Raw genomic sequence first — 57,671 nt, 5'->3', positions numbered from 1 at the left:
GAGCGGCAGCTGCTTGCCAAGGCTGGCGTTGGCGTTTGCCGAGTTTTCGAACTCGCCCCCCCACTCCATCTTGTAGCCGACAGGCAGCGGCAGCGCCTCTATGGCCGAACGGATTTCGCTGTGCACGGCGGCGGCAGTCTGCTCCGGCGGGATGTCGGCCTGCACGGTGATGGTCGGCAAACGGTCGCGGCGCATGAACAGCGTGTTTTCCGCCTTCACTTCCAACCCGTCAACGGCCTGTTCCAGCGGGACAAAACCGTTCGCCGTGTCAGAGTAGATCAACTGGTCCATCAGCGTCAGACCGGCGGTTTCATCCACGCGCAGGATGATCGGAATTTGTCGGTCGCCTTCGCGATAGGTGCCTCCTGCAATGCCGTCCGTGGCAAACAACAGGGTGTCGGCCACGTTGTCGCGGCTGATCCCGGCAGCCTGCGCGCGGTCGGTGGCGTAGATCGGACGCAGCACCAGTTCCTGTTCCCGCCAGTTGGTACGGATGTGGCGCAGATTGTCCGAGGTTTCGGACATCGTTTGCGCAGCGGTTTCGGCCAGTTCACGCAGAATCGCCGGGTCCGAGCCGGAAAAACGCACCTCGATCGGCGCGCCGCCACCGGGACCAAAGACAAGCCGCTTGGTCCGGAATTCCGCCCCGGGGAAATGGCTGTTCCCGAAGGCGTCCAGATCCGCCTGCAATGCCGGAATCTGCTCGATGTTGTCGGTCCGCACGATCAGGTGGCCATAGCTGGAATTCGGGCGCTCGGACTCGTAGGTCAGCATGAAGCGGTCCGCCCCCTGCCCCACGAACGTCGCCACGGACACAACCTCTGGCCGCTCTGCCAGCCACTCTTCCAGCCGCGTCAGATCCGACGCGGTTTCCTGAATCGCCGTGCCTTGCGGCAGCTTGTAATGCACGAAAAACAGCGGCGTGTTCGAGTTGGGAAAGAACTGCTGCTTGATCATGCCAAAGCCCGCGTAACAGGCCACTGTCACCCCGACCAAGGCCACAAGAACCAGCCACCGGATTCGCAGCGCGCCGCGCAGGACGGCGCCATATGCCCGGAACAGGATCCCGGAATAGGCTTCGGCGCCCTCACCCGAACCGGTCTTGAACAGGTAGTGACCCAAGAGCGGCGTCACCGTGATCGCCAGAACCCAGCTGAGCAGCAGCGAAATGCCGATGACTGCGAAAAGCGAGAACAGGAATTCGCCCGTCGAATCCGGCGACAAGCCGATCCCCGCAAAGGCCATGATGCCGATCACCGTTGCCCCCAGCAGCGGGGTCTGCGTGCGTCCCGCCACCTCTGTCGCGGCCTCCCGGGACTTTCGCCCGCCTGCCATGGAGATCTGCATCCCTTCGGCAACCACGATGGCGTTGTCCACCAGCATCCCCATGGCGATGATCAGCGCGCCAAGTGAAATCCGCTCCATCTCGATCGAGAAGATGGCCATGAAGAACAGCGTCCCGACAACGGTCAGCAAAAGCGTCCCGCCCACGACGATAGAGGCCCGCCAGCCCATGAACAGGGCCAGCACGACAACCACGATCCCGACGGACATGGCAAGGTTGACGAGAAAGGCGTTCGACGCCTCATCCACGACAACGTGCTGTTCGTAGATCGGGTGCAGTTCGACACCCCAGGGGATGTCCTGCTCCAGCTCGGCAAAGCGGTCAGCGACGCGATAGCCCACGTCCACGATGTTTTCGCTGCTGAGTCCCGCGATGCCCAGCGCAAAGGCGTCGTCGCCGTTGAAACGGATCAGCACCGAAGGCGTGTCCGTGCGCCCGCGCGAGACGTCGGCGATGTCGATCAGGTTCAAAACCTCGCCGCCTATGCCGATGTTGAGGCCCGCGATATCGGTGACGGTATCCGTGCCTTCGGGGTATTCGATCACCGTGCGGCTGGTGCCGTGGCGGACGGTACCCGCGTTGGTCACGCTGTTGGCGGTGGAGATCGCGTTCAGAAAGGCGAGCGGGGAAACCCCCTGCGCGGTGGCAAGAGCCGGATCGGAATCCACGTAGATGGTTTCCGCCGGCAAGCCGGTGACGACCACATCCGCCACCCCGTCCACGGCCAGAAACTCGCGCCGCAGAAAGGTTGCCAACTGGTGAACTTCGGCGTCGCTCAATCCGTCTGCGGTCACCGCATAATACAGGCCATACACATCGCCGAACTGGTCGTTGACGACCGGCGTGCCGACGCCATCCGGCAGGCCCGCGGCGGCATTGGACACCCGCGCCCGCAACTTGTCCCAGACCTGCGGCAGTTCGTTGCCGTCAAAGGTGTCGCGGATTGCCACGTCGATAATCGACCGGCCGGGTTGGTTGATTGACGATATCCGGTCAACCTCGCCCATTTTCTGGATCGCGGATTCAAGCGGTTCGGAGACCTCGATGGCGACCTGTTCGGCAGACGCGCCGGGGTACTGTGTAACGACGACCGCCTGTTTGATGGTGAATGCCGGATCTTCCAGCCGCCCGAGCGACAGAAATCCCCATATCCCGCCAAGGATACAGCCCAGCATGATGAGCCACGTGATCAGTGGCTTGTCGATGGAAGCGCGTGCGATGGACATGGAATTACTCCGAGAACCCCTTGAAGCGCCGGACAGCCTGTCCGTCACTCAGCATTCCGGCCCCGGCCACGATGACCTCAATCCCCGGTTCCAGCAGATCGGCCAGCAGGAACTCTCCGTCCGGTCCGGCCTCGATCGTCACCTCACGGCGGCGCGCGACACCAGCGTCGGCATCGCCCGGTTCGAACACCATCAGGGCGGTCGTGCCGTCGGGATCGATGACGACTGCGCTGGCGGGCACTTCGATACGATCAGCCGAGAGTTTCAGATCGGCGGTCACGGTGATCGAACTGCCCGGCAACACGCCCTCGCCCGGCTCTTCGAGCATGGCCAGCGTGATCTTGAACGTCTGGCCAACAGCGCTGGCCTCGGCCCGGAACTCGCGCACTTCCAGCGGAATCTGCCGGTCGGACCCGGTGAAGGTGCCGAAAATCTTCATATCCGGATCCTTGCCCGCGCGGCGGAACAGAACTTCGGGCACCTCGATCTCGACCCGCCATTCGCTGATATCGTGCAGACGCACGATGGCTGTTCCGGCCTGAACGGTCGTGAAATTGGCCACGTTGCGCGTCGCCACCAATCCGTCGAAGGGCGCGCGCAGGGTGGCACGGTCCAATGCGTATTGCGCATCTCCAACCGCGATTTCGGCCAGATCGGCAGCGGTCTGCGCGTCCTCCAGAGAGGCCTCGCTGACGGTTGCGCGCGAAAGCTGCTTGAGGCGGTTCAGGCTGCGATCAGCCTGTTCCTTTTGCAGCTTGGCCTGATCCAGCGTGCGCTGAAACGATTCAAGGTCCAGTTGCGCAATCAGCGCATCCTTGGCCACCGGCTCACCTTCGAGAACCGGGAAACGGTTCAACTGTCCGGAAACCTGAAAGGCAAGGTCGACAGTTTGGCGGGCCACCACGGTGCCAAAGAAGTGGCGGCGCATGACACCATCGCCCTTTTCAAGGCTCATGACCTTGACCGGGCGTGGCACGTCCTGCGCGCTGGCGGGAGTGGTGGCGATGATCAGGAGGAGGAGGAATCGGGGGAGGAAACGCATATTGTCCAATCCGGCTTGTCGTCTCTGTGGCGCGGCATACACGGCTTCAGGGCCAGGCACGACTGCCGTTGCCCTAGATTTCAGCCCACGTCGCGTCAATGTGAAAGGGGTGCGCAAGCGCACAGAGACCTTCACATAGGGCGGGATTGCCAGAATTTCAGACCGTTTCGACAGATTCTCGCAAATTCCACAACGCCTGAATGTCCGGATTGGTCAGGCCCAGCGTTTCAAACGCCAGCAGCGCCGTGCCCAGAACAAGGTCGCGGGCGAATTCCGGCGCTTCGTCGTGCTGCCAAAGGGCGGCAAGCGACCCGGCAGGCATTGCGAAATCAGCCAGACGCCGTGCGTCGCGTGAAATGGGCTGAAAATCGCGCTGCCATTGCGTCCCGTTGCGCAGGCCGAACCCTTCGACCAGCTTGCCGGGGTGACGTTCGAATTCGCCGCCGCCGCCCTTGATGACGGTCAGGTTACGCCAGCCCAGCAATTCCGCCGCATCGGCCTGCAACAGGCGATAGGGCGGGTGAAACACCCCCTGCACGCTGGCCGACGCGCGCCCGGGGTTGAGCATCCGGCAAACCGTGTTGACGCAGGACCGCAGGCCCAGCGTGTCACGCAGGTCCAACAGCCGGAACAACGCCGGATGCGCCACCTCAAGCGGCAGGTAGGCGATGCAGTGTGCATCCAGCGCCTGCGCCGCTTCCTCCGCCGTGCGCACGACCGGGATCCCCAATTCCGCGATCCCGTCCCGGATCGCGGTATCCCTCCCGTTCCAGCCGTGCAGAAGCACGCGGTGCCCCTGATCCGCAACCAGTTTCGCGGCCAGCAGAAACCAGGGCAGGCCCCTTGTCCGCCCGGCGGCATAACAGGGCCAATCCAGATCGGCGCGCGGCCAGTCGCCCAGTGCCCCCTGCGCGGCGCGTGCAAATCCGGCGATCTCTTCTTTCGTCTCGCCTTTCATCCGCAGCAGCATCAGCAGCGCGCCCACCGCCTCGGGTGCGGCGCCCTGCAGCATCTGAGACATGGCGTCGACGGCTTCGTCCTCGGTCAACGACCGTGACCGCCCCGGACCACGGCCCAGCGTGCGGACATGTTCGGACAGGCTCATTCAGCGGCTTCCCTTGTCTGCGCCATGGCCAAAAGGTCGGCCAGTTCCGGGCGGCAGGAACCGCAGTTCGTGCCCGCCTGCAAGGCCGCGCCGATGGCGTCGACGCTCATCAGGCCCTCTGTTTCGATGGCGGCAAGGATAGTGTTCACGCCGACACCAAAGCAAGAGCACAGGATCGGCCCCGGATCGGGCATATCTGCAGGCGACCGTCCGGACAGCAGGCTCTGATCCGGTGCGTCGGGCAATGAGGCAAGGTAGTCGCGCATCACCGCTACGGGTTCGGGTGACACGAACAGCGCGGCAATCAGCCTGTCCCCGTCGCGCAGGGCGATCCGCGCACTGCCGCGCTTGGTATCTATGACAGAGGTGATTTGCGCGTCGGGCTCATTGAACAGACGGCGCGCCTCTGCTTCCCAATCGTCGACCTCTGCCAGCCCCGCCAGTTCGGCGCGCATGCCTGCGGTGGTCGTGGCCAAAGCCCAGTAATCGGATGACGGCGCTATGGTCTTTGCCGACACGGCAAAGCCGTACCACGCTGCCTGCAGGCGCGTAACGTTGACCACGCTGGCTTTGCTTTCCGGCTGCCCCGAAACGGGATCGGTCTCGGCGGCGACAACGGCGTCGATCCGTGCAGAAGGCGCGGTTTCGCCGGTCCAGTGCATCGGGGCAAAGACCTGCCCCGGCTGCACCGCATCGGTGATCCGCGCCCGCAGGATGGCGCTGCCTTGCGGGCTGTCGACGCGGACAAGATCGGCAGGCGCGATGTCCTGTGCCCGCGCGTCCAGAGGATGTATCTCCAGAAACGGCTCGGCCAGATGCGCCGACAGACGCGGCGACAGGGCGGTGCGGGTCATGGTGTGCCACTGATCCCGTGTACGCCCGGTGTTGAGCCGAAACGGAAAGCGCGGCCCGGTGCGCGCGGCAGGGGGACGGTAGGTGACCGGCAAAAGACGCGCCCTGCCGCCGGGATGATAGAACTGCCCGTCGGCAAAGAACCGTCCGCCGCTGCGATGGGCCGTCACCGGCCACCGCGTGGGTTGCAGGTCCTCGTATTGCTCTTCCCGCAGACCGGCGAGGCCGGATATGTCAAAGTCCCGGCCGAAACCTCCGGCGATCCCCGACAGGGCGGCATATTCCCGGAAAATCTCTGCCGGACTCTGATAGTCGAACGCCCCGTGCCAGCCCATGCGACGGCCAACCTCGGCCAGGATCTCCCAATCCGGGCGCGCCTGACCGGGCACGGGCAACACGGCCCGCTGACGGCTGATGGTGCGATCGGAATTGGTGACCGTGCCGTCCTTTTCCGCCCATGCGGTGGCCGGCAGCAGGACATGCGCAAGCCGCGCGGTATCGGTCGCGCCCGTGATGTCGCTGACCACCACAAAGTCACAACCTGCGATCGCATCGCGCACCGCGTCGGCCTCCGGCATGGAGACGGCGGGATTGGTGTGAATGATCCACAGCGCCTTGATCCGACCGTCCCCAACGGCGCGGAACATGTCCACGGCCTTCAGCCCCGGCTTGTCCGGAACCTGCGGCGCGGACCAGAAATCGCGCACCGCGACCCGGTGATCGGCGTTTTCGAGGTCCAGATGGCAGGCCAGCATATTGGCCAGCCCGCCCACCTCGCGTCCCCCCATCGCATTGGGCTGCCCGGTGACGGACAGCGGCCCGCATCCGGGTTTACCGATCCGGCCCGTGGCGAGGTGGCAGTTGAGGATCGCGTTGACCTTGTCAGAGCCGGAGGTCGACTGGTTCACCCCCTGGCTGAAGATGGTCACCACCTTCTCGTTCCGGATCCAAAGGGTGCAGAAGGCAAGGACCTCCTGCTCGCTCAGCCCGACAACCGATGTGTCCTCCATGCTGGCCGTTCTCAGCACCGCGTCAAAGCCTTCGGTGTACTGCAGGAACTCCTTGTCCAGCGCCCCCTGTTCGTAGATTTCCGCAAACAGGCGATTGAACAGCGCCACATCCGATCCCGGCTGCAGGGCAAGGTGCATGTCTGCGCCATCGCAACTGGCGGTGCGGCGCGGGTCGATCACGACGATCTTCGTGCCCTTCGCCTTACGCGCCGCCAAGACGCGCTGATACAGCACCGGGTGACACCACGCGAGGTTGGAGCCGACGAGGACGATCAAATCGGCCTCCTCCAGATCCTCATAGGTGCCGGGCACCGTATCGGTGCCAAAGGCGCGCTTGTGACCCGCAACGGTCGAAGCCATGCAGAGGCGCGAGTTGGTGTCGATATTGGCCGAACCGATGAAGCCTTTCATCAGCTTGTTGGCGACGTAGTAATCCTCGGTCAGCAACTGACCTGAAACGTAGAAACCAACGCTGTCCGGTCCGTGTTCTGCCACGGTTGCGGAAAATCGGTCCGCCACAGTTTGCAGGGCATGATCCCACGATACGTCCTGTCCATCGATGCGCGGGGCCATCAGTCGGTGACCCAAGCCCAGCGTCTCGCCCAGCGCCGATCCCTTGGAGCAGAGCCGCCCAAGGTTGGCCGGATGCTGCGGGTCGCCCCGCACATCCAGCCCACCCACGCCGTTGGGCGTAAGCAATACACCGCAGCCCACCCCGCAATAGGGGCAGGTCGAGCGTACGGTCGTCTGTCCGGTCCCTGCCCCGCCATCCATTACGCCGCGCTCCGCTTTTCCAGCGCGGAAACGTCCAGCAGGATGCGCCCGTCCTCGACTTGGACAGGGTAGACATCGATCCGCCCGTCGTCTGCGCCCTGCGCCTGACCGGTGTTCAGGTCAAAGACCCAGTTGTGCAGCGGGCAGGTCACTTTCTGCCCATGCACGATCCCTTCGGACAGGGGACCGGCCTTGTGCGGACAGGTGTTGGAGGCGGCAAAAACCTCGGCCTCGCCGGTGCGGAAGACGGCGATGCAACCCGCGTGTGTCTTGACCAGTCGGGCACCGCGCAGCGGCACATCGTCAAGGGCGCCAATATCGATCCAGTTCATTCCGCTGCCTCCTTGGTGAAATCGGCCATGGGCTGGAAACGGCGCGCCGCCTCCGGTTCTGCCCGCTCGGCCCAGGGGTCCTTCTGATAGACGCTTTGCGAGACATCGAACCGCGCCACCAGGGCTGCGCGCTCGGCGTCATCCGCCAGAACCTCCTTGACCCAGTCGAGCCCGACCTTGGCGACCCACTTGTAAGCCCGGTCAAGGTACTTGGCGTTCTCGCGATAGAGCTGGACAAAGGCGGTGGTCCATTCAATCGCCTCTTCTTCGGTCTTCACATCGACCAGACGCTCGGTCTCTTTCACGTCCATGCCCGCAGCACCCGCGACGCTGACCTGATAGCCGCTGTCGACGCAGATGATGCCCACGTCCTTGCAGGTGGCCTCGGCGCAGTTGCGCGGACAGCCCGAAACGCCCAGCTTGACCTTGTGCGGCGTCCAGGACCCCCACAGCTTTTTCTCAAGCTTGATGCCAAGGCCGGTGCTGTCCTGCGTGCCAAAGCGGCACCAGTCCGATCCGACACAGGTCTTCACCGTACGCAGACCCTTGGTATAGGCGTGACCGGATACCATGCCCGCCTGGTTCAGATCATGCCAGATCGCCGGCAGATCCTCTTTCTTCACCCCCAGAAGGTCGATCCGCATACCGCCGGTAACCTTCACCGTTGCACCGTATTTCTCGGCCGCCTGCGCGATGGCGATCAACTCCTGCGGGGTGGTCATCCCGCCCCACATACGTGGCATGACGGAATAGGTGCCGTCCTTTTGGATGTTGGCATGGTTGCGTTCATTGACGAACCGGCTTTGCGGGTCGTCCTTGTACTCCAGCGGCCAATCCGCCAGCAGATAATAGTTGATCGCCGGGCGGCAGACATGGCAGCCGTTGACCGTCTTCCAGCCCAACTCCTGCCAGACCGCTTCCTGGCTTTTCAGCTCCTGGCTCTTGATCAGGCGGCGCACGTCTTCGTGGGACAGGTCGGTGCAGCCACAGATCGATTGCGCGGCGGGCATCTGGAACCCGTCGCCCAGCGTGACCTGAAGCACCTGCTCCACAAGCCCGGTGCAGGTCCCGCAAGAGGCGCTGGCCTTGGTGGTCGCCTTGACCGCGCCCAGATCGGTGGCGCCTCCTTCGATGGCCGCGACGATGGTGGATTTGCAGACGCCGTTACAGCCACAGATTTCCGCCTCAGGCGGCAAGGCTGCAACGGCTGAGAGAGGGTCCGTTTGGCCACCTCCCTGGTAGGCGGGACCAAAGATCAGCGTTTCACGCATCTCTTCGATGTCGGTGCCGTCCTTGATCAGGCCAAAGAACCAGTTGCTGTCGGCGGTGTCGCCGTACATCACCGCGCCGACCAGCTTGTTGCCTTCAATCACTAGGCGTTTGTAGACACCGCGCGCCGGATCGCGGAACACGATATCCTCGCGCCCCTCGCCTTCGGCGAAGTCGCCCGCACTGAACAGGTCACAGCCGGTGACCTTCAGCTTGGTCGACAGTTCGCGCATCACAAAGGCGCTGTCTTCACCCGTCAGCGTCCCGGCCAGAACCTTCGCCTGATCATACAGCGGCGCAACAAGGCCAAAGAGGTTGCCCTCGAACTCCACGCATTCGCCCACGGCAAAGATATCCGGATCCGAGGTGCGCATCTGCGCATCGACCTTGATCGCACGACCACAATCAAGCCCCGCCTCTTGTCCCAGTTTGACAGAAGGACGGATCCCCACAGCCATCACGACAATATCGCAGGGCAATTCGGTTCCGTCGGCAAGCCGCACCATTTCCGCCTTGCCGTCACCGGTGATCTCTTTGGTCGAGGCCTCCAGCAGCACCTCGATGCCGCGGCGCTCCAGATCCTTCTTCAGCAGATAGCCGGCCGCAGCGTCCAGCTGCCGCTCCATCAGGTGGCTGGCGATGTGCAACACGGTCACGTCCATCCCGCGCAGACGCAGACCTGCCGCCGCCTCAAGGCCCAGCAACCCGCCGCCGATCACCACCGCCCGCGCGCCGGGTTTGCCCGCCGCGTCGATCATGGCGTTGGTGTCCTCGAGGTCGCGATAGGCGACAACGCCGGGCAGATCATGACCCGGAACCGGGATGATGAACGGTGCCGAACCGGTGCCGAGGATCAGCTTGTCATAAGCCACTTCCCCGTGTTCGCCGATCACCACCTTGCGGTCGCGGTCAATCCCCGTGACCGTTTCGCCGAAACGGCAAGTGATCTGGTTGTCCGCGTACCAGCCATCGTCATGGGTGACGATTTCCTGGTAGGACTTCTCGCCCGACAGGACCGGCGAGAGCATGATGCGGTTGTAGTTGCCGCGCGGTTCAGCGTTGAACAGCGTGATCTCGAAGTCTTGCGGCGCGGTCTCCCGCAGGTGCTCCAGCACCCGGCCAGAGGCCATGCCTGCTCCGATGACGACAAGTTTCTGCATGATCCTTCGTCCTCTCAGCAATACCACGCCACGATGTGCGCGATGTCTCCGTCGTGATGGATCGGCAGGGCCACCATCGTCTTGTATCCGGCCGTCACGCCCGGCGCGCCGCTTTCGACCACGGGCAACCCGGTGCCCAGCGCCTTGCCGATGACACCCTGCCAGGGTTCGACACGGCGCGGCTCTGTCTGGGTGTCGTCGGTCCACAGCGGTCCGTCGCGCTCACAGATGCCGTCCATCAGGATCGCCGCCGATTTGCTGCCCACCTTGGCGGGACGCGCGTCCCACAGCTCGAACCGCCGCGCGATGGGGGTGCCTAAGGCCGTCAGCAGGGTCAGCACAAAGGTCTTGCCGCCCGGCACCGGGATCGGCACGCCAAGGCCGGTGGTCAGGCCCGCGCGTCCGGCGCTGTCGGCACGGATAAACTTGTACCCCGACCCCAGCTCGCGCATCAGCATCGGCGTGTTCGACGCCCAGACACCGCCGGGCAGTCCCTGCCCGCGCGGGAAATGCGTGTGCTGGCTGACCCATTCAAAATGGCGCGCGGCACCGTAGTAACCGTCGTCCAGCATTAGCAGACCGTCCTGCTCGTGCCAGATCTCGATGGCCCCCACATGGGTCTCATCATCGCCGCACAGCACGACCAGAACCGCCTTCAGCGTCTCGCCGTCAAAAACCGGCACGGCGACAGCGCTGGTCAGCCCCGCGGCCTTGGCGGCTTCGGTCCGCTTGAAGTAGCTGCCGTCGAACCCTTTCAGAACAACGGGCCGCCCCTCTGCCCAGGCCTTGCCGGGCAGCCCCTCACCGCGCGCAAACTGTGTCGCGCGAGAGGCTTCCTCGAAAGCTTCCAGATCGCCGTAGCTGCCGTCCGCCAGTTTCAGCACATCGCCATCGGGCACCCAGACTTCGCTGACTTTGACGAAGGTTTGTGCAGCGGCGTCGGAGTCCAGTACCGTTTCCATGGTCTAATCCCTTTCCGGCGCGCTCAGGCGGCCTTGCGATTGGTCGGCTTGGCCGGTTTCGGTTCGGACTTGCCGTGCTTGCCGTGCTCATATTCCTCAAGGAAATCGAGCACCTGCGCGCGGTAGTGGTAGTAATCGGGATGTTCGAGCAGCGCCTTGCGCGAGCGGGGGCGCGGCAGGTCCACATCGACGATCTTGCCGATGGTCGCCTGCGGCCCGTTGGTCATCATCACCACCCGGTCCGCCAGCAGGATCGCCTCGTCAACGTCATGGGTCACGCAGATCGCGGTGACCTTGGTCCGGTCCCAGACCTCCATCAGCACTTCCTGCAACTCCCAGCGCGTCAGGCTGTCCAGCATGCCAAAGGGTTCGTCCAGCAGCAGCAGTTTGGGCGACAGGGCAAAGGCACGCGCGATCCCCACACGTTGCTTCATGCCGTTCGACATATCGACCGCGGGGCGATCCATCGCATCCGCCAGCCCCACGCGTTCAAGGTAATATTCCACCACGTCCTGCCGTTCGGCCTGCGATGCGCGGGGGAAAACCTTGTCGACGCCGATGGCACAGTTTTCCCGCGCCGTCAGCCATGGGAACAGCGAGGGCGACTGAAACACCACCGCGCGTTCCGGGTCCGCGCCTTCGACATGGCGACCGTCCAGCTTGATCGCGCCCTTGGAGATCGAATTCAGACCGGCGGCCATGGTCAGCACCGTGGACTTGCCACAGCCCGAGTGACCGATCAGAGAGATGAACTCGCCCCGGTTCATTTTCAGGTTGAAGTCCTCGACCACGGTCAGCGGCCCCTTGGGCGTGGCATAGACCTTGTGCAATTGGCTGAAATCAAGGAACCGCTCTTCGATCATGCCCTCCTGGGCCTCCTTGATGGCCTTTGGCACACCGTGGATCGGGGTCACGTCCGGCAGCACGCGGGTGCCTTCGGCCTTGGCCTCGATACCAACGTCCATCAGGTACTGGGTGACCTTGCCGCGCAACGATTTGAACCGCTCGTCATGGTTCATGACCGTGCGTTCGCGGGGGCGTTCGATGTCCACCGTGAAATGCTCGCCCAGTGAACCGTCCGGGTTCAGCGCGATGATCCGGTCAGCCAGCAGGATCGCCTCGTCAACGTCGTTGGTGATCAGAACACAGGTCTTTTTCTCGGCTTCCCAGATTTTCTCGACCTCATCCGCCAGATTGGCGCGGGTTAGCGCGTCCAGCGCCGACAGCGGTTCGTCCAGCAGCAGGACCTCGGGGTTCATGGCCAGCGCGCGCGCCACGTTCACTCGCTGACGCATGCCGCCGGACAGTTCCGCCGGGCGCCGCGTGGCGGCATGGCTTAGTCCCACCATCTGCACGTAGTGCGCCACCTTCGCGGCCTTTTCCGCCTTCGGCATGGAGGGGAACACGGTGTCCACCGCCAGTTGCACGTTCCCGTTCACCGTCAACCAGGGCATCAGCGAATAGTTCTGAAAGATCACGCCGCGCTCGCGCCCCGGCCCCTCGATGGGCTTGCCCTTGAAGGTGACGCTGCCCTTGGTCGGCTTTTCCAGCCCGGCCATCAGGTTGATCAGCGTCGTCTTGCCGGTTCCGGAGAAGCCCAGCAGCACGAGGAACTCGCCTTCCTGCACTTCGAGGTCGATGTTTTTCAGAACCGTGGCGGCATTGGTGCCTTCGCCAAAGCTCTTGGTGACATTCTTGAAATCGATCACAGCCATGTCGTTCACCGCTGGTTCGAGAAGGTGAAGAGGCTCTGCAGCGCGTACATCACGCGATCCAGCAGGAAGCCGATGATACCGATGGTAAAGACGGCAACCATGATCTTGGCCAGCGAGCTGGAAGAGCCGTTCTGGAATTCATCCCAGACGAATTTGCCAAGACCCGGGTTCTGCGCCAGCATCTCTGCCGCGATCAGCACCATCCAGCCTACGCCCAGCGACAGCCGCAGCCCGGTAAAGATCAGCGGCAGCGCCGAGGGCAGAACCAGCTTGGTGACCTTGGTGTAGGTGTTCATCTTCAACACCTTGGAAACGTTGACCAGATCCTTGTCGATCGAGGCCACGCCCAGCGCGGTGTTGATGATCGTCGGCCAGATCGAACACAGCGTGACCGTGATCGCGGAGATCAGGAACGACTTGGCGAAAAGCCCGTCATTGGTGGCGTAAACGGCCGAAACGATCATGGTGACGATCGGCAGCCATGCCAGCGGCGAAACCGGCTTGAAAATCTGGATCAGCGGGTTCATCGCGGCGTTGGCCGTGGGGGACAGGCCGGCCATGATGCCCAGCGGAATGGCAATCACGGTGCCGATGAAGAACCCGAAAAAGACCGTTTGGATCGAGGTCCAGATCTGCGCGTAATAGCTGGGCGCACCGGTATAGGCGACGTTCTTGACCTTTTCCGGCTGGCCCGCGTCGATGAACTTCTGGTTCCGCTTCTCGACCATCTCCTCGAACTTCGCCTGCTTGGCGGCCTTGGCCTGGGCGTCGGCGTGCAGGTTCTTGGCCTCTTCCCAGACGGCGGCCGGACCGGGCACCGCGCCAAGCGAGGTCTGCACCTGCGGCGCAAGCGTGCCCCAGAGAACAAGGAAGCCCGCGATGGCGATCAGCGGCACAGCCAGCAGACGCCACAGCTCTTTCATCTGCGCCTTGGGGTTGTCACCGGCCATGGCCTTCAGCGCCGGGGTGATCCAGCTGAGGCCGAGAACCTGAAACCATTTGTCGGCGGCATTGATACGGGTGAACAGACGGGCGCGGCGGGCCTCTCGGGTGGCCTCTGCGCTCAGCGTCTCGGGGTCGATGGCGGTCATGGCTGCGATCCTCACGGTCGGGTCGGTCGGATGGTGCGCCATGCAGGCACACCCTACGGGGTTGGGTAGGGTGCGCATGTTCTGCGCACCGCTGGTTCATTCGGGTCGGGGCGGCACCGGGACCGTGGTGCCCGCCCCGGTCAGCTCATCAGCCTTTGACTTCTGCGCCGACGACGATCTGCTCGCCTTTCAGGCCGATCGGCAGGCTGTCGAGGTAGGCGTTGGGCGCTTTGCCGTCGTAGGGGATGCCGTCGATGATATCGCCCGCGGGGGTCGGCACCTTGTAACCGTCGCTGTCCCAGGGGAAATCGGCCTCGTTTGCCAGACCCTCATCGACCAGCAAGCGCGCGGCCTGCAGGTAGATGTCGGGGCGATAGACCCTCTGCGCGACCTCGTCATACCAGGCGTCGGACTTCGGCTCGGCGATCTGGCCCCAGCGGCGCATCTGGGTCAGGTACCAGACCGCGTCCGAGTAAAAGGGGTAGGTCGCGTTGTAGCGGAAGAAGACGTTGAAATCGGGAATGTCGCGCTTGTCGCCCTTCTCGAATTCGAAGAAGCCGGTCATCGAGTTGGCGATCACGTCGTAATCGGCCCCCACGTATTCGGGACGCGACAGGATCTCGACCGCTTCGGGGCGGTTGGCGTTGTCGTTTTCGTCCAGCCAGATCGCCGCGCGGATCAGCGCCTTGGTCAGCGCCAGCGTGGTGTTCGGATACTGCTCGGCGAATTCGGCGGTGATACCGAACACCTTTTCCGGGTTGTTCTTCCACAGCTGATAGTCGGTGATGACCGGCACGCCGATGCCCTTGAACACCGCCTGCTGGTTCCACGGCTCACCCACGCAGTAGCCATAGATGGTGCCGGCCTCCAGCGTGGCGGGCATCTGCGGCGGCGGGGTCACGGACAGGAACACATCCGCGCCGATCTGGCCGGTGACGTTCTCGGGGCTGTAATAGCCCGGGTGCAGACCACCGGCGGCCAGCCAGTAACGCAGTTCATAGTTGTGGGTCGAAACCGGGAAGACCATGCCCATGTTGAAGGGCTTGCCTTCGGATTTGAACTCTTCGACCACCGGCGCCAGCGCCTCTGCCGAAATCGGGTGCTGCGGGCGGCCGTCGTCCATCTTGGGGATATGCGGCAGCATCTTTTCCCAGATCTCGTTCGACACGGTGATGCCGTTGCCGTTCAGGTCCATCGAGAAGGGGGTGATGATATGCGCCTCGGTGCCGAACCCGATGGTCGCCGCCAGCGGTTGACCGGCCAGCATGTGCGCGCCGTCCAACTGTCCGCCGATCACGCCGTCCAGCAGCACCTTCCAGTTGGCCTGCGCCTCCAGCGTGACGAACAGGCCTTCGTCCAGGAAATAGCCTTGCTCATAGGCCACGGCGAGCGGCGCCATGTCGGTCAGCTTGATGAAACCAAAGGTCAGTTCGTCCTTTTCAAGCTCCAGCATCTGGGCAAAGGCCGGGCTGATCAGGGCAGTGGTGGCCGCAAGGCCGAAGAGGAAAGACTTCATTGGGTCGGTCCCTTTTTCGTTGTAGGGCGCCCGGCTCCGTCACAGGGAAACACCGGGCCAAAACAAAAAGCCGCAAACACGCCTCGTCCGGGAGGTGGACGAAGAGTGAGCGGCGTTGCTCGGAAAATCCCGATCTTTGGGAGGCGTTCTCTGGACGCACATCGTTGCGCGCCTTGACCTATTGATCCGACAATTCCGGCCTTCGTTCAAAGCAAAATTGCGGCGCTGCAGCGTAATTGCCGAAAAGTCGGGGCCAGAAATGCTGCGTTGCCGCAAAAATGGGCACTAGCCCTGATCGGGGTCAAAAATCCGGCCATCGAAAAACGCATCGGGCAGCAGCGACAGCTGGCCTTTCTGCGAGGCGACGGCCGTTCTTGCCCGAATCGAACCTTCGAGCTTTTCCGAAGCGCCGGGCAGATCGGCCGGCGTCGCCTCCATTTGCTGGCGGTAGATATCGCTGCGAAAGACCTCGGCGGCGGCAGCGCGGGCCGCACGGTCATCCATACCCGCGCGCAGCGCCAGGCGGTGCGCAATCCACTTGGCCTGACTGCGCCACGGGAAATTCGCCGCGCCTCCGTGGAATTCGATGAAGCGGTCGACCTGCCGCTGCTCGCCCAGTGTGGAAATGGTCAGTTGTCCGGTCAGCGCCCTGTCAATCAGTTCCGACGGCAGGTCCAGATACGGCTGCCGAGACAGGATTTCCGCCGCAGAGGTGCGCCTCTCGGGCGCATTCAGCCAGCGGCCTGCCCGCCAGACCGCGCGCATCAGCTTGCCCAGCAGGTGCGGCTCGGTTTCGGCCCAGCCGGTCCGCACAGCCAGCACCTTTTCCGGGGCAAAGGCCCAGATCGCCTGCCCCGGCAACAACAACGCGCCTGCCTTTGCCTCGACCGCAGCCGATCCCCAAGGCTCGCCAACACAAAATGCGTCAATATCCCCCTCGGCCAACGCCTCGGCCATCAGGGGTGGCGGCACCGTTCGCAATTCGACACCCGTGGCCGACAGGCCCGTGACGTCCAGCCAATAGTGCAAGAGTTCCACATGCATCGAAAAGGGAAAGGGCACGCCAAAGACCAGCGGCCCCTCGGCCACACCGGCCAGCGCAGCCGCCGCCCCCTGCGCATCGTGGAAATCAAAACCGTATCCCGCGTCGCGCAACCGCGCCTCCAGCGCGCGGCCCACACCGATGACATTGCCGTTGACCGACAGGACCGACACCGCCGACAAGGGCTGCGAAAACCCGCCAAGCCCCAGCGCCATGGCAACCGGCACCGGTGACAGCAGATGCGCGGCGTCCACCCGGCCAAAGGCCAGCATATCCCGCACCGACGACCATGACGGCGCCGCCACAAGATCGAGATCGATCCCCTCTTCGCGGGCGAATCCCATTTCATGCGCCACGATCAGCGGCGCGGCGTCCACAAGCGGCACATAGGCAACGGGCAGCGTGACCGTCTTCATGACAGCAGCCCCGAGGCCGTGACCAGCGCCTCGGCCACATCGGCCACGCGCCTGCCCTGATCCATCGCCGCCTTGCGCAACAGGGCGTAGGCCTCTTCCTCTTGTATGCCGCGCGCCTTCATCAACAGACCCTTGGCGCGGTCGATGACCTTGCGTTCCTCCAGCGCGCGTCGGGTTTCGGCCAGTTCGCTGCGCATCTGGCGCGCAATCTGGAACCGGGCGATGGCAGCATCCAGCACCGGTTTCAGACGCTCCGGTTTCAGCCCGTCGACCACATAGGCGGACAGCCCGGCCTCAATCGCCTCTCGGGCCAGCCCCCCCGCCGCGCCGGAAACGAACATCGCGACCGGCCGGTCCAGCGGTCCGGAGGCCAGCGTCAGTTCCTCCAGCATGTCGCGGGTCGGATTGTCGATATCGATCAGCACAACGTCCGGGGCCAGTGCACCGATACGACGCGCAAGGCTGGAGACATTTCCGATGACATGCACATCGTAAGAGCCCGAGGCGCGCAACGCATCGACGATGGCGATGGCGCGGTCCCGGTCTTCTTCGACAACAACGATGGTCATGCGATCTGGCATGAAACCATGTCACAACACCGGCAGACGAAGGCAAGCAAGCGCAGGGGATTTGCGCACACCGCGACAGCACATGCCAAAAAATTAGGCGGCCCAGCGGGATTTTGGTGAAACGTTCCCACGGGCAGCTGCACCGCAAGCCTGAATTGCATAAACGCCGGTCCCTGTGCAAGGAACCGGCGCTTGAGTGATCGTCCTTCCCGCAGCGCGGAAAGGGGTTTTGTCTGATCAGGTCTACGCGGTGCGGGCCGGTCATCCGGCCCGCGCCACGTCACCTTACCCTTGGAAGAGCGACAACAGCGACTGCGGCGCCTGGTTGGCGATCGACAGCGCCTGAACACCCAGCTGCTGCTGCACCTGCAGCGCCTGCAAACGGGCCGAGGCCTCTTCCATGTCGGCATCGACCAGCGCGCCGATGCCGGATTTCAGCGCGTCGGTCAGCTGAGAGACAAATTCGACCTGCGTTTCGATCCGCCCCTGCGCCGAACCAAAGGCGGCGGCGGCGTCGATGGCCGTCTGGATCAGCGTTTCGACCTCCAGCAAGGCAGAGTCCGCGCCCGCCTGCGTGCTGACATCGATATCCGACAGCGCCTCCAGCCGGCCACCGATGGTGGTGTCGGTTGCCGCGTAGCTGCGCACCTGAACCGAGAAGTTGTCGCCGGTGTTGTTGGCGCCGGTGAAATCCAGCTGGTTCGCATTGGTGCCGTTCACTGCCGCGGCAATGCCCAACCCATCCGTGATGTCCGAGTTGTCGGCCACGTATTTGTTGAACGCCGCCACAAGACCCGCCGTCACGTCTGCCTGCGTATCACCGTCGCGGGCGACGTAGGTGATTTCCTGTGCGCCTGCGGTTGCGGTGGTGTTGAAGGTGGCAAGGCCAGCCGCACCTGCGGTGATCTCGATCGAGAAGCCGGTGCCCGCTGCCACGGTCGCGGTGCCTGCTCCCGCGGTTTGCCCGATAACGGCCAGCGTAGTCGGCTGCGTCGCGGCACCGGTCAGGGCCACAGCGGCGGTGTTTGCGGCGCCGGACGCTTCGTCCGTACCAACGGCAGTTGCGCCGGTTGTGGCCACGTCGATGGATGCCACACTGGTTCCCAGATCCTGCTTCGCCACGGTGATGTCAGAGGCGGTCACGCCGCTGCCCGACCGATCCAGCGAGGACAGAATATTGATCTGGCCGGATCCCGCCGTCAGATCGGTGTTGGACAGCAGGTTCAGCCCGTTGAACTGGGCGGCGCCGACAACGGCGGAAATCTGATCGCGCAGCGCATCGATATCCGTCTGGATCTTGGCCCGATCTACGTTCTCTTCCTGCGCGGCAACGACACGTCCCTTGATCTCGGTCAGCAGGTCAGTGACGGTTTCGGCCGCCTGACGGGCGACGGCAACGGTCGACTGACCAAGGTTGAGGCTGTCGGAAATGCCTTTAAAGCCCTTCACGTCAGCTTCCATCACCTTGGAGATGGCCCAGACGGCAGAGTTGTCCTTGGCAGTGGCGACACGCTTGCCGGTCGAGATGTCCCTTTGTGTGTCGGCCAGGCTCGAGTTGATGGATTTGAGGGTTTGCAGCGCGACCATGGCGCCGTTGTTCGTCAGGATACTAGACATATTCTTGCCCTTGATTTCGAAAGCGCGTTTTGGCGCCGGTTTTCATTTGCCGCGATCGGCTTTTCTGACGTCGTTCTGACAGATGCAGGCCATGGGTTCCGGTCTGCGCCACCGCATTTGGTGCGCCGCCAACCTCTCCGTTTCGAACTAACAGAAAGCTAAAAGCAAAAAGTTCGTTCAATCGAATTTGTCAGAAAGACGAACGGTTCAACGAATCCACCGCCGGGACGCAATCCCGCCCGGCAACGAAAAAGGGCCTTCGCCGCATGGCGAAAGCCCTCTCACGTTTCAGCCAACCCATTGAGGACAGACCATTTTCCACTGTCCCTAGTGGGTCGTTCAGCCGATGTAGGCGCGCAGCGCGGCCTCTACTCCCTCGGCCCAGATTCGGTTCAGCGCCTCTGCGAAGGCCGCGGAAAAGCGGGCGTCATCCGCAAGTTTGCCGTAGAAATGGCGCTGTTCGAGCCAAGCCTGCGGGTTCTCACGCGCCTCGATCGAAGCCTTGACCAGATCCTCCCAGACCGGATCGTTGGCGATGATTTCGGTGCCGTCCTCGCGCGTGCCGTAGCACATCCGCGCCCAGAGCGCCTGGCTCAGCGCCAGCCCTTCCAGCGGCGTGCCGGCGGCGACCGCATCACGGATCACCGGCAGGACCGCACCGGTATGCCGGGACGAACCGTCGAAGGCCACGCGGCGCACCGTGTCGATGATCTTGGGGTTCGAGAACCGCTCATCGATCAGATCGACATAGGCCTCTGGCGTCATGCCCGGCACCGCGTGCACATGCGGTGCGATTTCGTCCAGCGCCACCTTGCGCAGCAGGCCACGGATCAGCGGATGTGACATGGTGGCGTCGATCGACTCGATGCCCAGCACCTCTGCCGGGGCGGCGATGATCTGGTGACCACCGTTCAGCATCCGCAGCTTCATCGCCTCGTAGTCGTGGACCAGGTCGGTGATCGTGGCCCCCACCTTTTCCCAGTCCGGGCGCCCGGCGCAGAACTTGTCCTCGATCACCCATTGGCGGAAATTCTCATGCGTGACCGGCACGTCATCGTCGATGCCGAATTCGCGCACCAGCGCCAGTTCCCGCGGGCCGGTCGCGGGCACGATGCAATCCACCATCGAATTGGGGAACGTGACCTCGGCGGCAATCCAGTCCGCCAGCGCCGGATCGGCCAGACGCGCAAGGCCCAGCACCACTTCCTCCAGCTTGGTGCCGTTGCCCGGCAGGTTGTCACAGCTCTGACAGGTGAACGGGCCCGCGCCGCTGTCGCGCCGCTTACGCAGGGCGGCGATCATCGCACCAAAGGCCGTGCGCGGCGTATCGAGGTTGGCGATGTCATGCTGGATGTCGGGGTGCGAGGGATCAAAGCTCTTGGTCGCCGGATCAAGGTAATACCCGCCCTCCGTCACCGTCAGCGCGACGATGCGGATTGCCGGATCAGCCATCTGTTCGATCAGGGGGCCGTTGCCTTCAACGATCGGCACATAGTCGATCATCGAGCCGACGACCTCGGCGGAGCTGCTCTTGGGGTCCAGCTCGATCAGGGTGGTCAGGCAGTCCTGATTCAACATCTTTTCGCGCATCGCCGCATCATAGGCACGGACGCCCGCACCGACGATGGCCCAGTCATGCGCCAGCCCCTGCTGCATCAGCCGATGCAGATACCAGGCCTGATGCCCGCGGTGAAAATTCCCCAGCCCGATATGAACGATACCGGGTGTCAGGGCCGAACGATCATAAGTCGGGACCAGAACGCCCTCGGGCAAGTCGGACAGATTGGCGTTGCAAAGCTTGATCGCCATGAGACCCTCGCTGTTATTCGCGGGGCCAGCGCCCCGGAGTGTTTTATGCGCCGGTCGGTCAGCTCATCCACTGACCGCCGTCGACGTTATATGTCTGCGACACGATGTAATCCGCCTCGGACGAGGCCAGAAACACCGCCATACCCGACAGATCATCGGGCTTTGCATATCGGCCCGCAGGCACGCTGGCCTCGACCTCGCGCTTTTTCTGCCCCGGCGCCTTGCCTTCCAGCTTGGCGAACATGGCATCCACGTGGACCCAGTGATCGCCTTCGACGACGCCCGGCGCGATGGCATTCACGTTGATGCCATGCTTGATCAGGTTCAGCCCGGCCGACTGCGTCATCGAAATGACCGCCGCCTTGGTCGAGCAGTAGACCAACACCAGGGGTTCACCACGGCGCCCCGCCTGGGACGCCATGTTGATGATCTTGCCGCCGTGGCCCTGTGCGATCATCTGCCGGGCCGCGGCCTGCATGGTAAACAGCGTGCCCGCGACGTTGATCGCATACAGCCGGTCATAGCTGTCGCGGGTGATATCCACCGTCTCCGCCGCGTCGAATACCGCCGCGTTGTTGACAAGGATATCCAGCTTGCCTGCCCTCTCGACCACGCCCGAAATGGCCGCATCGATACTGTCCTGCCGTGTCACGTCGAGGTGCAGCGCATAGGCCCCCTCGCCGATCTCGGCGGCGGTTTGCTCCGCCGCCTCCATGTTTATGTCACCAATCGCAACGGTGGCGCCTTCGCGCACATAAGCCTCGGCAAACCCCCTGCCGATGCCGCGAGCGGCACCGGTGATAAGGGCGGATTTCCCGTCGAGGCGCATTAGGCGATCCGCAGCCCGTCGGCACCGAACTTGTGGATGTGCTGCGCCTGCGGCGTCAGGTAGACGGTGTCGCCGTGGTTCACGGCCACTTCGCCACCCGCACGCACGGTCAGCGGATCGCAACCCGGGATGCCGTGGATGTGGATGAAGGTGTCAGAGCCAAGGTGCTCGGCCACGCCGACGGTGCCCTGCCACATGCCTTCGGTGGTCGAGACGTCGATATGCTCGGGCCGGATGCCGATGGTGTGGGCATTGTGCTTGGCCGCTTCGCCGCCTTCGATCAGGTTCATCTTGGGCGAGCCGATGAAACCGGCCACGAACTTGTTGCGCGGTTCGCGATACAGTTCCAGCGGGCTGCCCACCTGTTCGATCACGCCGGCCTGCAGCACCACGATCTTGTCGGCCATGGTCATGGCTTCGACCTGGTCGTGGGTCACATAGATCATCGTGGTCGCCAGACGCTTGTGCATCTCGGAGATTTCCAGACGCATGCCGACCCGCAGCGCGGCATCCAGGTTCGACAGCGGTTCGTCGAACAGGAAGGCCGAGGGTTCGCGCACGATGGCACGGCCGATGGCCACACGCTGACGCTGACCACCCGAAAGCTGACCCGGACGACGATCGAGGTAGTCGGTCAGGTTCAGCGCCTTGGCCGCGGCCTCGATGCGCCGGTCCTGTTCGGCCTGATCCATACCCGCCATCTTCATCGGGAAGGCAATGTTCTTGCGCACCGTCATGTGGGGGTACAGGGCGTAGGACTGGAACACCATGGCCAGACCGCGCTTGGCGGGCGGCAGGCTGGTGGCGTCCTGACCGTCGATTTCGATCTTGCCGCTGGTGATGTCCTCCAGCCCTGCGATCAGACGCAGGAGGGTGGATTTACCGCAGCCCGAAGGGCCGACGAAGACCGTGAACTCGCCATCGTTGATGTTGAGGTCGAGCGGCGGGATGACGTTGACGTCGCCGAAGCTCTTGGTCACTTGAGTTAGGTTGATTTGTCCCATGTTCTCAGGTCCTTATTTCACAGCGCCGAAGGTCAGACCGCTGACAAGTTGCTTCTGGCTGAACCAGCCAAGGATGAGGATCGGCGCGATGGCCATGGTCGATGCCGCGCTGAGCTTGGCGTAGAAGAGACCCTCGGGGCTGGAGTAGCTGGCAATGAAGGCCGTCAGTGGCGCCGCATTGGCTGCCGTCAGGTTCAAGGTCCAGAACGCTTCGTTCCAGGCGAGGATAAAGTTCAGCAGCAGGGTCGAGGCGATGCCCGGAATGGCCATCGGTGTGAGGATGTAGAGGATCTCGTCCTTGAGGCTGGCCCCGTCCATCCGCCCCGCTTCGAGGATATCCACTGGGATTTCCTTGAAGTAGGTGTAGAGCATCCAGACGATGATCGGCAGGTTGATCAGCATCAGCACCACGACCAGACCAAGACGGCTGTCCAGAAGGCCAAGTTTGATGAAGATCAGGTAGATCGGGTACAGAACGCCGACCGCCGGGAGCATCTTGGTCGAGAGCATCCAGAGCAGGATGTCCTTGGTCTTGCGCGAGGGCACAAAGGCCATCGACCAGGCCGCGGGAACCGCGATGATGATGCCGAGGACGGTAGAGCCACCGGCGATGATGATCGAGTTCCACAGGAAGCGGGCGTAGTTCGACCGCTCCAGAACTGTCCTGTAGTTCTCCAGCGTCCATTCAAAGCCCAGGAACACCGGCGGATCGGCAATGGCGACAGCCTCGGTCTTGAAGCTGGTGAGGATGGTCCAGAGGATCGGGAAGAAGATCAGCAGACCAACTGCCCAAGCGGCGGCGGTGTTGATCACCTTGCGTTGGTTTGTAACGGCACGTGCCATGATGTTATCTCCTCACGCGTCCAGGTTCTTGCCGACGATGCGCATCAGGAAGATGGCAACGATATTGGCGAGAATGATTGCATAGACACCACCCGCAGACCCAAGTCCGACGTTCTGGCTTTCCAGAACACGCTGGAAGATCAGGTATGTCAGGGTCCGAGAGCCGAAGGCACCACCGGTCGTCACAAAGATCTCGGCGAAGATCGACAGCAGGAAGATGGTCTCGATCAGGATCACGATGGTGATCGCGCGGCTGAGGTGCGGCAGGATAATGTACCAAAAGCGCTTGAGCACGGGCGCGCCGTCCATTTCGGAGGCTTCCAGCTGCTCACCGTCCAGCGACTGGATCGCGGTCAGCAGGATCAGCGTGGCGAAGGGCAGCCATTGCCAGCTGACGATCATGATGATCGAGAACAGCGAGGCGTCGGACAGCCAGACCACCGGGTCGGCACCAAAGAATTTCCAGAGATGTGCAAAGAGGCCGTTCACCGGGTCCATGAACATGTTCTTCCAGACCAGCGCGGACACGGTTGGCATGACGAAGAAGGGCGCGATCACAAGGATCCGGACAACACCCTGTCCCCACATGGGCTGATTGAGAAGGATCCCAAGCAACACACCGAAGACCACGGTGATCAGCAGGGCGCCGCCGACGATGATCAGGGTTGCCTGGACGCTGGGCCAAAAGGCCGATGATGTCACGAACCGGACGTAGTTGTCGAAACCTGCCCACCCGAGGTCACCACCACGCAGCGGCAGGTATCTTTTGAAAGAGAAATACAGCGTCATGATCAAGGGAACCAGCATCCATCCAAGTAGAAGGATTACTGCGGGTGCCATCATCATGCGCGCTGCGGATCGGGAATGCTGGGTCGCCATGGCGCACATCCTCTCTGCTCACGCAAATTGCGCGTTGAACGGGGCTGATACTGGTATTGGGAACAGGGTCGTCTAAGGGAGACGGGGGGTGGCTAACCACCCCCCGTCCCTTGGGAGGATGCCTCAGTAACCTGCGGCTTCCAGTTCTTCTTCTGCGATGGCTTGCGCCTTCTCCAGAGCTTCGTCTGCGGTCTGCTGACCGGCCAGAGCTGCGGAGAATTCCTGACCGATCTGGCCTGCAAGGCCGGCCCATTCCGGAATGGCGGCGAACTGAACGCCAACATAGGGAACCGGGTCAACGGTCGGGTTGTTCGGGTCAGCCGACAGGATCGAGTCCAGGGTCATCTGAGCGAACGGAACGGCCTGGTACTCGGGGGTCTCGTACAGCGAGGTACGTGCGCCCGGAGGAACGTTGGCCCAGCCTTCGTTGGCCGCAACAAGCTGGATGTACTCTTTCGAGGTCGCCCACTTGATGAACTCTTTCGCGGCATCTTCTTTCTGGGTGCCTGCCGGAATGGCCAGCGCCCATGCCCAAAGCCAGTTGGAGTTCTTGCCGAGGCCGGTGTTCGGGGCCAGAGCAAAGCCAACCTTGTCAGCCACTTCCGAGTCGGTCGGGTTGGTCACGAAGGATGCCGCAACAGTTGCGTCGATCCACATGCCGCACTTGCCCTGCTGGAACAGCGACAGGTTTTCGTTGAAGCCGTTCGACGAGGCTCCCGGAGGGCCTGCTTCGTTCATCAGGTCGATGTAGAAGTTCAGCGTGTTCGACCATGCTTCGGTGTTGTACTGGGGGGTCCAGTTCTCGTCCACGAAGCGGGCGCCAAAGGCGTTCGACATCGCGGTGAGGAACGCCATGTTCTCACCCCAGCCGGCCTTGCCGCGCAGGCAGATGCCGTAGACTTCGTTGTCCTTGTCGGTCATGGCGACAGCAGCTTCCCGGATGAACTCCCAGGTCGGTGCCTTCGGCATTTCCAGACCAGCAGCTTCCATCAGGTCGGTGCGGTACATGATCATCGAGGATTCGCCGTAGAAGGGCGCTGCATAGAGCGTGTCTTCGTAGCTCAGACCGCCGGCCATTGCGGGCAGGATGTCGTCGGCGTCGTATTCTTCGCCCAGATCATCCAGTGCAACCAGCCAGCCGTTGGCGGCCCAGATCGGCGTTTCGTACATGCCGATGGTCATGATGTCGAACTGACCACCTTTGTTCGAAATGTCGGTGGTGACGCGCGTCCGCAGGGTGTTCTCTTCCAGAGTGACCCAGTTCACCTCGTGGCCAGTCTTGGCAGTGAAGTCGTCAGTCAGGCCCTGCATGCGGATCATGTCGCCGTTGTTCACGGTCGCAATGGTCAGCGTCTCTGCATTCGCTGCGGTGACCGCAACAGATACGAGGGCTGAGGCTGCAAAAAATGCGCCTTTCAGTGTCATCAGTTTTCCTCCCTTAGGGTGTCTTAAACACAGCCTTACTCAACAGGATGGGGCGCGTTGAGTCAATTAAAAACTTTACGGGAGTAAACTTTTAGCTTGCCGCAATGCAGCATTTTTAGGCGGACTGACGCATGATCAGGCGCCCCTCGAAAAGGATTTCTTCCCTTACGTCAGCACGTTGGCCGCTCTCGATCAGGCCAAACAACTGCTGAACACTGCGTTCTGCAATTGCAGTATAGTCCTGCGAAATGGTGGTCAGCGGCGGGCAGGTATATTGCGCCACCGGGTGATTATCATGCCCGGCGATGCGCAGGGCAAACCCTTGCCCACGCCCGATTCTCTGCCCTTTCTGATAAGCAGCCGCCATAAGGCCGATAGCGAGGCGGTCATTGCTGCAGAGAATCGTGTCGGTGGGAATCGCTTTCTCCTCGAAAAGCTTCAGCCCACCTTCCATGCCGATCCGCTCGAACTCCCACCCGTCGCCTTCGACCTGCAACAGATGCGGCTCCAGCCCCAGCTGCTCCATCGCCGCGATATAGCCGTTGCGCCGCTTGTAGGCGTTGGGGTTGGTTGGGTCGCGCATCTCGAAAAACGCGGGCGGCTCCCCTGTGCGAACAAGGTAATCACAGATCAGGGCCGTCGCCTGCGGCGTGTCGTGACCGATGAATGCGTCTCCCAAACCACTGATATTACTATCAAAAAGAACGCTGGGCACGGATTCGCAAAAATCCTCGACGGCGGCGATGTTGGACCTGCGGCCCAGGGGCGCCAACAGCGCCCCCGCCGGCTTGATCGACCGCAGGCTTTCCAGGTTCTCGATTTCCTGATCCGTGTTGCCGTGTGAGCTGAGCAGGATCGGGCGATAGCCGCCCGCAATCACGAGCGTCTCAAGGTTCCGGGCAATTTCGGCAAAGAACGGGTCTGCAAGAAAGGGCACGAGGATGCCGATATTCTTGGTCAGCTTCCGGTTCTGGTTGATGGCAAAGATGTTCGGACGATAGCCGTATTCTTCCAGCGCACTCTCGATCCGCGCGCGCGTCGTCTTGCGCACGCTCTCCGGATCATTGAAGTATTTGGACACGGTCGGGCGCGAGATCCCCGCAACTTCGGCGAACTCCTCCATGTTCCGGATTTTTCGCTCTGCCATCCCCACCTCCTCCTGCGGCACCCCGAAAACCCGGTTTTCGGCATTCGCACCAAACCGACCCCTCAAACTTTACGCGCGTGAAACTTTACGGCTACAATGGAAGTCTGCAGCGCATCCGTCAAGCTTTCCTTGCGGCGGTCGTCGACTCAACCTTAAAGACTCTATTTCCAGCCGCGCTCTACCACTGAAACTCCCTCCGTAATGCCATCCGGCGGGTGCAGGATCACGCTGTCACCGGCGGTCAACCCGGCCAGCAACTCCGCCGACCGTCCGTCACGGCGTCCGATCTCTATTGCAACTTCACGCGCGGCATCATCCGCGACCTGAAAGGCATACCATTGCCCGTCGCGCCGAAAGACCGCCGACAGGGGAATCAGCAGCGCATCGTCGGTGCGCCACTCCTCGATTCGGACGAAGACGGAAAAGGCCTGCCCCAGCCCCTCCCACATTTCCGGGGGCGATGTCAGGTCCAGCACCGCATCCACGCGCTGCTCCTCGATCCCCAGCGCCGAAACCACCGTCCGCGCCGCCGGTTCGATCAGCCGCAGTTCCGCCTCCAGCACGTCGTCCCCGCCCCAGCGTTCCACCACGGCCCGCGCGCCCGGCTTCAAACGTGTCGCCTCGGCCGACAGCAGATCCACCACGATCTCCAGATCGCCGGGATCCCCCACCGTCAGCAGCGGCGCGCCCGCTACCACGGGCCGCGCGCTGACACCCTCGACCGACAGGACAACCCCGTCGGCGGGGGCGAGGATCGGCAGACAGCAATCGCCATTGCCCGCCTCCTCCTGCGGGTCGACCAGCAAGGCCTGCGCGCTTTCCAGCGCGGCCTGCGACATGTCCAGCCGCGCCGCCGCCGACAAGGTTTCCGCCTCGGCCTGTGACAGCTTACGCTGCGCGGCGTCCCGATCCACCAGCGACGATGCCCCGCGCGCAACAAGCGCCTTGATCCGCTCGAATTCACTGCGCACATAGGCCTCATCGGCGATGGTCCGGGCCACCTCCGCCTCGGCGAACTTAACAGAGGCCTGCGCCTCTCGCAGCGCCGCCTCGGCCTGCGCCCGCGTCCGTGCGTCCAGCAGCGTTGGCACCGCTGGCAGCACCTCCGCCACCACCGTCACGCCCTGCGCCACCGGATCGCCCACCTCGATCGGCAGGCGCCGCATCGTCCCGGTGATCGGCGCCGCCACCTCATAGACCTCGCGGATGCGCGTCTTGCCGTCGGCATCCACCGTCACGCTCAGCGCGCCGCGCGCCAGGACCGCCGTATCCACCGGCACCGGATCGGACCGAAAGGCCGTCACCGCCAGACCACCGACCAGCGCCAGTCCCAGCGCCGAAATGCCCACCGTTCGCAGCGACCACGTCATCGCGTTACTCCCTTGTCTTCATGACAGCTATCAGATCCAGCCGGTTCAGTCGCCGCGCCACCACGGCCACGGAAAACACCGCCGCCCCCAGCACGACCAGGCTCGCCTGGGCAAAAGTCGCCGGCTCCAGCACCAGAGGAATGGAATACAGGTCGCTGGAAAACCCGCTGGTCATCAGTTCGGCCACCATTGCGCCGATCCACCACCCCACCGGCTGCGCGATCAGCGCCAGAACCAGCACCTCACCGGCCAATATATAGGCCACTTCCCCCTTGGTGAATCCAAGGATGCGCAGGCAGGCCAGTTCCCGCGCCCGTTCCGACAGCTGCACCCGCGTCGCATTATAGGCGACGCCGATGGTGATGATCGCGCCCAGCGCCGCATAGACAGAGGTCACCACAAGGATGTTCTGGTTCAGCGTGTCCATGAAACTCTGCCGGTTCTCGGTCATGTTGATGGTGCCCATCAGGCGAGGGAAATCCTTGATCCGCTCCTCGAAGGCCTCCGCCGATTCCGGGTCTTCCAGTGTCACATTCACATTCGACACCCGCGGGCTCTGCCGGAACATCCGGTTCAGCGCCTCATGTGACATGTAGGCCCCCAGCCCGAAGAACTGTGTCACGACCCCGGCCACCGGGATCTGGTGCGTCTCGCGCAGCCCGCTTTCAAAGGTGACGGTCAGCGTGTCGCCCACCTCGACGCGCAGCGACTGGGCCACCCGGTCCGACAGCAGGATGCCAAAGGGATCCGGCGCGATCACCTGACCGTTCTCATCCACCACCCGCGCCAGATCGGCGCCCTCGGCCACGGTGGAAATCGGCACCTGCTTTTCGTGTGACCCGTAGATCAGGCGCGCCGCATGGTATTGCTGCGGCTCCACCTGCAGGACGCCGGGCATCCGCGCCACCTCGTCCAACGCGCTGATCGGCGCGTCAGGATCAAACAGCAACAGCATGTCCTGCCGGTTCGACTGGTAAAAGGCCTTGTCGATGATCTCTTTCATCGCGTCGGGAAAGAAATTCGACGCCACCAGAACCGACACCGCCAGCGCCATGCCCAGCATCGTCATCCCCGCCCGCAGGGGCCAGCGGGTCAGGCTGCGCAGGATCATCCGGGTCGGCTGGCTCAGGTTCAGCATCTCCGCCAACCGGTCAAAGACCGATCCGTGGAAATTCGGCGGCGCGGGCGGGGCCATCGCGACCGCCGGGGCCAGCCGCGCCGCCCGCATTGCACTGTTCAGCGCGCCCGCACTGGTCGCCGCCAGACCCAGAATGGCCGAAGAGGCATAGACGCTGGCCGGCACACCAAAGACCAGGAACGGAAAGTCGAAATACTTGGCGTAAAGCTGCGCCATCGCCTGCGCCAGCCATGTGCCTGCGGCCCAACCGATGCCCACCCCCACCAGCGCGATCAGACCCGCCAGCATCAGGTAATGCAGCCCGATCTCCCAGTTGGTGTAGCCCACCGCCTTCATCAGCCCGATCTCGGCCCGTTCCAGCTGCACGATCCGCCCCATCACCATGTTCACAAGGAAGATCGTGATCCCGAGGAACACCGGAGGCAGCACCCATGCCATGACCTCCAGTGAGGTGATCTCGGCATCCAGAAAGGCGTTGGACTGCTGTTGATCGCGCCCCACGGGGGTCGCCGCCCCGTATAGGTCCAGAACCGATTTCACCGCGTCCTTGACCGGTTCCAGCGGCGTGCGCGGCAGCACCGTCAGCGCGACAGAGTTGAAGGCCCCCGCCATGCCAAAGGCCGCGTCCAGCACCTCTTCCTGCATCCAGAGCACGCCAAAGGTTTCGTTCTGGGGCATCAGCGCGCCCGGCCCGATGGTATAGATGAACTCTGGCGACAGTGCCGTGCCGGTGATCACCACCTCGCGCTTGCGGCCGTTCAGGTTGACCGACAGCGTATCGCCGGGGTGAAACCCGTTCGCCTTGGCAAAGGGTTCGTTCACCACCACCTCTTGCGGCGTCTCCGGCCATCGGCCACTGCGCAGCAGGGGAATGTTCAACTCGGGCGCGCCGCTGTCCGGCCAGGAAATCAGGTGCCCGGTCGCCGGTTTCGCCCGCCCGGGCACGTCCACCACGGCGTAGAACCGCACCTGCGCCTCGACCGCCGCCACCCCTTCGATATCCCGCAACCGCGCCACCAGACTGTCCGGCGCGCGCCGCGCAGAGGCAAAGATATGCGCAAAACGGTTGCTGTCGTAATAGGCGCTGCGGGTTTCGTTCAGCGCACGGCTCATGCCGACGGACATCAGGATGATCGCCACCCCGGCCGCCAGAACCAGCGCAATCGCCAGCCCCTGCACCCACAGCCGCCGGAAATCGCGAAACAGCTTTATGTCCATCGCGTGCATGGCGCTCACCACTCGATTTCGGCAGCGGCCAGACGGGTATCGTTTTCTTCGACGCGGTCGATCCGGCCGTCCTGAAAGCGGACCACACGATGCGCCATCTTCCGGATCGCGGCGTTGTGGGTGATGACCACGGTTGTCGTGCCAAAGGCATCGTTGATGTGCTGCAGGGTCTCCAGCACCTTCACCCCGGTCTTGCTGTCCAGCGCGCCGGTCGGCTCATCGCACAACAGCACATCGGGACGCTTGGCGATGGCCCGCGCGATGGCCACCCGCTGCTGCTCGCCGCCTGACATCTGCGCCGGGAAATGTTCCATCCGGTGGGACAGCCCGACCAGATCCAGCGCCTCGGCCGGTTTCATCGGGTTTTTCGCCACGTCCGTGACAAGTTGCACATTCTCGCGCGCGTTCAGAGACGGCACAAGGTTGTAGAACTGAAAGACAAAGCCGACGTGGTTGCGCCTGTAGCGCGTCAGCGCCCGGTCCCCGGCCAGCGTCAGCTCCTGATCGCGGAACCAGAACCGCCCGCCGGACGGCTTGTCCAACCCGCCAAGGATATTCAGCAGGGTCGACTTGCCCGACCCGGATGGCCCCAGCAGGACGGTCAGTTCGGACTTGTAGAGTTCAAGATCGACCCCCGCCAAGGCATGCACTTTCACCTCGCCAGTGTCATAGACCTTGGTCAGCCCTTCGGTCCGAAAAACCGTCTCACCCGAATCCATCATGTCCTGCTCCGCTTTCGCGGGCAGTTTGCCGGATACGGCGCTGCGAAGACATGACTTTGATCAAGCGGTGGGAAACCGGCAGAGATGCTAGAGCGTCACCGCCTGCCCGGTCGCAGCGCTTTCCTGCGCGGCCAGCCCGATCCGCACCGCTGCCATGCCGTCCTCCAGCGTCACCTCGGGGCTGCCCTCGCCGCGCACCACCGCATTGAACCGCTCATGCTGGTAAAAGGTCGACCCGTTGTGATCCCCGGCGGCCAGCAGGTCCGCCTCGACCGGCACCTCGATCACCCGCGGCCCCCTTGGCACGCGCGGAGAGACAACGACCTGCGGCACCGGCGCGGCGCCCAGATGTTCGGGCCAGAACCGCCCCGGACCGGGCACCAGCGCCTCGATCTTGCCGCGCGGCCCCATCGCGCTGATCTCTTCCTGATAGCGCGACCCTTCGGCGAACATGCACAGCTCCAGCATCGCCCGGGCACCGCCCGCGAAATCGACAATCACATAGCCGTTGTCCCAGATGTCGGGCGACCGCCCGTCATAGGTCTCGTCCTTGTGGTTCACCGCCTGCCCTGCGCTGGCCATGACCCGCACCGCCTCGTCCTGCAGGATCAGCCGCATCAGGTCGAAGAAATGACAGCATTTCTCGACCAGCGTGCCACCTGTCCGGACGTTGAACCGGTTCCATGCGCCCACTTTTGGCAAGAAAGGGAAACGGTGCTCTCGGATCGTCAGCATGGAAATCCCGCCCGTCACCTCTGCCACCTCATCGCGCAGCAGCGCCACGGGGGGCATGTAACGGTACTCCATCGCCACCCAGACCGGCGCGCCGTAGCCCTTGGCGAACTCCTTCAGAAAGGCCTCGTCCCCGGGCGTCGTATAGAGCGGCTTTTCACACAGCACCGGCAGGTGCCGCGTGGCGGCGATCTCGCGCAGTTGCGGCACATGCATGTCGTTGGGACTGACGATCACCAGCGCATCCAGATCCTGAACCGCCAGCAGATCCGCCAGGGTCGCGCAGATCTGTGCGCCACCGGCAAGCTCCGCCGCGCTGGCGGCAAGCTCGGCCACCGGGTCGAAAACCGCCGTCACCCGCCCCTGCGGCAGCAGGTTGATGTTCTGGATATGCTCCCGCCCCATCATGCCACAGCCGACGATCCCGTAGTTCACCATGTTCAGCCCCTGCCGATCCTGTTGACGTAGTGCACCCTGCCCGGATCGAACCACGTGCGTGAAAATTCCACCGCCGCGCCCGCGTTGTCGCGCGCCACCCGCTCGACATAGCCCGCCATGTCGCCGACGGCGGGGCCGAACCGGGCATCGCGCCACTCCGGCACCGGGGCCAGCGACACCCGGTCCTCCGCCGACAGGATCACAAGGCCCAGCCGCTCGCGGTAGAACAGATAGAGCGACTCCGACACCTCGTCCGGCGCGATCGCTTCGGCCTGCGCACCGTCCAGCCAGATCTCTTCCATCGCCGCGGGCACCCCGCCCAGAAAGCGCAGCCGCCGGAATCGCCAACCTGTCTCCGAGGCGCCGAAAAACGGCGCGTCACCGGGTTTGGCCAGCCGGTCCACCGACAGGAAATCCGCCGTCGGCAACCCGCCCCCGTCCTTCAGTTCCAGCCGCAGCATCGAATAGATAGAGGCCACGCCTTCGCGCGCCCGCACATAGTTGCCCGACCCCTGCACGCGGTCCAGCAACCCCTTGTTCTGCAAGGTTTCCAGCGCCTTTCGCAGGGTGCCCACGGCAATGCCCAGACCCTCGGCCATTTCCCGTTCCGGCGGCAGGCGCACGCCATCGGCCAGCCGTCCGGCGGCGATGTCACGGATCAGCATCTCGCTGATCTGTGCGTGCTTGGGCAGCGCCGCAGAGGTCTTTCCCCGCGCCAAGTTGCGTCTCCTCCAACCGCCGCAGGTTCGCTCCTGCAGCAAATTAATACACTATTGATGCATGAATTGCAGGATGCTACGCAAGAGGAAATCGACGCCGAATCCGGCGCGCAAATGGGAGGTCCACGCATGACCGTCGTGCCCGTCACGTCACCCGATCTGGACGCATCAGAGGTCAGCTGGTTCTCGGCGCTCTGCTCCGATGATTACCGTTTCCTCGGGGTGCCAGAGGGCGACCTGCGCTCATCCTTCGAACATTGCCGCGACATCGTGCTGGAGGCGGAACAGCAGGGCTTTCGCAACGTCCTTGCACCCTCGTCCTACCAGGTCGGGCAGGACACCCTGTCATTCGTCGCGGGCATGGCGCCGCTGACGGATCGCATCATCATGCTGGCCGCGATCCGCTGCGGTGAGATGCATCCGATCATGCTGGCCCGCACCGTGGCGACGCTGGACCACATGATGAAGGGGCGGCTGACGCTGAACGTCATCTCCTCGGACTTCCCCGGCGAAAAGGCGGAAAGCAGCTTTCGCTACCAACGCTCCCGCGAGGTCGTGCAGATCCTCAAACAGGCCTGGACGCAGGATGAGATCAATTTCCACGGGCAGGTCTACAATTTCGAAGGGCTGACCACCGATCCGGCCAAACCCTATCAGACCGGCGGCCCGCTGCTGTATTTCGGCGGCTATTCCCCCGATGCGCTGGACCTCTGCGGGCAGCATTGCGACGTCTACCTGATGTGGCCCGAACCCAAGGAGCAGATCGCCCAGCGCATGAAGGACGTGAATGCCGTGGCCGAACGCTATGGCCGAACGCTGGACTACGGGCTGCGCGTCCACATGATCGTCCGCGATACAGAGGCAGAGGCTCGCGAATATGCCGAACACCTCGTGTCCAAGCTGGACGATGAATACGGCAAGCTGATCCGCGACCGCGCCCATGACAGCACCTCTCTGGGGGTATCGCATCAGTCCCGCGCCCGCGAGCTTGCGGATAAATTCGGCTACGTCGAACCGCATCTCTGGACCGGCGTGGGGCGTGCGCGGTCCGGTTGCGGCGCTGCACTGGTCGGCTCCGCCGATCAGGTCCTGTCTGAGATCGAAGAATACCGCAAGATGGGCATCCGTGCCTTCATCTTCTCCGGCTATCCGCACATTGACGAATGCCGGCATTTCGGCAAGCTGGTCATGCCGGACCTCAAAACCTGTTCGCTGCCGCATGAATACGGCCGCGTCCCGTCTGAAACACCGGCAACGCCCCTTGGCGTGGGAGAACGCAAGTAATGGATCGCGTCGAACTGCAAGAGGGGCTGAGCCTCAGCCGCATCGTCTACGGAATGTGGCGTCTGGGCGATGACAACGACACCTCCCCCGAACACGTCCGCAACAAGATCGCCGCCTGTCTGGATCAGGGCATCACCACGCTGGATCAGGCCGACATCTATGGCGGCTACGAGGCAGAGGAAATCCTTGGCGCGGCCCTGACGCCGGAACTGCGCAGCAAGGTAGAGATCGTCACCAAATGTGACATCGTCGCCCCCGTGGGCCGCTATGCCGATGCCTCGGTCAAATACTACGACACCAGCCGCGCGCATATCCTTGCCTCGGTCGAGCATTCGCTGCGCCTGATGAAGACCGATGTGATCGACCTGCTGCTGATCCATCGCCCCGATCCGATGATGGATCACCGCGAAACCGGCGCCGCGCTGGATGAGGTCGTGGCAAGCGGCAAGGTCCGCGCCGTGGGCGTGTCCAACTTCAAACTGCACGACTGGGCGCTGCTGCAATCGGCGATGAAAACCCCTCTGGTCACCAACCAGATCGAACTCAGCCTGTCCGCGCATGACGCCTTTACCAACGGCGACGTGGCCTTTTTGCAGGAACGGGACATCCCGCCGATGGCATGGTCGCCGCTGGGCGGCGGCGCGCTGATGACCTCGAACACCGCGCTGACCAAGGTGCTGGACCGCATCGCCGCCGATCACGGCGTCGACCGCGCCGCCGTGGCGGTGGCATGGCTGCTGGCGCATCCGGCGGGCATTCTGCCGGTCATGGGCACCAACACGCTGGCCCGCATCCAAAGTTTTTCGCAGGCTTTCAACGTAGATATGTCGCGCGAGCGCTGGTTCGAGCTATATACCGCCGCACTGGGCCACGAGGTCCCGTGATGGATGGCGACTGGAGCCCGGCAATGAGAGCAATCGACCCTGCAGAGGACTCCCGCGCCTTTCGTGACGCGCTTGGCAGTTTCGCCACCGGCGTGTGCATCGTCACCGCGCCCAGCGATGACGGCCCGGTGGGCATCACCGCCTCCAGCTTTGCCAGCGTCTCGCTGGACCCGCCGCTGGTGCTGTGGTCGCCCGCCAAGGACTCCAAGCGGTTTCCCTATTTCAGCACCGCCCGCCATTACGCAATCCATGTGCTGGATGGGCATCAGCAGAAACTCTGCAACGCCTTCACCCGCGACCGTCACGCCTTTGACGCCTGCGAATGGCAAGAGGATGCCAACGGCGTGCCGCAGATTTCCGATTGCCTCGCACGGTTCGACTGTCGCCAGGAGGCCGCGCATGACGCGGGCGACCATCTGATCATCGTGGGCCGCGTGCTCAGCGCGGCCTTCCGGCCCGGCCTGCCCCTGCTCTTTCAGGGCGGCCGTTTCGTCAGCCTCAAGGGCTGACACCATAAGAGGACCGGGGCGCCAAGATCCCGGCCTGAACGACAAGGGGCGCATCACGCTCCACCAAATGGGAGGGGGCGCCATGTCGGTGCTGCTGAAACTGCTTTGGCCGCTAGAGCGGCTGAACACGGGCCTCTTGTCCGTGGGCCGGGTCATCGCGGTGCTTGCACTGGCGATCATGGTTTGCCTCATCCTTGGCCAGATCTTCTGGCGCTACGTCCTGAACGACGCCCCCAACTGGACCGAAGAAGGCGCCCGCTTCGGGATGCTGTGGCTGGTCGGCCTGATGGCGCCGCTGGCTTACCGTCAGGGCGGGTTTGTCGCCATCGACATGCTGGAACGCGCCCTGCCCCGCGCTCTTGCCGCGCTGCTGACGCTGGTCCTGCTGGCGATTTCGCTCTGGGTGCTGCTGATCGCCTGGGACAAGGGTCTGAACAACCACGTCGACAGCCTCTCTGGCCGTGGCTGCTCGTCGTCCCTGCGCTGGCCCTTCGGGATCGAGATAGGCAAGTGCAAGGCCAAGTTCGCCAACCAGTACCAATACGCCGCGCTCTGGGTCGGGATTAACCTGCTGATCCTCGTCAACGTTGAACTCATCCTGCGCCAGTTCATCACCCTCATGGGCGGGGGCGATCGCCTGACCCGCCTGAACACGGACGACATGGCGGGGGCGGACTGAGATGCTGATCTGGTTCCTGCCTGTCTTCCTCGTCCTCATCATGATCGGCCTGCCGGTGGTCTTTGCCCTGCTGGCCGCGCCTTTTGGCCTGCTCGTGATGGACGACCAATCGCGCCAGCTCTCGGTCCTCTACCGCAACCTCTACAACGGCATGGACAGCTTTCCGCTGATGGCGCTGCCCTTCTTCATGCTGGCCGGTGAGATCATGAACCGGGGCGGCATCACCATCCGCCTTGTCGAATTCTCACAGGCCATCATGGGCCACCTGCGCGGCGGTCTGGCCCACGTCAACATTCTGTCTTCGATCCTCTTCGCCGGCCTGTCCGGCTCCGCCGTGGCCGACACATCTGCGCTGGGGTCCACCCTGATCCCGGCGATGGAGAAGAACGGCTATACCCGCCGCTTTGCCGCCGCCATCACCGCCGCCTCTTCCGTCATCGGCCCGATCATCCCGCCCTCGGGCATCATGATCATCTACGCCTATGTCATGGGCGAAAGCGTCGCGGCGCTGTTTCTCGCGGGCATCGTCCCCGGCATCCTCGTCGGTGTCGGCCTGATGGTCATGGTCCGCCTCATGGCCGACCGCTATGACCTGCCCAAGGCCGAACGCATCGTCCACCGGGGCCAGACCATCAGCACGGCGGAATACTGGGTCAGCCTGATCCTCGTCCGGATCAACGTCGGCGGGCTGCTGATGGCCGCCTATTCGGGCCTCGCCGTGCCGCTCGGCCTCGCCCGCCTGGATGAAAACGGCGACAAGATCCACAGCCTCAACCTCTGGATCGTCTTCGCGCTCATGCTGGTGATCGCACACGCGCTGATGATGTACTGGCGCAAACAGGTCGACCACGACTTCCGCATCATCTGCAAAAAGGCCGCCGCCCCGCTGCAGACGCCCATCATCATCCTCGGCGGCATCCTCGTCGGCGTCATGACCCCGACAGAGGCCAGCGCCGTCGCCGTCGCCTATGCCCTGATCATCAGCTTTCTGGTCCTGCGCTCCATGACCCTGCGCGACCTCTATCAGGTCCTCGCCCGCTCGGCCCTGTCCACCTCTGCCGTGCTGCTGCTGGTCGGCGCGGCGGTGGCCTTCAAGACGGTCGTCTCCCTGTCCCACGCGCCGCAGATCCTGACCGACATCATCCTTGGCCTGTCGGAAAACCCGCTGATCCTGCTGTTCCTGATCAACATCCTGCTGTTCATCGTCGGCATGTTCCTCGACGCGGGCCCCGCCATCATCATCCTCGGCCCCATCCTTGGCCCGATCTTCGTCGAACTGGGCGTGCACCCGGTCCACTTCGCCATCATCATGAGCGTCAACCTCACCGTCGGGCTGGCCACACCGCCCATGGGGCTGGTGCTCTTCGTGGCCTCCACCGTCAGTCGGGAGCGCGTCGAAACCATCGCCAAGGCGATCCTGCCCTTCCTCGCGGTGGAAATCTTCGTGATCTTCCTGATCACCTATGTGCCGCAGATCTCGATGACCGTGCCCTATCTCACCGATTTCATCCGTTGCCCGCCCGATACAGGCTACATGGCCTGCATCAGCCCGGGTTCCCGATAAACCAAAACGACAGCAATCCATGGGAGGATCAACATGCTGAAACATCTCTTTGCCGCGGCGACGATCGCGGCCACAACCCTGACCGGGGGCGCGGCCCTTGCGCAGGATCCGATCAAGCTGGTCGCCACCGCCAACTCGAACGAGGCGGATGAGGACTACGCCGGTCTCATCGTCTTCAAGGACTTCGTCGAGGCGGCCTCCAACGGCGCCATCGAGGTCGAGATCTACATGGGCACCCAGCTCTGCTCGACCGGCGCGGAATGCATCGAGGGCGTGGCCGAAGGCTCTATCGACATCTACATCTCCACCTCCGGTGGGGCTGCGGGCATCTTCCCCTATGTGCAGGTGCTGGACCTGCCCTACCTGATGGCCAATGACCGTGTCGCCGAACACGTCCTGTCGGGCGATTTCGTCCGCACCATGCGGGACATGGCACTGGCCGACAGCGACAACACCGTGCGCCTGATGACCATCGGCAACACCGGCGGCTGGCGCAACTTTGCGAACACCAAGCGCCGCATCACCTCGCCCGCCGACATGGAAGGGCTGAAGATCCGCACCGTGGTCGCCGACCTGCCGCAGGAACTGGTCAAGGCACTGGGCGCCGCGCCCACCCCGATCCCGTGGCCGGAACTCTTCACCTCGTTCCAGACCGGCGTGGTTGACGGCTCCAAGAACGGCATCACCGACATCATGGGCATGAAATTCCCCGATGCGGGCCTGCAGTACATCACGCTGGACGGTCACGCCTACATGGGCGCGCTGTGGTGGATGAACAACGAAAAGTTCATGGGCATGGATGAGGACATGCGCCGCGTCGTGGTGGATGGCTTCTACGCGCTGCAACAGGCCACCTTCGCCGCGCCCAAGCGTGGCGCCATTCAGGCCTATGCCGATTTCGTCGAAGGCGGCGGTGACATCTACGTCCCCTCGCCCGATGAGAAAGCAGCCTTCGCCGAGGCCGCCAAGCCGGTACAGGACTGGTTCCGCGACAACGTCGAAGGCGGCGGCAAGATCCTCGACGCGCTGATCGCTGCGGTCGCCAGCGCCGAGTCCGATATCAACGCGGCCTATGACGCCGACCTGAACTGATAGCGGCGACAGTTGCGAACGAAAGGCCGGGGGCGTGATGCCTCCGGCCTTTTGCGTTTTAGGGCCCGGAAACCTGATCGCCCGGCTCAGGTTGAAAAGGGCGGGTCTGAGCCCTTTCCAGCCGCGACGCGCGCAAGCGATTTCGCACATGTAGCGAAACGCACCTCGTTGCGACCGGTCCCTGAGCCGTATTGTCGGGGGATCATTGTTCCGCCGCCGATCACCCCGGAACGGGGTAAATCTTGCACGCCGCTCCACACTCGTTGGACATGGTGAAGCCGCATTTTCGGGGCTGTCATTTAGCGCCTCTCAACCCCTCCACCGGCAAGGCCGATATGTCCACGCCGCGAAGGATAAGCCACAGTGCCAGCGCCATCTCGTTGATCCAGATCGGCAGGGAAAGCACCAGATCAGTCGTTGAGCCAAACTCGATGCGGCCGAACAGGATGAGCAGGACCGAGACCGCCAGCATGAGGCCGCCGATCAGCCCCCAGACCGATAGCACGCGCGGCACCAGCCGGAAGACGAAAAGCACCGGGTATAGCACGCAGGTGCTGATGCTGAAGACCAGCAGCAGCAACAGAAAAGCCCAATCGTGCCAGACCAACCCGATTTCGCCCATGCCGGGCGTAAGCAGCAACAACAGGCCAACAGCGGCGGCAATCCCGGTGCTGGCCTCGATGGTCCGCAGCCCGGCGTAAGCGACGGCCAGCCCCCTGACGCAAAGCCAAAGGATCGGGAACAGAGCGATCGCGATCCCGGCGCTCGCCAAGGCGTTCACGATTTCAAGCAGCACGCCCAATCTGAGCGCCACTTCGCGCCCGGCAACGACCGCCACCTCGGTCGCGCTGTCGAGGATCGGCTCGACGATCATCTGGCTCGCCATCGTCGCACCTGTCGCAATGATGAACAGGACGCCGGCGACCCGGCTTTCGGTGCGGTACATTTTTGACATGAAGCCCCCTTGCCAAAAACTGCATTGCCACAGGCTATGCGGCGCTGGGACCGTACGCCATGACCTCGCTCAATCCGGCAGCGAAGGCGTATTGTGCGGAAGAACCGGCCCGGCCTTAGCCGTCTTTCCCACGCCCATAGGTTAACAAAACCCAAATTCGCGCCTGTAACCCCTTGATTCTACATTCCCCCTAAGCTGTCCACGCGTGGACACCCCATTTCCCCTCATCGAAACGGATACATCCAGACCCGATAATCCTCGACCAGAACCTCCGCCCTTTTCCGCTCCTCCCGACCCATCCTCGGGGTCAATTCTTCCAAGGAATCCGGCGCGTCCACGTCCCCCCCGATGGCCGAGAGAGCATACCAAAGATAGGCCCGCACAAGGTCCGGCGCGGGCATCCCAAGCCCCAGTTCATAATACCACCCCAGCCCCGACTGCGCCCCCGGATGCCCCTTCATAGAGGCCCTCAGATACCACTCGAACGCCCGCTCCGGATCCTTCTCCACGCCCAGCCCCAAGGCATACATCACCCCGATCAATTCCTCCGCGTCGGCATTGCCAGACCGCGCCAGCACCCGGAACTGATCCATCGCGGCGGAAAACTCCCCCGCTTCCATCAAATCCCGCGCCTCCTCCAGATCGGCGGCAAAAACAGGACTTGAGAGCGCCAGCAACCCTGCCAGAATGATCCCATGCGCCTGTCTCATGCCCTGCATCTGATCTGCCTCCTCATCCTCACCGGCCCATCACGGGCCGACCCCATCACGATGGATGATTTCCTGCCCACCGACCCGGCGCAAGCCCGCTTGGGCCAGCTTTTGTTCTACGACCCCATCCTCAGCGGCAATCGCAACATTTCCTGCGGCACCTGCCACCACCACAGCCTCGCCAGCGGCGACGGTCTCAGCCTTGGCATCGGCGAGGGCGGGCGCGGCCTTGGACCTGATCGAACCCCCGGAACAGGCCCCGAAGCGATCCGCAAACGCATCCCCCGAAACGCCCCTGCCCTGTGGAACCTCGGCCACAAATCCGTGCGCGTTCTCTTTCACGACGGTCGGCTGGAAATTTCGGACCAATACGGCAACGGCTTTGACAGCCCGGCAGAGGAGTGGCTGCCGCAGGGCCTGAACAGCATCCTCGCTGCGCAGGCGCTCTTTCCGCTGACCGCCCAGTTCGAGATGGCAGGCAACGTGGGCGAAAACGACGTGACCGGCGCGGTCCATGACCGGATCGACCTCGGCTGGCCCATCATTGCCAAACGGGTGCTCACGATCCCGGAATACGGCGCGCTGTTCGTCGAGGCCTTTGACCATATCGACGCCCCGGCAGAGGTCAGCATCGTCGAGATCGGCAATGCTCTGGGCGCCTTCATGGCCGCCGAATGGATCAGCATCGACAGCCCCTATGACGCCTGGCTGCGTGACGGCACGCCCCTAGCTCCGGAGGCCGAGCGCGGTCGGCAGCTGTTCTTTGGCGAGGCCGGCTGCAGCGCCTGCCATTCCGGCCCACTTTTCACCAACCAGAAGTTCCATGCCCTCGCCCTGCCCGCCTTTGGCCCCGGTCGCACGAGGGTCTTCGACCCGATGCCGCGCGACGTGGGCCGGATGGGCGAAACCGATCTGCTGGAGGACGCCTATCGCTTTCGCACGCCTTCGCTGCGCAACGTGGCGCTGACAGCGCCCTATGGCCACAACGGCGCCTTTGCCACTCTGGAAGGAATCGTGCGCCACCACCTTGCCCCCACTGCCAGCGGCGCGGCGTGGCAGGTGGCCGAGGCCGCCCTGCCGGATGTGCCGTGGCTGGCCGAGGCGGACTTTCTGATCCGGCAGGACAGCCGCGAAATGGCGCGGCAGGCGCGCGCACTGGACATAGCGCCGGTATCCCTGCCGGATGGGGACGTTGATGATCTGATCGCTTTCTTGCACGCCCTGACCGGCACCGGCGTGGACGCCCGCCCGCTGGGCAGGCCAGAGCGTGTGCCATCGGGCCTGCCGGTCGATTGATCCGCGCGGGACTTAGGCAGGACCTAACAAGGGGTGAGGCAGGATAGCTTTGGCTCTGCCGGCGCAATGTGAAACGGTCCGGCTGTGTCTCGCCGTCCATACGAAGGCGGCGACGCAACAACCCGCCATGTGGAGGTGAGATGACCCATTTCCCGTTCCCGCCAGAGGCCACCGGGGACATCCTCGACTGGACCGCGCGGCGCATCGCCGAAGGCCCGGACCCCAAGCATGGCGCGCAAAGCTTTGCCGTGCTTGACCCGGTATTGGGTGGGTCGATCCGGCCTGAGGGGATTGGGGCCGAAGAGGCGTTCAAGATGTTTGCCCAGACCATCGTGCCCTCGACCCGGCCATTCGGTCACCCAACCAGCCTGTCTTTCGTCGCATCCGCCCCGACAAAGGCCGCGCTGTCCTTCGACGCCGCCCTGGGCGCGGCAGGGATCTTTGCCGGGAACTGGGACGGCGGCGCCGGGGCGATCCATGCGGAAAACCAGGTGATCGCCTGGTTGAGCGGGCTTGCCGGCTGGCCGGAAAGCGCGGGCGGCGTTTTTGTCGCCGGCGGGACGCTGGGCAACCTGTCGGCCGTGCATGCCGCACGGGAGGCGCGTCAGGGGCCACGGCCAGCGCGTTGGGCCTTGCTCTGTTCGGCAGAGGCGCACAGTTCGATCAAGGCCGTGGCCCGCGTGATGGACGTGGATGTGATCGAGGTGGAAACCGATGCGCGCGGTGTCATGACGGCGGCGGCCGCACGGGCGGCGCTGACCGATCCGGCGCGGGTCTTTGCGGTGGTCGCCAACGCAGGCGCGACCAACTGTGGCGCGGTGGATGACATCGCGGGCCTGGCCGATCTGTGTGAGGAACATGGGATCTGGCTGCATCTGGATGGGGCCTATGGGCTGGCGGCGCTGGCCGATCCCGCGGCGCGCCCGCTGTTTGACGGGATCGAACGGGCCGACAGCTTTATCGTCGATCCGCACAAATGGCTCTTTGCACCCTACGATTCCTGCGCCTTGGTCTATCGCGATGCCGGTCAGGGGGCGGCGGCGCATGGGCAAAAGGCGGTCTATCTGGACACGGTGGACAAGACCCAATGGAACCCCTCCGACTATGCGCTGCACTTGACGCGGCGGGCGCGTGGCCTGCCGCTATGGTATTCGCTGGCCGTCCACGGGACAGAGGCCTACGCCCACGCCATCGCCCGGTGCCGCGCCACGGCGGCGGAACTGGCCGAGGGGATCGCGGCAACGCCCGGGCTGGAGTTGCTCTTGGGGCCGCAGCTGACCGTGGTGCTGTTCCGGCCCCAAAACATGTCCGAGGATGAGATGGTCCGCTGGGCCGAGGGGCACCGGCGCTCCGGTGCCTTGCTGTGCCTGCCGACGCGTTGGCAGGGGCAGATGGTTTTTCGCCTGTGCATCGTGAATCCCGAAACGGACGCGGCGGGCATTCTGGATGTCCTGAGGACGCTGACATGAGCCGGACAGAGGAGATCCTTGAGCGGTTGATCGGGTTCGACACGGTCAGCGCGCGGTCGAACCTGCCGTTGATCGGCTATGTCGAGGATCTGCTGAAAGCTGTCGGCTTTCGGGTGACGCGCCTGCCGGATCCTCAGGGGGACAAGGCCGGGCTTTATGCCGAGATCGGGCCGCCGGGCGCCGGGGTGCTGCTGTCAGCCCATATGGATGTGGTCCCGGTCGAGGGACAGAACTGGACCCATGACCCGTTTCACCTGACGCGTAAGGGGGATCGCCTGTTCGGGCGCGGGACGACGGATATGAAGGGATATCTGGCGGCGATGTTGGCGGCGGCGGAACAGGCTGCGGGCATGGACCTGCGCGAACCCCTCAAGCTGTCGATTTCCTACGATGAAGAGGTCGGCTGTCTGGGCATGGCCCAGATGATCGGGCCGCTGGCCGATCTGGTCGGGCAGCCGCGCCTTTGCATCGTGGGGGAGCCGACGCAGATGCAGGTGGCCATCGGGCACAAGGGCAAGCGGGCCTTGCGGGCGGTCTGTCATGGGCACGCGGGGCATTCGGCGATGGCGCCCTGCTTTGTGAATGCCCTGCATCTGGCAGCGGATTTCATGGGAGAGATCCGGCAGCTGCAGACGTGGCTGGAGGAGCAGGGCGTTCAGGACGCGGCCTATGAGGTGCCGTGCAGCACGGTTCATGTGGGGCGGCTGTTCGGGGGGACGGCCCTGAACATCGTGCCGGACCGGGCCGAGGTGCTGTTCGAGCTGCGGCATGTGGCCGGGGAGGATCCCGACGAGATCGAGGGGCGCATCAGGGAGGCGGCGGCAGGGGTCGCGGCCGCGCATCCGGGCGGGCGGATCGAGGTGGAGAGATTGAACGGCTATCCGGGGCTGGACGTGCCGCCGCAGGCCGAGGTTGTGGTGCTGGCCCGGGGATATGCGGGCGGAGCGGAAGTGACCAAGGTGGGCTTTGGGACAGAGGCGGGGTTCTTTGCCGGGCTGGGCATCCCGACGGTGGTCTGCGGGCCGGGGTCGATGGCCGGGCAGGGGCACAAGGCGGATGAGTTTATCGAGGCCGGGCAACTGGCGGCCTGTGATGCGATGATGGGGCGGATTCTGGAGAGCCTGACTTGAGGTGTCCACGCGTGGACAGCTTAGGGGGAATGTAGAATCAAGGGGTTACAGCCTCGAATTTACCAAACGTTAGGAAATGCCCGCCCCGAAGGGCCAGCCCTATGCAACAAATGATGCGGCGCATGGCTGCCTTTGACGGGTAACACCAAGCTGATCAGCCCGCCCCCGAAAAAACGTCGGGAGCGGGCCTCAGAGATCAGTTTAATGAACCCTATTGTCATGCGCCGCAGGTGCGGAATTTTCCCGGAAACAGCAAAGCGATCCGTCGGTCCGCGGGAAGGCGTGTCATTTCCTGCAACGCAAATGACCCCGCCGGCGGCAAATCAGACTTGTTTCCGAGACGCCTCGAAGTCCGCCCTCAGGGGCGCGGTATCATAGATGATCGTCATCCGAGTGAAATGCTGCCGGTCTTCGGCCAGTTCGAAAACATCGACGCATTCGAAATCGACGACTTTGCCGCTCGCCAGGGTCCAGACATACCGGAAATGAAGTGCGACGGTCCTGCCTTGGGCCGAGCTGTCGAAGACGTTGAGAAGGCTTGTCTGAGACCGTGTCGTATCCGCGAAAAGCTCTGCATAGAAGTCGTGCGCGGGCCGGGCACCGTAGAGCGGGGACAAAATTTCGGCGTCGGGCGTGAACAGGGCGCGGACGCCGTCCAGATCGCCCGCATTCAGGGCCGCAAGGTAACGATGGCAGAGGTTTTCGAGGGTCATTCCGGTTTCCTTTGAGGATTTGCGCCCGGACGCCTCTGAACTGATCGAGCCGCCCGTGGGCGGCGGCATCTTTGATCGTCACGTATCATCGAGCCGCCGTCAGTGACGGCGGTAATAGCTCGAAATATGATGGCAACGGATCATGGGCCCCGGGTATTGGGTCCGCCAGTGCCTGTCAATTGCATTCGTGCAAGCAAGGTGACGCCCCATCATGCTGCACGCGCGCACCCGCCTGTGCCCCCTCTGACCGCGCTCCCGTTCCACTGGCTACCACCAATGGCGAGGTTGTGGGCACCTGTCGCGTTGGTCTAGGTGTACGCGAACTTGATTGCCTGGAGCGTTTATGTCGATCAAAGCGGGCTTGAGCCGTTTCCTGAGGCAGGTGAGTGACCGGCTGAACGGCGAACAAGCGCCCACGAAGGCCCCACCGAACGAGGCGGAACTGTTCCGCTTTGTGCTGGGTGAGATCAATCAGGTGCTCTGGGTCGACAACCTTGAAAAGAAAAACTCCCTTCTGAATGTCGGCGACTATGAAAGCCTGTTCGACCGGCCAAGGGAGCGCCTCAAATCCGATCCGCTGGACTGGATGAACGCCATTCACCCCGAGGACCGCCCCAGCATCGAGGCCTCTCTGCATCTGCAAAAGACCGGCGATTACGATGTGCAGTACCGGGTCGTCCATAAAAGCGGGGCCATCAAGTGGCTGCGAGACAGGTCTTTCCTGATCCGGGACGAGACCGGCGCCCCCACGTATCTGGCCGGTCTGGTGATGGATATCACCAGTCAGGTCCGGCTGGAGGAACAGGTGCGCCACGACCAGAAAATGAAAGCCGTCGGTGCCTTGTCGGGCGGTATCTGCCATGACTTCAACAACGTGCTGGCCGTGATCCACGGCTATCTGGAACTGTCGCTTTCCGAAGAGCTTTCGCCCGATGTCACCAGATATCTCACGGCGGCACTTGGCGCGTCGTCACGGGGGGCGACCCTGACGCACCGCCTGCTTGCCTATTCGCGCAAGCAACCGCTGTCGCCCAAACCGATCAGCCCCGCGATTTTGATCAACGATCTGGAAGTGCTGCTGAAGCAGTCTCTGTCCGAAGCGATCCATCTTGAAATCGTGTCCGGGGCCGGGCTGTGGCGATGCCTTGCCGACAAGGACGAGTTGGAAACCGTCCTGCTGAATCTGGCCATCAATGCCCAGCAGGCCATGAAAAACACGGGCAAACTGACCATCGAAGTGTTCAACACCCGGATCGACGATGACTATGCCCGGGTCCACGAAGAGGTCGATCCCGGCCAATACGTCTGTTTCGCGGTGACGGACAACGGTGTGGGCATGTCGCCGGAGATCGTCGATCAGGCGTTTGATCCGTTTTTCACGACCAAGGCCCATGGCGAAGGCTCCGGGCTGGGCTTGTCGATGGCCTATGGCTTTGCCAAGCAATCCGGCGGGCACATCAAGATTTATTCGGAAGTCGGAGAAGGCACCACGGTCAAGCTGTATATACCGCGATCACTGGACTTCAGCGCGCAGCAAATGCATCTGACCGACGATTTGAACAGACGTTTCCTGCATGGGAAATCGGTGCTGGTGGTGGAGAATGAACCGGCGGTCCGCGATACCGTCGATCTGCAATTGAAACGGTTCGGTTGCCGGACGGTGAGCGTGGGCACCGCAAACGAGGCGCTGGCGGCGATTGCCTGCGGGCAGGTGTTTGACCTGTTGCTCTGTGACGTTGTTCTGGGTGGTCATCTGGCGGGCCCGGACCTGGCGCAGCTGATCCAGAAAGAGATCCCTGCCTTGCGGGTCCTGTTCATGTCCGGGTTCACGGAAAATGCGATCATTCACGACGGCAAACTCGATGCCGGGGTCAATCTTGTCCAGAAGCCCTTTACCAAGGATCAGCTCTTGTCCGCGTGCCTGCGGGCGATCGGGTGATCGGGCGGGGCGATTGCGGCCTGCGGGGGACGGCGCGGGCAACAGGGTTTGCGGGCACCCCCAAAAAGAAAAACGCGCCGCTGTTGAGGCGGCGCGCGTGATGGTTCAGGGTATGGCCGCCTCAGCGGCGGAAGCTGTCCTGATGTTCCAGGAACCACTGGTAGGTCTCGTGCACGCCATCCTCCAGCGCGACGGAGGATTTCCAGCCCATGTCGGCAAGGCGGCTGACATCCATCAGCTTGCGCATGGTGCCGTCCGGCTTGGTCCGGTCCAGTTCGATCTGCCCCTTGTAGCCGGTCACCTCTGCCACCAGTTGCGCCAGCTCATAGATCGAGACATCGACGCCGGAGCCGACGTTGATATGGCTCAGTTGCGGCTGGGTGTTGGCGTCATAGGTCGCCTTGTCCAGATCCATGACAAAGAGCGAGGCCTCTGCCATGTCGTCGACGTGCAGGAATTCGCGGCGCGGCTTGCCGCTGCCCCAGATGGTCACGACCTCCTTGCCTTCCTGCGCGGCCTCGTGGAAGCGGCGGATCAGGGCGGGCAGGACGTGGCTGTTTTCGGGGTGAAAGTTGTCACCGGGACCATAGAGGTTCGTCGGCATGACCGAGCGGTAATCGACGCCGTACTGGCGGTTGTAGCTCTCGCAGAGCTTGATGCCCGCGATTTTGGCCACGGCGTAGGGCTCATTCGTGGGTTCCAGCGGGCCGGTCAGCAGCGCGGCCTCGCGCATGGGCTGCGGCACGGCCTTGGGGTAGATGCAGGACGAGCCAAGCTGCAGCAGGCGTTTCACCCCGGCCGCCCAGGCGGAATGGATGACGTTACACTGCACCATCAGGTTGTCGTAGATGAACTCCGCCGGATAGGTGTTGTTGGCATAGATGCCGCCCACCTTGGCCGCCGCCAGCACCACGACGTCGGGCTTTTCCTCCGTCAGGAAGTCCCGGACCGCCACCTGATCGGTCAGCTCCAGCTCCGCATGGGTGCGGGTGACGAGGGTGATGTCCTCTCCCGCCGCCTTGCGCGCCTCAAGCTTGCGGGTGATCGCCCCGCCGACCATGCCACGGTGGCCTGCTACATAGATCTTGGGCATGGTGTGCCTCCTGTTCTAGGGACCGTCCGGCCGCCGGGGCAGAGGGTCTCAGCCGTTTTCCAGGGCCACGGGGATGTCGTAGCCGTGTTCCTTGAGCAGGGCGTGACGGCGGGCGACCTTGTGGTCGGCCTCGACCATCTCGGCGCACATTTCCTGAGCGGTGATTTCCGGCACCCAGCCCAGCTTTTCCTTGGCCTTGGTGGGATCGCCCAGCAGGGTTTCCACCTCGGCGGGGCGGAAGTAGCGCGGGTCGATGCGCAGGACGACATCGCCGACCTTGACCGCCGGGGCCTTGTCGCCGGTGACGGCGGCGACGGTGGCGATCTCGTTCACGCCCTCGCCGGAGAATTCCAGCTCGATCCCCAGTTCCTTGGCCGTCCACTGGATGAATTCGCGGACCGAATACTGAACGCCGGTGGCGATGACGAAATCATCGGCCACGTCCTGTTGCAGCATCATCCACTGCATGCGGACGTAATCCTTGGCGTGGCCCCAGTCACGCAGGGCGTCAATGTTGCCCATGTAGAGGCAGTCCTGCAGACCCAGCGCGATGTTGGCCATGCCACGGGTGATCTTGCGGGTGACGAAGGTCTCGCCGCGGCGCGGGCTCTCGTGGTTAAACAGGATGCCGTTGCAGGCGTACATGCCATAGGCCTCGCGGTAGTTTACCGTGATCCAGTAGGCGTACATCTTGGCGACGGCGTAGGGCGAACGCGGGTGGAAGGGCGTCGTTTCGGTCTGCGGGATTTCCTGCACCAGACCGTAAAGCTCGGAGGTCGAGGCCTGGTAGAAGCGCGTGGACTTTTCCATGCCGAGGAAACGGATCGATTCCAGCAGGCGCAGGGTGCCGGTAGCATCCACGTCCGCGGTGTATTCCGGCGCCTCGAAGCTGACGGCCACATGGCTCTGCGCACCGAGGTTGTAGACCTCGTCGGGGCGCACTTCGGACAGGATGCGGGTCAGGTTGGAGGTGTCGGTGAGGTCGCCGTAGTGAAGGGTGAAGTTCTTACCGCTGGTGTGGGGATCGTGGTAGATGTGGTCCACACGTTCGGTATTGAAGAGAGACGCGCGACGCTTGATGCCGTGGACCTCATAGCCCTTCTCCAGAAGCAGTTCCGCCAGATAGGAGCCGTCCTGACCGGTCACACCGGTGATGAGTGCTTTCTTCATTGCCAACCTTCATAACTACGCAGGGCCTGCAAAAACGGCCCGAATTCGGATTGGCAACCGCATAGCTTAGTTGCCGGGAGAGGCGCAACTTGAAAGCGGCAGGTTCCCGGGACAGGCGCTCAGCGCCCCGCGGAGAGGCGGATTCTTGCGAAAACCTGCGTCTTTTCGACCATAGTTGTGGCGATCCCTGAAGGACTCGAACCCTCAACCTGCTGATTAGAAGTCAGCTGCTCTATCCAGTTGAGCTAAGGGACCGCTGGCTGTGGTTTTGCAGATTTTCGCGGGGCAGGGCAAGCAGTCACAGACTTCGGGACATGAAAACGCTGAGCGGATCGGTCCTGTAGGCGCCGAAGGGCGGGCATTCGGCAAATCCCTGTGCGCGGTAGAGCTGTCTGGCGGCGGAAAAGGCGGGGGCCGTTCCGGTTTCGAGGCAGGCCCCGGTCACGCCCTGTGCGCGGGCCACGTCAAGAATGCGCGTCAACAGGATATGCCCAAGCCCGCGCCCGCGCATCGCGCCCGCCACATGCATGCTCTTCAACTCGATCACCGGCCCCTGCCCCGCCAGATCCACGGGCGCGGCATCCTTCGGCAATATCTTGAATGCCCCGACAGCGCAGGTCGCGCCTGCCGCATCGCGCAGGGCAAAGACATGCGCACCCTCGGCCCGCAGGGCCGTGGCGGTCATGACATGGCAGCTTTCTTCGGGGCTTTGCGACCGCATCAGGGCATGATGGGCGGTCAGCAGCGCCTCAACCTCGGCGTCTGCCTGCGTGATCGGTTCGAGCGTGACGCTCAGTGCGTCCAAGCGCTGCGCCGGTCCACGGCGAAGTTCTCGGCGTAGCCGCGGGGCCGGATGTTGGCCTTGCGCTTTTTGGGTTCGATCACCTGGGCGTCGATGCCGTGGTCGCGGGCATAGGCCAGTGCAGCATCCTTGCTGTCAAAGCTCATGCGCACCTGCGACTGCGTATCGCTGGACGAGGTCCAGCCCATCAGCGGATCGACCGAACGCGGGCTGGCCGGCGCGAATTCAAGCAACCAGGTCTTTGTCTTGGCCTGACCCGATGACATGGCAGTTCTGGCCGGCTGGTAAATGCGTGCCCGCATGGCGCACCTCCTGTCTGTACCTCTCTTCTTGCGCGATATGCAAAGCAGGCACAAGCACCACAAGGGGGTGCTTTGTCACATTTTGAGGGAGAAGAGCACAAGCAGGTGAAAACGGCGGTCTCTTCACTGGGAGCGAGGGGTGGGTATATGTGGTCGAGCCCACTGCTTTCATCACTGCTTGCTACCCAAAGGTATATTTCCCCATCTCCTTTGGGCAAATTCTTTCTGATTTGTAAATTCCCGGGATTTTTTCGATTTCTATATCAAACCACTGAAAACAAAAGAAAAACCATGAAAAAATTAATTTAACCCCTTGACCGGTCAATTTCCTGCTTTCCGGTCAAATCGGCAAAAAACAAGCCGTCCGGCCAAGAATCATGGTCGCGTCAAGCGTCTGCGCAAAGCCATGCGATCAGTTCTTCTGCGTCGTAGGACACCATGAGCATCTCCTGCTGTTCCAGATTGAACCCGCTCATCGTGCCCTGAAACATCCGCAGGGTTCCGTAACCCACGCTGCTGTCCACGAGATAGGCACGCTTGACGCCGATTCTTTCGGGAAAGCGCTGCATGAGGAAGGCATGTGAGCGGAATTCTGACGGAGAATACTGGACGAAATCGTGCCCGCGAAAATCCCACAGGGTCGGCAGGCTGGCACCAAGGATTGGCTCTTCGACGATCCGGGTCATGACTTCTGTCAGATCAGTGCGGGTCAGATAGCCTTCGGGACATCCCACGAGAATGCGCGTGCCGCTGTCCAATCGCATAACATGCAAGACGACGCTGCCATCCTGTCCCGTTACCCGTGTCGAGGCCTCATGTGTTCCGTGTGTCAAAAACCCCAAGGTCGAGGTCCTTATTGTCCGTGCGGACGCACCCGCAAGTTACGCCCAATGATGGAGGAAGAGAACCACATTACAACCTATACGGTCGTATCACGCAACTTCAAACCTTTAATGGCAACCCACACCGGTACGCGTCATCGGGCCAAGGGGCCCCGCATCGCCCAAGCGTGGCGGACAGACGCAATACAACCGAGGCCTGAGCCGTACTGCAGGAAGGCACGAACATCCAGTCCACCGCCGCCCGGACTGTTCTTATGCACCGAAAGTGACGCAACGTCCCCTGGGCGCACGGCGGGGTGTTGACCCGGACCCTGCTGACGGAAACCGTCAGTGGCGCGCTTGCAAAGCCCGCCGCCGATGCCACATTGAGGGGCTTGAGGGGAGTCGCCGCCATGCACAACAATTCGCCGGAACAGATGCCGATCCTGCACGCACCCGCCCCCGATGTGCGGGACCGTGAAAAGCTGGAAGGCGGCAAGCGCTTTGTCATGCAGACCGAATTCTCTCCCGCCGGCGACCAGCCGACGGCCATCGTGGAACTCTCCGAGGGTGTGCGCAACGGTGAGCGCGATCAGGTCCTGCTGGGCGCCACCGGCACCGGCAAGACATTCACCATGGCTAAGGTGATCGAGGAAACGCAGCGCCCCGCCATCATCCTTGCCCCGAACAAGACGCTGGCGGCGCAGCTGTATGGCGAGTTCAAGGGCTTCTTTCCCGACAACGCCGTCGAATATTTCGTCAGCTATTACGACTACTACCAGCCCGAAGCCTATGTCGCGCGGTCGGACACCTATATCGAGAAGGAAAGCCAGATCAACGAACAGATCGACCGGATGCGCCACTCGGCCACCCGGGCGCTTCTGGAACGCGATGACGTGATCATCGTCGCCTCGGTGTCCTGCATCTACGGTATCGGGTCTGTCGAGACCTATGGCGCCATGACGCAGGATCTGCACACGGGCCGCGAGTACGAGATGCGCAAGGTCATGGCCGATCTGGTGGCGCAGCAGTACCGCCGCAACGATCAGGCGTTTCAGCGCGGGTCATTCCGGGTGCGCGGCGATTCACTCGAAGTCTGGCCCGCCCACCTTGAGGATCGCGCCTGGCGGCTGTCGTTCTTCGGCGAGGAACTGGAGGCGATCACCGAATTCGATCCGCTGACCGGGGAGAAGACCGACACCTTCGAACGTATCCGCCTCTATGCCAACAGCCACTATGTGACCCCGCGCCCGACGATGAACCAGGCCATCATCGGCATCAAGAAGGAGCTGCGCCAGCGGCTGGATCAATTGGTGAACGAGGGCAAGCTGCTGGAGGCGCAGCGGCTGGAGCAGCGCACCAACTTCGACCTCGAAATGCTGGAGGCGACCGGCGTCTGCAACGGGATCGAGAACTATTCGCGCTACCTGACGGGTCGCGCCCCCGGTGAGCCTCCCCCCACTCTGTTCGAATTCATCCCCGACAACGCGATTGTCTTTGCCGATGAAAGCCACGTTTCGGTCCCGCAGATCGGCGGCATGTACAAGGGCGACTACCGGCGCAAGTTCACGCTGGCGGAACATGGCTTCCGCCTGCCCTCCTGCATGGACAACCGCCCGCTGAAGTTCGAGGAATGGGACGCCATGCGCCCGCAGTCAGTCTTTGTCTCGGCCACCCCCGCCAAGTGGGAGATCGAACAGACCGGCGGCGTCTTCACCGAACAGGTGATCCGCCCCACCGGGCTCTTGGATCCGCAGGTCGAGATCCGTCCCGTCGAAATGCAGGTGGATGACCTGCTGGACGAGGTGCGCAAGGTCACGGCGGATGGCTATCGCACGCTCTGCACCACGCTGACCAAGCGCATGGCCGAGGACCTGACCGAATACATGCATGAACAGGGGATCAAGGTCCGCTACATGCACTCCGACATCGACACCATCGAACGGATTGAGATCCTGCGCGACCTGCGGCTGGGAGCTTTTGACGTGCTGATCGGGATCAACCTGCTGAGAGAGGGTCTGGATATTCCCGAGTGCGGGCTGGTGGCCATTCTGGACGCGGACAAGGAGGGCTTTTTGCGCTCTGAGACCTCCTTGATCCAGACCATTGGCCGGGCGGCGCGGAACGCGGACGGGCGCGTGATCATGTATGCCGACCGGATCACCGGCTCGATGGAGCGCGCGCTGGCCGAGACCAACCGGCGGCGTGACAAGCAGATCGCCTATAACAAGGAACACGGGATCACGCCCGAGACGGTCAAGAAGAACGTCGATGACATTCTGGCGGGTCTGTATCAGGGCGACGTGGACATGAACCGCGTCACCGCCAAGATCGACCCGGCGCGGCAGGGCGCGAACCTGCAGGCGGTGCTGGACGGGCTGCGCGCCGACATGCGCAAGGCCGCCGAGAACCTGGAGTTCGAAGAAGCCGCGCGGCTGCGGGATGAGGTCAAGCGGCTGGAGGCGGTCGATCTGGCAGTGTCGGACGACCCCTTGGCACGCCAGCAGGCGGTTGAACGGGCGTCCGAGGCGGCGGTGAAGGCCAAGGGACGGTCAACAGCCGGGAAGCCGGGGCAAAGAGGCGGGAATGTGAAGAGGCGGCGGAAGGGGTGATTTCGTGTCACCCTTATTGCCAAAAAATAAAAAACAATGAAATTGCTCTCTTCACAAACACCATACCAAAGCCTAAAGCCGCCATGTAAAACAGCAGTCGACAAGTTCTTCCCCAGTTTGGGTTAGATCGCTTGTCTCTAACAAACTTTTCTTTACAATGCTGAAGGTCCGCTTGGAAATCGTCACGCGGATAATGCTTGGCGGATAAATCCTTGATCTCCAGCATTTTCAAGTAAAGATCGTTGGCGCTTTCAAACCTCCGAATTACTACCGGGCAGAAAATATCGAACAGCAAGTTTGCAGCCGCCAAAAAGATACTTGAAAAGTAAAGTATTAAAAGGTCGCCCCGTGATACACCTGCGATTTGGCTGAAGAATCCATTTTTTGTGAGGAACGGAGCCAACAATAAAGAGAAATAGGAAACCCTTAGCAGTAGGATATTGCCAGCTGGCTTTAGCGATATCCAATTCACCCGATCCGGCCATTCCGGCCAGATGAAAGCATAGAGAGCTGCGAGCTTATTGTTCAATTACCCACCTGGCCGAATTGCATGGATCTGAGCATGCGTCAGGTATGCATAGCCGATGCCCCCGCCTCTTGTAGGATAAGAAACAATCATCCTATGATCGCTGCCGATGTTGAAAACCTTCTCCACTCTGACCCGCAATTCCACAGGAAAATCAACCGCCGGGCCTTCCTGCACTGAATCTCTAACGACACTTTGCGAAAAATTTCTGACCAAGTTTGGCGAGATCGCCCGGACAACGACAGCGCCTTGCCCAATAGACCAACCATCACAACTCATGTGACCCCCAAATTGAATGATATCATCATATTTTACAACGCAATCTGTGTTAGCAGCAAGTTTCTTATCGACTCTTCCGGGATTAACTTCCGTGAGCACCGTCCGAGCGAGACGGTTGGCGAAAATTCCTCCTCCCCCCTTGAACCGCCCCCCGCCCCATCCCACTTCCGCGAAATCCGGGTGTGAGGCTCCGCCCGGCGGCTGCAGACGCGAGTCTCGCGTCGAGAGCGCTTTCCTCCCTTCGGGACACATCCAATGCGCATTCTTGCCACCGCGGCCTTTGCCGCTCTTGTCGCCTCTCCGCTGATGGCTGACGAAACTTCCGGGCTGGTTCAGTCCTGGACCCCAAAGACCCACACCCTTGTCCTGAACGACAAGACCGTCTGGACCCTGCCTGCGGACCTGATGATTCCCGCCGATCTGGGAATCGGCGACCGCATCGTGCTGGATTATGAAACCGCGGGCGAAGACGGGCTGGTCAAGATCGAAGCCCTGCTGCGCATTGCCCCCGCCCTGCCCGCTGGCAGTGACGGCGGCGCCTGATCCGCATCTTTTCCGGGTGGCAGGGCGCCACCCGGCACCACCCTCAAACCACCAGAACACAAAAAAACGCGGCCCCGATCGGGACCGCGTCGCATCTTTCCAAAGCGGGTAAGCTTCAGACCAGTTCGAGGTTCACTGCGCTTTCGCGGCCGTCACGGCCTGCTTCCACGTCGTAAGTGACCTTCTGGTTGTCGGCGAGGCCGGTCAGGCCCGAACGCTCAACAGCAGAGATGTGCACAAACACGTCTTTGCCGCCCGCATCAGGCTGAATGAAGCCGAAACCTTTGGTGGTGTTGAACCATTTCACAGTGCCATTGGCCATCTGTCTATTCCTTTAGTATCTTGCCGCTCGCAACATGCAGCGGCCCGGCGAAGGCGCGTCTTGATCGAGTGACTGCGTGCCGGTGAAGGAAGACAGGTATCGAAGAGAAGGCTTAGCCGGGCCTCTATCTCAGATTTTCGGTGAGAAAGCAAGCGGAGTCGGATGACAGCACCGTGATATTGTCGGGCCGCCCCCTCTTTCGTCCCGGCCCCTGCCGTGCCACGGTGCGCCGACCCTGCACCGGAGCCCGCCATGCCTGTCATCGCCTTCGACCACGTGAATATCCGCACCGCGCAGCTGGACATCATGGTCCGGTGGTACGGCGAAATCCTCGGGCTGCGGCCCGGTCCGCGCCCGCCCTTCGCCTTTCCCGGGGCATGGCTGTATCTGGGCGATCAGCCCTATGTGCACCTTGTCGAGAAACCCGCACAGGCCAAGGCCGACCCCGGCGCCGCGCTGGAACATTTCGCCCTGCGCGCCACGGATATGGCCGCTTTCCTGGCCACGCTGGACGCGCATCAGATCGCCTATTCCGTCGACGAGGTGCCGGAGTTCCCCATCGTTCAGGTCAACTTTCGCGACCCCGACGACAACCATATCCACGTGGATTTCAACAAGTCCGAAATGCCGGGCTGAGGCCCGTCAGGACCGCACCCAGCCGACGATCTGCCCCGCGGGCATGGCACCGGACTGCCGCTTGACCTCTTTGCCACCGGCAAAGCGGATCATGGTCGGAATGCCGCGAATGCCGTGTTTCTGACTGGCCTGCGGATGCGCCTCTGTGTTGACCTTGACCAGCCGCGCCTCCGCGCCCAGTGCCGTGGCCGCCTTGCCGAATTCCGGCGCCATCATCCGGCAGGGACCGCACCACGGCGCCCAGAAATCCACCACCAGCGGCACATCGTCGTTGCGCGCGGCCTTGGCCAGCGTGGCGGCATCCACCTCGATCGCCTTTCCGGGCATCAGGGGTGCGCCGCAGGTACCGCATTTCGGGTTTGCCGACAGCTTGTCCTCGGGCACCCGGTTCATCTGTCCGCAATCCAGACAGGTCATCTTTTTTCCAGCCATGTCAGGGCCTCCAAACACATTCTTTTTGAGAGATGTGTGGCGCTGCGGGCGAGATCAAGCCCCTTCGAAGAAAGTAACCGATGCATCGGAAACGAAATACAACGAAATACCCTGACTGCTTTGCGGCACGACGATAGGCTGTCTGCTTAAACCGGATCGGGGAAACGATGTTCAGATTTCTTGCTGCCTTGGCGCTATTTTCAACGACGACAAGCGCTTGGGCGCAAACCATCGATTGGCTAGCCGAAATCGAGAAAAAGACCCGAATAGCTCAGACCTACGAGGCTCATCTCAAGGAAGTCGGCGACGGCATCTTTGGCTTGAGTTCGGCCCATCCCGAAGCCTATCTCGACGAACACCGCTGCGCCATTCTGGGCCAGATGTTGGGACAAACCCATCTTGTCGGCGACCTGATGCTAATCGATTCCCCGCCATTGGTGGACGACATGGAATTGGTGATCGATTTCGCCTTTGCAGCGATGTCTCGCTACAACTGGGTAAAAATGGCGGAAGAGGCCTTGGCGTCCAACCGGGCTGATCGCCTGAACACGTGGAACCTGCAATGCGTCGGGACCTTGGGTATT

50 protein-coding genes and 1 tRNA gene (2 of these 51 cut by a window edge) are annotated in these 57,671 nt (G+C 62.8%); 14 read left to right on the top strand and 37 right to left on the bottom strand.

All coding sequences use genetic code 11. The annotated features are described in order from the left end of the window. The 25 genes from ACTXGA_RS16655 to ACTXGA_RS16535 all read right to left on the bottom strand — a co-directional run. Positions 1–2,571 carry the 5' portion of an efflux RND transporter permease subunit gene (locus ACTXGA_RS16655; protein ID WP_443395574.1) on the bottom strand. Its footprint begins 456 nt before the window's first position, so the window shows 2,571 of its 3,027 coding nt (coding positions 1–2,571); its start codon is at positions 2,569–2,571; its stop codon lies off the left edge, out of view. Between the two features lie 4 nt (positions 2,572–2,575). Further along, positions 2,576–3,613 carry an efflux RND transporter periplasmic adaptor subunit gene (locus tag ACTXGA_RS16650; RefSeq protein WP_443395572.1) on the bottom strand — a complete coding sequence of 346 codons (1,038 nt, stop codon included), beginning with the start codon at positions 3,611–3,613 and terminating at the stop codon, positions 2,576–2,578. A gap of 157 nt (positions 3,614–3,770) precedes the next feature. Next, positions 3,771–4,718: a glycosyl transferase family protein gene (locus ACTXGA_RS16645; protein ID WP_443395570.1), complete on the bottom strand. Its 948-nt coding sequence runs from the start codon at positions 4,716–4,718 to the stop codon at positions 3,771–3,773. Beyond that, complete coding sequence (locus ACTXGA_RS16640; RefSeq protein WP_443395569.1) at positions 4,715–7,354, bottom strand: molybdopterin-dependent oxidoreductase; 2,640 nt, start codon at positions 7,352–7,354, stop codon at positions 4,715–4,717. Before ACTXGA_RS16640 ends, ACTXGA_RS16645 begins: the two co-directional genes overlap by 4 nt. Then, positions 7,354–7,686: a nitrite reductase small subunit NirD gene (gene nirD / locus ACTXGA_RS16635; RefSeq protein ID WP_443395568.1), complete on the bottom strand. Its 333-nt coding sequence runs from the start codon at positions 7,684–7,686 to the stop codon at positions 7,354–7,356. The genes ACTXGA_RS16640 and nirD overlap by 1 nt, the downstream gene beginning before the upstream one ends. Next, on the bottom strand, positions 7,683–10,115 hold the full coding sequence (gene nirB / locus ACTXGA_RS16630; RefSeq protein ID WP_443395566.1) for a nitrite reductase large subunit NirB: 2,433 nt from the start codon (positions 10,113–10,115) through the stop codon (positions 7,683–7,685). Before nirB ends, nirD begins: the two co-directional genes overlap by 4 nt. Positions 10,116–10,129: 14 nt before the next feature. Next, a complete protein-coding gene (locus tag ACTXGA_RS16625; RefSeq protein ID WP_443395564.1) occupies positions 10,130–11,077 on the bottom strand; it encodes a GAF domain-containing protein in 948 nt (315 codons plus the stop codon). Positions 11,078–11,100: 23 nt separating this feature from the next. Continuing rightward, complete coding sequence (locus ACTXGA_RS16620) at positions 11,101–12,792, bottom strand: ABC transporter ATP-binding protein (RefSeq protein ID WP_443395562.1); 1,692 nt, start codon at positions 12,790–12,792, stop codon at positions 11,101–11,103. Positions 12,793–12,797: 5 nt separating this feature from the next. Next, the gene (locus ACTXGA_RS16615) at positions 12,798–13,883 is read right to left on the bottom strand and encodes an ABC transporter permease (protein WP_443395560.1); all 1,086 of its coding nucleotides are present in this window, start codon (positions 13,881–13,883) and stop codon (positions 12,798–12,800) included. 148 nt (positions 13,884–14,031) lie between these two features. Further along, positions 14,032–15,399 carry a CmpA/NrtA family ABC transporter substrate-binding protein gene (locus tag ACTXGA_RS16610; RefSeq protein ID WP_443395558.1) on the bottom strand — a complete coding sequence of 456 codons (1,368 nt, stop codon included), beginning with the start codon at positions 15,397–15,399 and terminating at the stop codon, positions 14,032–14,034. A 285-nt stretch (positions 15,400–15,684) separates the two neighbouring features. After that, positions 15,685–16,857 (bottom strand): CmpA/NrtA family ABC transporter substrate-binding protein, encoded by a 1,173-nt coding sequence (locus ACTXGA_RS16605; protein WP_443395556.1) that lies wholly within the window; start codon positions 16,855–16,857, stop codon positions 15,685–15,687. After that, positions 16,854–17,438 (bottom strand): ANTAR domain-containing response regulator, encoded by a 585-nt coding sequence (locus ACTXGA_RS16600; RefSeq protein WP_443395554.1) that lies wholly within the window; start codon positions 17,436–17,438, stop codon positions 16,854–16,856. Before ACTXGA_RS16600 ends, ACTXGA_RS16605 begins: the two co-directional genes overlap by 4 nt. A gap of 273 nt (positions 17,439–17,711) precedes the next feature. Continuing rightward, complete coding sequence (locus ACTXGA_RS16595; protein ID WP_443395552.1) at positions 17,712–19,043, bottom strand: flagellin N-terminal helical domain-containing protein; 1,332 nt, start codon at positions 19,041–19,043, stop codon at positions 17,712–17,714. A 339-nt stretch (positions 19,044–19,382) separates the two neighbouring features. Further along, a complete protein-coding gene (locus ACTXGA_RS16590; protein WP_443395550.1) occupies positions 19,383–20,852 on the bottom strand; it encodes a mannitol dehydrogenase family protein in 1,470 nt (489 codons plus the stop codon). 58 nt (positions 20,853–20,910) lie between these two features. Next, positions 20,911–21,681 (bottom strand): L-iditol 2-dehydrogenase, encoded by a 771-nt coding sequence (locus ACTXGA_RS16585; protein WP_443395548.1) that lies wholly within the window; start codon positions 21,679–21,681, stop codon positions 20,911–20,913. Beyond that, positions 21,681–22,685 (bottom strand): ABC transporter ATP-binding protein, encoded by a 1,005-nt coding sequence (locus tag ACTXGA_RS16580; RefSeq protein ID WP_443395546.1) that lies wholly within the window; start codon positions 22,683–22,685, stop codon positions 21,681–21,683. Before ACTXGA_RS16580 ends, ACTXGA_RS16585 begins: the two co-directional genes overlap by 1 nt. Before the next feature lie 12 nt (positions 22,686–22,697). Continuing rightward, positions 22,698–23,528, bottom strand: coding sequence for a carbohydrate ABC transporter permease (locus tag ACTXGA_RS16575; RefSeq protein ID WP_443395545.1), 831 nt, complete (start codon positions 23,526–23,528; stop codon positions 22,698–22,700). A gap of 12 nt (positions 23,529–23,540) precedes the next feature. Continuing rightward, complete coding sequence (locus ACTXGA_RS16570) at positions 23,541–24,407, bottom strand: carbohydrate ABC transporter permease (RefSeq protein ID WP_443395543.1); 867 nt, start codon at positions 24,405–24,407, stop codon at positions 23,541–23,543. A gap of 123 nt (positions 24,408–24,530) precedes the next feature. After that, complete coding sequence (locus ACTXGA_RS16565; RefSeq protein WP_443395542.1) at positions 24,531–25,832, bottom strand: ABC transporter substrate-binding protein; 1,302 nt, start codon at positions 25,830–25,832, stop codon at positions 24,531–24,533. 115 nt (positions 25,833–25,947) lie between these two features. Beyond that, entirely contained in the window at positions 25,948–26,979 is a 1,032-nt protein-coding gene (locus ACTXGA_RS16560; RefSeq protein ID WP_443395540.1) for a LacI family DNA-binding transcriptional regulator, read from the bottom strand. A gap of 161 nt (positions 26,980–27,140) precedes the next feature. After that, the gene (locus ACTXGA_RS16555) at positions 27,141–28,349 is read right to left on the bottom strand and encodes an efflux RND transporter periplasmic adaptor subunit (protein WP_443395538.1); all 1,209 of its coding nucleotides are present in this window, start codon (positions 28,347–28,349) and stop codon (positions 27,141–27,143) included. Positions 28,350–28,353: 4 nt separating this feature from the next. Next, positions 28,354–30,714, bottom strand: a complete 2,361-nt coding sequence (locus ACTXGA_RS16550) for an ABC transporter permease (protein ID WP_443395537.1) — start codon at positions 30,712–30,714, stop codon at positions 28,354–28,356. Positions 30,715–30,719: 5 nt separating this feature from the next. Next, on the bottom strand, positions 30,720–31,436 hold the full coding sequence (locus ACTXGA_RS16545) for an ABC transporter ATP-binding protein (protein ID WP_443395535.1): 717 nt from the start codon (positions 31,434–31,436) through the stop codon (positions 30,720–30,722). A gap of 87 nt (positions 31,437–31,523) precedes the next feature. Beyond that, positions 31,524–32,606: a Gfo/Idh/MocA family protein gene (locus tag ACTXGA_RS16540; protein ID WP_443395533.1), complete on the bottom strand. Its 1,083-nt coding sequence runs from the start codon at positions 32,604–32,606 to the stop codon at positions 31,524–31,526. A gap of 2 nt (positions 32,607–32,608) precedes the next feature. Then, entirely contained in the window at positions 32,609–33,325 is a 717-nt protein-coding gene (locus ACTXGA_RS16535; protein ID WP_443395531.1) for a GntR family transcriptional regulator, read from the bottom strand. Positions 33,326–33,454: 129 nt separating this feature from the next. Here ACTXGA_RS16535 and ACTXGA_RS16530 point away from each other — a divergent pair, with 129 nt between their 5' ends. The 6 genes from ACTXGA_RS16530 (at position 33,455) to ACTXGA_RS16505 (ending at position 39,337) form a co-directional block, all read left to right on the top strand. Beyond that, positions 33,455–34,609, top strand: coding sequence for an LLM class flavin-dependent oxidoreductase (locus ACTXGA_RS16530; RefSeq protein ID WP_443395529.1), 1,155 nt, complete (start codon positions 33,455–33,457; stop codon positions 34,607–34,609). After that, positions 34,609–35,493, top strand: coding sequence for an aldo/keto reductase (locus ACTXGA_RS16525; RefSeq protein ID WP_443395527.1), 885 nt, complete (start codon positions 34,609–34,611; stop codon positions 35,491–35,493). Before ACTXGA_RS16530 ends, ACTXGA_RS16525 begins: the two co-directional genes overlap by 1 nt. 23 nt (positions 35,494–35,516) lie before the next feature. Beyond that, positions 35,517–36,002: a flavin reductase family protein gene (locus ACTXGA_RS16520; protein WP_443395525.1), complete on the top strand. Its 486-nt coding sequence runs from the start codon at positions 35,517–35,519 to the stop codon at positions 36,000–36,002. Between the two features lie 82 nt (positions 36,003–36,084). After that, positions 36,085–36,681 (top strand): TRAP transporter small permease, encoded by a 597-nt coding sequence (locus ACTXGA_RS16515; RefSeq protein WP_443395523.1) that lies wholly within the window; start codon positions 36,085–36,087, stop codon positions 36,679–36,681. A gap of 1 nt (position 36,682) precedes the next feature. Next, positions 36,683–38,245 (top strand): TRAP transporter large permease, encoded by a 1,563-nt coding sequence (locus ACTXGA_RS16510; protein WP_443395521.1) that lies wholly within the window; start codon positions 36,683–36,685, stop codon positions 38,243–38,245. 33 nt (positions 38,246–38,278) lie between these two features. Continuing rightward, complete coding sequence (locus ACTXGA_RS16505; RefSeq protein WP_443395519.1) at positions 38,279–39,337, top strand: TRAP transporter substrate-binding protein; 1,059 nt, start codon at positions 38,279–38,281, stop codon at positions 39,335–39,337. A 295-nt stretch (positions 39,338–39,632) separates the two neighbouring features. On the opposite strand, the gene ACTXGA_RS16500 is transcribed toward ACTXGA_RS16505, so the two are convergent. Both ACTXGA_RS16500 and ACTXGA_RS16495 read right to left on the bottom strand, forming a co-directional pair. Next, entirely contained in the window at positions 39,633–40,292 is a 660-nt protein-coding gene (locus tag ACTXGA_RS16500; protein WP_443395518.1) for a DUF4386 domain-containing protein, read from the bottom strand. A gap of 224 nt (positions 40,293–40,516) precedes the next feature. Beyond that, entirely contained in the window at positions 40,517–41,011 is a 495-nt protein-coding gene (locus tag ACTXGA_RS16495; RefSeq protein WP_417211672.1) for a tetratricopeptide repeat protein, read from the bottom strand. Between ACTXGA_RS16495 and ACTXGA_RS16490 the strand changes: the two genes are divergently transcribed. From ACTXGA_RS16490 to argE, 3 genes are all read left to right on the top strand, one after another. Then, complete coding sequence (locus ACTXGA_RS16490) at positions 40,988–42,298, top strand: cytochrome-c peroxidase (RefSeq protein WP_443395515.1); 1,311 nt, start codon at positions 40,988–40,990, stop codon at positions 42,296–42,298. The two genes, ACTXGA_RS16495 and ACTXGA_RS16490, sit on opposite strands and share 24 nt — an antisense overlap. 140 nt (positions 42,299–42,438) lie before the next feature. After that, positions 42,439–43,767 carry a pyridoxal phosphate-dependent decarboxylase family protein gene (locus ACTXGA_RS16485; RefSeq protein WP_443395513.1) on the top strand — a complete coding sequence of 443 codons (1,329 nt, stop codon included), beginning with the start codon at positions 42,439–42,441 and terminating at the stop codon, positions 43,765–43,767. Next, on the top strand, positions 43,764–44,897 hold the full coding sequence (argE, locus tag ACTXGA_RS16480) for an acetylornithine deacetylase (protein ID WP_443395511.1): 1,134 nt from the start codon (positions 43,764–43,766) through the stop codon (positions 44,895–44,897). Before ACTXGA_RS16485 ends, argE begins: the two co-directional genes overlap by 4 nt. A 323-nt stretch (positions 44,898–45,220) precedes the next feature. On the opposite strand, the gene ACTXGA_RS16475 is transcribed toward argE, so the two are convergent. Next, positions 45,221–45,610, bottom strand: a complete 390-nt coding sequence (locus ACTXGA_RS16475; protein ID WP_443395509.1) for a nuclear transport factor 2 family protein — start codon at positions 45,608–45,610, stop codon at positions 45,221–45,223. 343 nt (positions 45,611–45,953) lie between these two features. On the opposite strand from ACTXGA_RS16475, the gene ACTXGA_RS16470 reads away from it, so the two are divergent. Then, complete coding sequence (locus ACTXGA_RS16470; RefSeq protein ID WP_443395507.1) at positions 45,954–47,549, top strand: PAS domain-containing hybrid sensor histidine kinase/response regulator family protein; 1,596 nt, start codon at positions 45,954–45,956, stop codon at positions 47,547–47,549. Between the two features lie 121 nt (positions 47,550–47,670). Here ACTXGA_RS16470 and fcl read toward each other — a convergent pair whose 3' ends face one another. From fcl to ACTXGA_RS16440, 6 genes are all read right to left on the bottom strand, one after another. After that, positions 47,671–48,642 (bottom strand): GDP-L-fucose synthase, encoded by a 972-nt coding sequence (gene fcl / locus ACTXGA_RS16465; protein ID WP_443395505.1) that lies wholly within the window; start codon positions 48,640–48,642, stop codon positions 47,671–47,673. 48 nt (positions 48,643–48,690) lie between these two features. After that, positions 48,691–49,812: a GDP-mannose 4,6-dehydratase gene (gene gmd, locus ACTXGA_RS16460; RefSeq protein WP_443395503.1), complete on the bottom strand. Its 1,122-nt coding sequence runs from the start codon at positions 49,810–49,812 to the stop codon at positions 48,691–48,693. Positions 49,813–49,990: 178 nt separating this feature from the next. Next, positions 49,991–50,067: transfer RNA gene (locus ACTXGA_RS16455), tRNA-Arg, on the bottom strand. A 43-nt stretch (positions 50,068–50,110) separates the two neighbouring features. Next, positions 50,111–50,617, bottom strand: coding sequence for a GNAT family N-acetyltransferase (locus ACTXGA_RS16450; protein ID WP_443395501.1), 507 nt, complete (start codon positions 50,615–50,617; stop codon positions 50,111–50,113). Continuing rightward, complete coding sequence (locus ACTXGA_RS16445; protein WP_443395499.1) at positions 50,605–50,916, bottom strand: ETC complex I subunit; 312 nt, start codon at positions 50,914–50,916, stop codon at positions 50,605–50,607. Before ACTXGA_RS16445 ends, ACTXGA_RS16450 begins: the two co-directional genes overlap by 13 nt. A gap of 386 nt (positions 50,917–51,302) precedes the next feature. After that, positions 51,303–51,758: a hypothetical protein gene (locus ACTXGA_RS16440; RefSeq protein ID WP_443395498.1), complete on the bottom strand. Its 456-nt coding sequence runs from the start codon at positions 51,756–51,758 to the stop codon at positions 51,303–51,305. A gap of 392 nt (positions 51,759–52,150) precedes the next feature. Between ACTXGA_RS16440 and uvrB the strand changes: the two genes are divergently transcribed. Further along, on the top strand, positions 52,151–54,349 hold the full coding sequence (gene uvrB, locus ACTXGA_RS16435; protein ID WP_443395496.1) for an excinuclease ABC subunit UvrB: 2,199 nt from the start codon (positions 52,151–52,153) through the stop codon (positions 54,347–54,349). A 13-nt stretch (positions 54,350–54,362) separates the two neighbouring features. Here uvrB and ACTXGA_RS16430 read toward each other — a convergent pair whose 3' ends face one another. Beyond that, positions 54,363–54,878, bottom strand: a complete 516-nt coding sequence (locus tag ACTXGA_RS16430) for a hypothetical protein (RefSeq protein WP_443395494.1) — start codon at positions 54,876–54,878, stop codon at positions 54,363–54,365. Between the two features lie 531 nt (positions 54,879–55,409). Here ACTXGA_RS16430 and ACTXGA_RS16425 point away from each other — a divergent pair. Further along, the gene (locus ACTXGA_RS16425; RefSeq protein WP_443395493.1) at positions 55,410–55,697 is read left to right on the top strand and encodes a hypothetical protein; all 288 of its coding nucleotides are present in this window, start codon (positions 55,410–55,412) and stop codon (positions 55,695–55,697) included. 115 nt (positions 55,698–55,812) lie between these two features. Here ACTXGA_RS16425 and ACTXGA_RS16420 read toward each other — a convergent pair whose 3' ends face one another. Beyond that, on the bottom strand, positions 55,813–56,019 hold the full coding sequence (locus ACTXGA_RS16420; RefSeq protein ID WP_089276256.1) for a cold-shock protein: 207 nt from the start codon (positions 56,017–56,019) through the stop codon (positions 55,813–55,815). 252 nt (positions 56,020–56,271) lie between these two features. Between ACTXGA_RS16420 and ACTXGA_RS16415 the strand changes: the two genes are divergently transcribed. Further along, positions 56,272–56,655: a VOC family protein gene (locus ACTXGA_RS16415; protein WP_443395491.1), complete on the top strand. Its 384-nt coding sequence runs from the start codon at positions 56,272–56,274 to the stop codon at positions 56,653–56,655. 6 nt (positions 56,656–56,661) lie between these two features. On the opposite strand, the gene trxC is transcribed toward ACTXGA_RS16415, so the two are convergent. After that, positions 56,662–57,087 (bottom strand): thioredoxin TrxC, encoded by a 426-nt coding sequence (gene trxC / locus ACTXGA_RS16410; protein ID WP_443395489.1) that lies wholly within the window; start codon positions 57,085–57,087, stop codon positions 56,662–56,664. Positions 57,088–57,254: 167 nt separating this feature from the next. On the opposite strand from trxC, the gene ACTXGA_RS16405 reads away from it, so the two are divergent. Then, positions 57,255–57,671 carry the 5' end (the start) of a COG3904 family protein gene (locus tag ACTXGA_RS16405; protein WP_443395488.1) on the top strand. The gene runs 546 nt beyond the window's last position, so only the first 417 of its 963 coding nucleotides appear in the window; the start codon lies at positions 57,255–57,257; its stop codon lies off the right edge, out of view.

It is taken from the genome of Antarctobacter jejuensis (assembly GCF_052266595.1).
GTDB classification, from domain to species: Bacteria; Pseudomonadota; Alphaproteobacteria; order Rhodobacterales; family Rhodobacteraceae; genus Antarctobacter; species Antarctobacter jejuensis.
The sequence above is the reverse complement of the archived record's forward strand: the minus strand, read 5'-3'. Positions and strand labels throughout refer to the sequence as shown.

Coding starts and splice junctions, on each gene's coding strand:
- ACTXGA_RS16495 (WP_417211672.1), bottom strand. CDS start 41,011: ATGCAGGGCATGAGACAGGCGCATGGGATCATTCTGGCAGGGTTGCTG.
- ACTXGA_RS16575 (WP_443395545.1), bottom strand. CDS start 23,528: ATGGCACGTGCCGTTACAAACCAACGCAAGGTGATCAACACCGCCGCC.
- ACTXGA_RS16445 (WP_443395499.1), bottom strand. CDS start 50,916: ATGCGGGCACGCATTTACCAGCCGGCCAGAACTGCCATGTCATCGGGT.
- ACTXGA_RS16490 (WP_443395515.1), top strand. CDS start 40,988: ATGCGCCTGTCTCATGCCCTGCATCTGATCTGCCTCCTCATCCTCACC.
- ACTXGA_RS16515 (WP_443395523.1), top strand. CDS start 36,085: ATGTCGGTGCTGCTGAAACTGCTTTGGCCGCTAGAGCGGCTGAACACG.
- ACTXGA_RS16510 (WP_443395521.1), top strand. CDS start 36,683: ATGCTGATCTGGTTCCTGCCTGTCTTCCTCGTCCTCATCATGATCGGC.
- ACTXGA_RS16475 (WP_443395509.1), bottom strand. CDS start 45,610: ATGACCCTCGAAAACCTCTGCCATCGTTACCTTGCGGCCCTGAATGCG.
- ACTXGA_RS16485 (WP_443395513.1), top strand. CDS start 42,439: ATGACCCATTTCCCGTTCCCGCCAGAGGCCACCGGGGACATCCTCGAC.
- ACTXGA_RS16530 (WP_443395529.1), top strand. CDS start 33,455: ATGACCGTCGTGCCCGTCACGTCACCCGATCTGGACGCATCAGAGGTC.
- trxC (WP_443395489.1), bottom strand. CDS start 57,087: ATGGCTGGAAAAAAGATGACCTGTCTGGATTGCGGACAGATGAACCGG.
- ACTXGA_RS16585 (WP_443395548.1), bottom strand. CDS start 21,681: ATGCGCCTCGACGGGAAATCCGCCCTTATCACCGGTGCCGCTCGCGGC.
- ACTXGA_RS16645 (WP_443395570.1), bottom strand. CDS start 4,718: ATGAGCCTGTCCGAACATGTCCGCACGCTGGGCCGTGGTCCGGGGCGG.
- gmd (WP_443395503.1), bottom strand. CDS start 49,812: ATGAAGAAAGCACTCATCACCGGTGTGACCGGTCAGGACGGCTCCTAT.
- ACTXGA_RS16610 (WP_443395558.1), bottom strand. CDS start 15,399: ATGAAGTCTTTCCTCTTCGGCCTTGCGGCCACCACTGCCCTGATCAGC.
- ACTXGA_RS16600 (WP_443395554.1), bottom strand. CDS start 17,438: ATGCCAGATCGCATGACCATCGTTGTTGTCGAAGAAGACCGGGACCGC.
- ACTXGA_RS16650 (WP_443395572.1), bottom strand. CDS start 3,613: ATGCGTTTCCTCCCCCGATTCCTCCTCCTCCTGATCATCGCCACCACT.
- ACTXGA_RS16560 (WP_443395540.1), bottom strand. CDS start 26,979: ATGGCAGAGCGAAAAATCCGGAACATGGAGGAGTTCGCCGAAGTTGCG.
- ACTXGA_RS16570 (WP_443395543.1), bottom strand. CDS start 24,407: ATGGCGACCCAGCATTCCCGATCCGCAGCGCGCATGATGATGGCACCC.
- ACTXGA_RS16595 (WP_443395552.1), bottom strand. CDS start 19,043: ATGTCTAGTATCCTGACGAACAACGGCGCCATGGTCGCGCTGCAAACC.
- uvrB (WP_443395496.1), top strand. CDS start 52,151: ATGCACAACAATTCGCCGGAACAGATGCCGATCCTGCACGCACCCGCC.
- nirD (WP_443395568.1), bottom strand. CDS start 7,686: ATGAACTGGATCGATATTGGCGCCCTTGACGATGTGCCGCTGCGCGGT.
- ACTXGA_RS16425 (WP_443395493.1), top strand. CDS start 55,410: ATGCGCATTCTTGCCACCGCGGCCTTTGCCGCTCTTGTCGCCTCTCCG.
- ACTXGA_RS16415 (WP_443395491.1), top strand. CDS start 56,272: ATGCCTGTCATCGCCTTCGACCACGTGAATATCCGCACCGCGCAGCTG.
- ACTXGA_RS16555 (WP_443395538.1), bottom strand. CDS start 28,349: ATGACGTGGTCGCTGCGAACGGTGGGCATTTCGGCGCTGGGACTGGCG.
- ACTXGA_RS16540 (WP_443395533.1), bottom strand. CDS start 32,606: ATGGTGAACTACGGGATCGTCGGCTGTGGCATGATGGGGCGGGAGCAT.
- ACTXGA_RS16505 (WP_443395519.1), top strand. CDS start 38,279: ATGCTGAAACATCTCTTTGCCGCGGCGACGATCGCGGCCACAACCCTG.
- nirB (WP_443395566.1), bottom strand. CDS start 10,115: ATGCAGAAACTTGTCGTCATCGGAGCAGGCATGGCCTCTGGCCGGGTG.
- ACTXGA_RS16550 (WP_443395537.1), bottom strand. CDS start 30,714: ATGCACGCGATGGACATAAAGCTGTTTCGCGATTTCCGGCGGCTGTGG.
- ACTXGA_RS16500 (WP_443395518.1), bottom strand. CDS start 40,292: ATGTCAAAAATGTACCGCACCGAAAGCCGGGTCGCCGGCGTCCTGTTC.
- argE (WP_443395511.1), top strand. CDS start 43,764: ATGAGCCGGACAGAGGAGATCCTTGAGCGGTTGATCGGGTTCGACACG.
- ACTXGA_RS16625 (WP_443395564.1), bottom strand. CDS start 11,077: ATGGAAACGGTACTGGACTCCGACGCCGCTGCACAAACCTTCGTCAAA.
- ACTXGA_RS16615 (WP_443395560.1), bottom strand. CDS start 13,883: ATGACCGCCATCGACCCCGAGACGCTGAGCGCAGAGGCCACCCGAGAG.
- ACTXGA_RS16545 (WP_443395535.1), bottom strand. CDS start 31,436: ATGATGGATTCGGGTGAGACGGTTTTTCGGACCGAAGGGCTGACCAAG.
- ACTXGA_RS16520 (WP_443395525.1), top strand. CDS start 35,517: ATGAGAGCAATCGACCCTGCAGAGGACTCCCGCGCCTTTCGTGACGCG.
- ACTXGA_RS16420 (WP_089276256.1), bottom strand. CDS start 56,019: ATGGCCAATGGCACTGTGAAATGGTTCAACACCACCAAAGGTTTCGGC.
- ACTXGA_RS16605 (WP_443395556.1), bottom strand. CDS start 16,857: ATGAAGACGGTCACGCTGCCCGTTGCCTATGTGCCGCTTGTGGACGCC.
- ACTXGA_RS16580 (WP_443395546.1), bottom strand. CDS start 22,685: ATGGGACAAATCAACCTAACTCAAGTGACCAAGAGCTTCGGCGACGTC.
- ACTXGA_RS16620 (WP_443395562.1), bottom strand. CDS start 12,792: ATGGCTGTGATCGATTTCAAGAATGTCACCAAGAGCTTTGGCGAAGGC.
- ACTXGA_RS16640 (WP_443395569.1), bottom strand. CDS start 7,354: ATGGATGGCGGGGCAGGGACCGGACAGACGACCGTACGCTCGACCTGC.
- ACTXGA_RS16470 (WP_443395507.1), top strand. CDS start 45,954: ATGTCGATCAAAGCGGGCTTGAGCCGTTTCCTGAGGCAGGTGAGTGAC.
- ACTXGA_RS16590 (WP_443395550.1), bottom strand. CDS start 20,852: ATGGCGATCAAGCTTTGCAACGCCAATCTGTCCGACTTGCCCGAGGGC.
- ACTXGA_RS16525 (WP_443395527.1), top strand. CDS start 34,609: ATGGATCGCGTCGAACTGCAAGAGGGGCTGAGCCTCAGCCGCATCGTC.
- fcl (WP_443395505.1), bottom strand. CDS start 48,642: ATGCCCAAGATCTATGTAGCAGGCCACCGTGGCATGGTCGGCGGGGCG.
- ACTXGA_RS16565 (WP_443395542.1), bottom strand. CDS start 25,832: ATGACACTGAAAGGCGCATTTTTTGCAGCCTCAGCCCTCGTATCTGTT.